General features: G+C 58.8%; 35 protein-coding genes and 4 pseudogenes. 20 read left to right on the forward strand and 19 right to left on the reverse strand.

The features are described from left to right. On the reverse strand, positions 1-1166 hold a 1166-nt coding region (locus FJ934_RS23140), incomplete at its 3' end, for a hypothetical protein (RefSeq protein ID WP_140612761.1). A gap of 490 nt (positions 1167-1656) precedes the next feature. Between FJ934_RS23140 and FJ934_RS23145 the strand changes: the two genes are divergently transcribed. The 3 genes from FJ934_RS23145 (at position 1657) to FJ934_RS23155 (ending at position 5318) form a co-directional block, all read left to right on the forward strand. After that, a complete protein-coding gene (locus tag FJ934_RS23145; RefSeq protein ID WP_023774751.1) occupies positions 1657-1881 on the forward strand; it encodes a hypothetical protein in 225 nt (74 codons plus the stop codon). Positions 1882-2652: 771 nt separating this feature from the next. Further along, positions 2653-3327: a response regulator transcription factor gene (locus FJ934_RS23150; protein ID WP_023774752.1), complete on the forward strand. Its 675-nt coding sequence runs from the start codon at positions 2653-2655 to the stop codon at positions 3325-3327. 563 nt (positions 3328-3890) lie between these two features. After that, on the forward strand, positions 3891-5318 hold the full coding sequence (locus FJ934_RS23155) for a glutamate-1-semialdehyde 2,1-aminomutase (RefSeq protein WP_140612762.1): 1428 nt from the start codon (positions 3891-3893) through the stop codon (positions 5316-5318). Between the two features lie 166 nt (positions 5319-5484). Here FJ934_RS23155 and FJ934_RS23160 read toward each other — a convergent pair whose 3' ends face one another. From FJ934_RS23160 to FJ934_RS23170, 3 genes are read right to left on the reverse strand one after another with little or no spacing between them, the layout of a single operon-like run. Next, the gene (locus FJ934_RS23160) at positions 5485-6138 is read right to left on the reverse strand and encodes a PIG-L deacetylase family protein (protein WP_140612763.1); all 654 of its coding nucleotides are present in this window, start codon (positions 6136-6138) and stop codon (positions 5485-5487) included. Further along, positions 6135-6950 carry a sugar phosphate nucleotidyltransferase gene (locus tag FJ934_RS23165; RefSeq protein ID WP_140612764.1) on the reverse strand — a complete coding sequence of 272 codons (816 nt, stop codon included), beginning with the start codon at positions 6948-6950 and terminating at the stop codon, positions 6135-6137. Before FJ934_RS23165 ends, FJ934_RS23160 begins: the two co-directional genes overlap by 4 nt. Continuing rightward, the gene (locus FJ934_RS23170; protein ID WP_140612765.1) at positions 6947-8242 is read right to left on the reverse strand and encodes a class I SAM-dependent methyltransferase; all 1296 of its coding nucleotides are present in this window, start codon (positions 8240-8242) and stop codon (positions 6947-6949) included. Before FJ934_RS23170 ends, FJ934_RS23165 begins: the two co-directional genes overlap by 4 nt. 315 nt (positions 8243-8557) lie before the next feature. Here FJ934_RS23170 and rfbC point away from each other — a divergent pair, with 315 nt between their 5' ends. Continuing rightward, positions 8558-9106 carry a dTDP-4-dehydrorhamnose 3,5-epimerase gene (gene rfbC / locus FJ934_RS23175; RefSeq protein WP_140612766.1) on the forward strand — a complete coding sequence of 183 codons (549 nt, stop codon included), beginning with the start codon at positions 8558-8560 and terminating at the stop codon, positions 9104-9106. Here rfbC and FJ934_RS23180 read toward each other — a convergent pair. From FJ934_RS23180 to FJ934_RS23195, 4 genes are all read right to left on the reverse strand, one after another. Continuing rightward, complete coding sequence (locus FJ934_RS23180; RefSeq protein WP_140612767.1) at positions 9101-10414, reverse strand: DUF4910 domain-containing protein; 1314 nt, start codon at positions 10412-10414, stop codon at positions 9101-9103. The two genes, rfbC and FJ934_RS23180, sit on opposite strands and share 6 nt — an antisense overlap. Positions 10415-10418: 4 nt before the next feature. Further along, positions 10419-11480 (reverse strand): NAD(P)-dependent oxidoreductase, encoded by a 1062-nt coding sequence (locus FJ934_RS23185; protein ID WP_140612768.1) that lies wholly within the window; start codon positions 11478-11480, stop codon positions 10419-10421. Positions 11481-11686: 206 nt separating this feature from the next. Further along, a complete protein-coding gene (locus tag FJ934_RS23190) occupies positions 11687-13039 on the reverse strand; it encodes a DUF4038 domain-containing protein (protein WP_181165736.1) in 1353 nt (450 codons plus the stop codon). Between the two features lie 32 nt (positions 13040-13071). Beyond that, the gene (locus FJ934_RS23195; RefSeq protein ID WP_140612770.1) at positions 13072-14505 is read right to left on the reverse strand and encodes a DUF4214 domain-containing protein; all 1434 of its coding nucleotides are present in this window, start codon (positions 14503-14505) and stop codon (positions 13072-13074) included. Between the two features lie 358 nt (positions 14506-14863). Between FJ934_RS23195 and FJ934_RS23200 the strand changes: the two genes are divergently transcribed. Next, a complete protein-coding gene (locus tag FJ934_RS23200) occupies positions 14864-16297 on the forward strand; it encodes an oligosaccharide flippase family protein (protein ID WP_246671606.1) in 1434 nt (477 codons plus the stop codon). 301 nt (positions 16298-16598) lie between these two features. Further along, a complete protein-coding gene (locus FJ934_RS23205; RefSeq protein WP_181165737.1) occupies positions 16599-17849 on the forward strand; it encodes a polysaccharide pyruvyl transferase family protein in 1251 nt (416 codons plus the stop codon). A 112-nt stretch (positions 17850-17961) separates the two neighbouring features. Here FJ934_RS23205 and FJ934_RS23210 read toward each other — a convergent pair whose 3' ends face one another. The 3 genes from FJ934_RS23210 to FJ934_RS23220 all read right to left on the reverse strand — a co-directional run bounded on the left by FJ934_RS23210 (position 17962) and on the right by FJ934_RS23220 (position 21816). Continuing rightward, positions 17962-18972 carry a glycosyltransferase family A protein gene (locus FJ934_RS23210; RefSeq protein ID WP_140612773.1) on the reverse strand — a complete coding sequence of 337 codons (1011 nt, stop codon included), beginning with the start codon at positions 18970-18972 and terminating at the stop codon, positions 17962-17964. Positions 18973-19091: 119 nt separating this feature from the next. Beyond that, positions 19092-20396 (reverse strand): acyltransferase, encoded by a 1305-nt coding sequence (locus FJ934_RS23215; RefSeq protein ID WP_140612774.1) that lies wholly within the window; start codon positions 20394-20396, stop codon positions 19092-19094. A gap of 88 nt (positions 20397-20484) precedes the next feature. Next, positions 20485-21816 (reverse strand): glycosyltransferase family 1 protein, encoded by a 1332-nt coding sequence (locus FJ934_RS23220; RefSeq protein ID WP_140612775.1) that lies wholly within the window; start codon positions 21814-21816, stop codon positions 20485-20487. A 245-nt stretch (positions 21817-22061) separates the two neighbouring features. Between FJ934_RS23220 and FJ934_RS23225 the strand changes: the two genes are divergently transcribed. Continuing rightward, positions 22062-23153, forward strand: coding sequence for a glycosyltransferase family 1 protein (locus tag FJ934_RS23225; protein ID WP_348642502.1), 1092 nt, complete (start codon positions 22062-22064; stop codon positions 23151-23153). On the opposite strand, the gene FJ934_RS23230 is transcribed toward FJ934_RS23225, so the two are convergent. Then, positions 23133-24362, reverse strand: coding sequence for a glycosyltransferase (locus FJ934_RS23230; RefSeq protein ID WP_140612777.1), 1230 nt, complete (start codon positions 24360-24362; stop codon positions 23133-23135). The genes FJ934_RS23225 and FJ934_RS23230 overlap by 21 nt on opposite strands. A 257-nt stretch (positions 24363-24619) precedes the next feature. On the opposite strand from FJ934_RS23230, the gene FJ934_RS23235 reads away from it, so the two are divergent. The 3 genes from FJ934_RS23235 to FJ934_RS23245 all read left to right on the forward strand — a co-directional run bounded on the left by FJ934_RS23235 (position 24620) and on the right by FJ934_RS23245 (position 27365). Next, positions 24620-25492 (forward strand): glycosyltransferase, encoded by an 873-nt coding sequence (locus FJ934_RS23235; protein WP_140612778.1) that lies wholly within the window; start codon positions 24620-24622, stop codon positions 25490-25492. Between the two features lie 14 nt (positions 25493-25506). Next, entirely contained in the window at positions 25507-26817 is a 1311-nt protein-coding gene (locus FJ934_RS23240) for a polysaccharide biosynthesis/export family protein (protein WP_140612779.1), read from the forward strand. Positions 26818-27134: 317 nt separating this feature from the next. After that, positions 27135-27365 (forward strand): hypothetical protein, encoded by a 231-nt coding sequence (locus FJ934_RS23245; RefSeq protein WP_140612780.1) that lies wholly within the window; start codon positions 27135-27137, stop codon positions 27363-27365. A gap of 12 nt (positions 27366-27377) precedes the next feature. Here FJ934_RS23245 and FJ934_RS23250 read toward each other — a convergent pair whose 3' ends face one another. From FJ934_RS23250 to FJ934_RS23260, 3 genes are all read right to left on the reverse strand, one after another. After that, the gene (locus FJ934_RS23250) at positions 27378-28001 is read right to left on the reverse strand and encodes a sugar transferase (protein WP_140612791.1); all 624 of its coding nucleotides are present in this window, start codon (positions 27999-28001) and stop codon (positions 27378-27380) included. Positions 28002-28333: 332 nt separating this feature from the next. Then, positions 28334-30190, reverse strand: coding sequence for a GNVR domain-containing protein (locus tag FJ934_RS23255; protein WP_140612781.1), 1857 nt, complete (start codon positions 30188-30190; stop codon positions 28334-28336). A gap of 171 nt (positions 30191-30361) precedes the next feature. Beyond that, positions 30362-30697, reverse strand: coding sequence for a hypothetical protein (locus FJ934_RS23260; RefSeq protein WP_140612782.1), 336 nt, complete (start codon positions 30695-30697; stop codon positions 30362-30364). A 586-nt stretch (positions 30698-31283) separates the two neighbouring features. Between FJ934_RS23260 and FJ934_RS23265 the strand changes: the two genes are divergently transcribed. The 6 genes and pseudogenes from FJ934_RS23265 (at position 31284) to FJ934_RS23285 (ending at position 36423) form a co-directional block, all read left to right on the forward strand. Then, positions 31284-33584: a mannose-1-phosphate guanylyltransferase/mannose-6-phosphate isomerase gene (locus FJ934_RS23265; protein ID WP_140612783.1), complete on the forward strand. Its 2301-nt coding sequence runs from the start codon at positions 31284-31286 to the stop codon at positions 33582-33584. Positions 33585-34022: 438 nt separating this feature from the next. Next, on the forward strand, positions 34023-34304 hold the full coding sequence (locus FJ934_RS23270; protein WP_023781606.1) for a hypothetical protein: 282 nt from the start codon (positions 34023-34025) through the stop codon (positions 34302-34304). 213 nt (positions 34305-34517) lie between these two features. Continuing rightward, on the forward strand, positions 34518-35153 hold the full coding sequence (locus FJ934_RS23275; RefSeq protein ID WP_246671609.1) for a Crp/Fnr family transcriptional regulator: 636 nt from the start codon (positions 34518-34520) through the stop codon (positions 35151-35153). A gap of 71 nt (positions 35154-35224) precedes the next feature. Then, positions 35225-35362, forward strand: a pseudogene (locus FJ934_RS28515) (IS630 family transposase); the annotation flags it as partial. 619 nt (positions 35363-35981) lie between these two features. Further along, positions 35982-36116, forward strand: a pseudogene (locus FJ934_RS23280) (DUF779 domain-containing protein); the annotation flags it as partial. Between the two features lie 82 nt (positions 36117-36198). Beyond that, the gene (locus FJ934_RS23285; protein ID WP_348642503.1) at positions 36199-36423 is read left to right on the forward strand and encodes a hypothetical protein; all 225 of its coding nucleotides are present in this window, start codon (positions 36199-36201) and stop codon (positions 36421-36423) included. A 55-nt stretch (positions 36424-36478) separates the two neighbouring features. Here the strand turns inward: FJ934_RS23285 and FJ934_RS23290 are convergent. The 4 genes and pseudogenes from FJ934_RS23290 to FJ934_RS23305 all read right to left on the reverse strand — a co-directional run bounded on the left by FJ934_RS23290 (position 36479) and on the right by FJ934_RS23305 (position 39575). Then, positions 36479-37182 (reverse strand): annotated as a pseudogene (locus FJ934_RS23290) (Crp/Fnr family transcriptional regulator). Positions 37183-37240: 58 nt separating this feature from the next. Beyond that, entirely contained in the window at positions 37241-37579 is a 339-nt protein-coding gene (locus FJ934_RS28520) for a DUF3644 domain-containing protein (RefSeq protein ID WP_246671610.1), read from the reverse strand. Positions 37580-37977: 398 nt separating this feature from the next. Then, on the reverse strand, positions 37978-38928 hold the full coding sequence (locus tag FJ934_RS23300; protein WP_140612785.1) for a hypothetical protein: 951 nt from the start codon (positions 38926-38928) through the stop codon (positions 37978-37980). A 311-nt stretch (positions 38929-39239) separates the two neighbouring features. Then, a complete protein-coding gene (locus FJ934_RS23305) occupies positions 39240-39575 on the reverse strand; it encodes a hypothetical protein (RefSeq protein ID WP_140612786.1) in 336 nt (111 codons plus the stop codon). Positions 39576-40446: 871 nt separating this feature from the next. On the opposite strand from FJ934_RS23305, the gene FJ934_RS23315 reads away from it, so the two are divergent. From FJ934_RS23315 to FJ934_RS23330, 4 genes and pseudogenes are all read left to right on the forward strand, one after another. Next, positions 40447-40785 carry a co-chaperone GroES gene (locus tag FJ934_RS23315; RefSeq protein WP_140612787.1) on the forward strand — a complete coding sequence of 113 codons (339 nt, stop codon included), beginning with the start codon at positions 40447-40449 and terminating at the stop codon, positions 40783-40785. A 35-nt stretch (positions 40786-40820) separates the two neighbouring features. After that, positions 40821-41321, forward strand: a pseudogene (locus FJ934_RS23320) (TCP-1/cpn60 chaperonin family protein); the annotation flags it as partial. A gap of 10 nt (positions 41322-41331) precedes the next feature. Next, positions 41332-42996 (forward strand): SEL1-like repeat protein, encoded by a 1665-nt coding sequence (locus tag FJ934_RS23325; RefSeq protein ID WP_140612788.1) that lies wholly within the window; start codon positions 41332-41334, stop codon positions 42994-42996. A gap of 1066 nt (positions 42997-44062) precedes the next feature. Further along, the coding region (locus FJ934_RS23330; protein WP_140612789.1) for an Ig-like domain-containing protein at positions 44063-45645 on the forward strand (1583 nt) is incomplete at its 3' end.

The raw sequence follows: 45645 nt of genomic DNA on the forward strand, positions 1-45645 counted from the left end.
CCCATCATCAGCGACCCGAACAAGCCCAACTGGGAAAGGACAGCAATGGGCCAACTCGATGCTCTTGAGCTGCCGAACCCCACACCCAGTCCGCTGGTATCGAGAAAAGACTGCAGGCTCTTTACATTCCAATAGGTGCGTTCATGGCCTGAGCCGGAATCCGCTTTGTTGATGATAGTGCTGTTGATCAGCTTGACGAACGGGTCAAACGCCTCGGCCTTGTAAAGACTTATGCCCAATATGGCAGTCCCGCCCAACACCATGAGTGCCATTATGAGGATCTCTTCGCCCTCGACTTTTCCCCTCAGGACCGAGGCCAGCATCGACAAAGCAACCGGGATGCATAGCAGTATCAGCCCGACATAGGCGGTCGATGAAGTCGACAGAATGGACAGGAAGAGCAGGATGGCAGACAGCCATTTGGCCAGCGGTGATTTCGTCTTTCTCCAGTAGCTGTAGCAGAATGCCAGGCAGGCGAGGGAAACGCTGGCGAATGAAGATGCCTCCGAAAAAGGTCCGGTGATCCGCACGAATCCGGCCTCCGTCGCGTTCGATATGATCGCGTAGTTGGCGGTTCTGATGGGGGCCAGCAGGTCTCCCGCGCCCACGTTCTTGCTGATGAAATCGAAGACTCCCATCCCCGTGTGGAGGCCGCACCACAAGAAGAAGCCGCGCCGGACCTGGTCGATCCGGTCGGAGTGCAGCAGCAGGGCGCAAAGCGCTATAGCGGCGAGTCCACCAAGGACGAAATAGCCGGTCTGAGAAATGTTGCCGGAAACCGGCGCCAAGGAATCTTCTATGACTATGCCGCGGGTCTTGGACTGCACGAATACGGCGGTCTGTCCCGCAAAGAATCTCGGAAACAACCATGATCCGATGATTGCGTACAGCATGAGGCTTGTCAGGATCCAGACCGGCCGGATGCTTCCGAACACGAGTCCAAGATCAAGCCATATACGGCGTCTTGCAGCGACGGTCGTGACAAGCAAGGCCGCGAACATGGTATAGATCAACGGAGATGCCCCCCCCAGAAAGGTCAGTGTCATGACGGCCGTCGCGCCGAAAGCCTGGGAAGCGATCAAGCCGATGATCAGCATTCCCCTTGAATAGTAGGACGTGACCAAAATAGCCGCGCATATTAGCAGTCCCGGCAGAGACACCTGCATGCCGACGAGTTCCCGCTTGGTTTGGCCCTGTGACGCGGATACAGCGAGCTGTCCGATCGCTAATCTTTCGACAGCTGGATGTCCTGAGCAAGTGAGTCAAAGGGGGTAGCCTTCCACCGGCGATGGTAGAGCGCGCCAATGCTCGTCCCCACGCCACTTCCGTGGCCTTGATAATCAAGGTGATGGTGCGCTCAAAAGCGCTTGGGGTTGAGTGATCGAATGTCCCCATCAAAGTCGCGCCAAAACATGCACCTGAGCACAATTTCGAGAACAAACAGGTCTGCGAACGAGGCGCGAAGCTGGTCGTACCCTCCCGCGAATGGCTAAGCCCTGGTTCCGGCGGGCCCCCTAAAGAACGCCTCGACCCGGGAAGCCGACGATCTTACTACAGTCGCACGCAGTTTTTTGCTTTCAGCTAGGAAATCCTCTGTCAATGCAGCGCATAGTAGGCCGGGCAGCGGAGAATTCCACTACAGGGAGGAGAGGCGATATGACCAGCCAGGGAGTATATCGCGCGTTAGGGCTCAAGCAGGTTAGGAAACTCAAGGAAGTTTACGAGTGTGCACGGGCCGTGAAGGCCACCTACCCTGAGAGTCATATCGCCAGCAAAGCCGCCAAAAGGTTGATCGACGCCTTCGAAGCCGATGTCCAGAATGCCGGACCTGTTCTGGACGCATCTTGGCTGACCGAGAATGATCCCCAGGGAACCGCCTGAGCCCGAGCTATACATAGCGTAGCACTGTCGGTGTAAGTGCGGCGGCACCGTGTGCTGCTTCGGACCTTCATGTCCGCAAGGGATGCTGGCGGATTTGCCTTGCCCTTCTCAACCAAACGAGCTGGCATTTGCCACAGCGTCCAAGGAGCGCCAGGGAGCTGCCCTATGCGGTCCTTTCGTTGAGCGTTGCGCGAAGCAGGCGCTTAGATGACAGTGCCGGCGCCTATGCAGTCAACCGATGCTTTGGAGATACATGGCTTTTGACTGTCGGAGGGGTAGTCCTCGGCTACGCCCATGGGATGAGGACCGCCGAGGCCAGCCGTCTTCGGATGGGTTCACCTTCAGAGCGTTGCGATGTCCTGCGGTATTCAGACGCTCCAGAACATCCATCGACTGGCCAGCTCGCATGTTTACCTAAAACGGCAGCGCCCGCGGCGGGGCTAGCCGTTAGTGTTTTCGCAGATTCAAAAATTTAACCAAATGTTAATCTAAGTTAGCGCTGGCTCATAAATAGCCCATAAGCTCAGGTTGTTCTGGTTGGGATTGGGAACAGGGAACAGCAGTGGGTGCAAGGCTGGGCAAATTCCAGCTGAAGCTCCCAAAACGGTGGGCGCTATTTTTCAATTTCTGAAGGAACTGAAGAGTGAGGGGCTAATTGGCCGCCGCAGGGCGGATCGCGTGGAAAAGGTGGGTAAGAGTATGGGCTCCACAGTAGGACTGCATAAATATACTTCGGCAGATCAGGCAGAAATCCCGTCGGGCGGAGCGGGAATGGTGCAACGAGCAGGCAGGGAATGTCTGCTCATCCTGGACGGAAGGGCGCTCGACCGCGAATGTCTCGCATCGGCTCTGGAAGACCACGATCTCGGCATGGCCGTCGAGGCCATGGGATCGATTGCCGAATGGCGCGCGAAAGAGGGGATGACCCTTGCAGCCATTCTCTTCAACCTAGGTGGCCGGAAAGTCACCGACCAGGGTATCGCGGACCAGATCAGGCGAATTTCGTGCGAATTCAAGTCGGTGCCCGTAGTGATTTTGGCGGACACCGAAGACCTTGCACAGATACTGACGGCTCTCGAATGTGGCGCGCGTGGCTACATTCCAACCTCTGTAGGGATCGATGTCTGTGTCGAGGCAATCAATCTTGCGGCAGCGGGAGGCATCTTCGTTCCGGCAAGTAGCGTTCTATCTATGCGGCACCTGATAGATTCAGGCAGCCGTGATGCGCCTTTGACCGGCATGTTCACGCTCAGGCAAGCTGAGGTCGCGCAGGCGCTCCGACGCGGCAAGGCCAACAAGATCATCGCCTTTGAACTGAACCTGCGCGAAAGCACGGTGAAGGTGCACATCCGCAACATCATGAAAAAGCTCAAGGCGACCAACCGCACGGAAGTCGCATACAAGGTCAATGATCTCTTCGCGGAAGGAACTGCGGCTGAACGGTGATCGCAATCACAAGCCGCCTTCCCTCAATGTACGATCGCGGTCTTATGTAGCGAACGCACCAAGCGGGTCGCGGTCAACGAAAAGCCCGCCACGGTAGCGACCCGGGCGGGCTTCATTCTGAGCGGCTGCATCCCGGGGGGGAATCGACCGCTGCTAGCTGTTTACCATAAGATTCTTTCCCGTGAATGGCGTGATCACGTAGGGGACGGCTATTTGGCAGGATCGCCGGGAATTCCCGGGATGTCCGCGGGTCAGTGGTCGTAGTTCGCGGCAGCCGCGGCGCAAATGCTCATCAGCATATTTCGGACACGCCGGACTGTTCCCCAGGGTCCCAGTGTTGAGCCTACTTCAACCAACCTACGCTCGATTAGCTGCTCCCGGCATGGGGAAATGCTGCGCGAGTCGCTTGCGCCTTGATGCTGCTTGTCAGTTGGCGCGTTTGCTGCACAAGACCGCACAATCGCGCCAACCATCCACCATAAGTGCTAAACCGGTGACCTTATGGAGAACGCGAAAATCCAGGCTCAGACATCTAGACTTTCTGTCGAACTGGAGCAGTCCGCATGCCTGAGCAAAGCCTCTGTTTTCGCAGATCGGGACGCCTTCAAGAACGTGGCCGTGAGCTGATCCCAGGCGGCAGCCACACCTACGCGAAAGGCGAGGATCAGTATCCCGTTCTCGCGCCGGGCTTTATCGAACGTGGTCTGGGGTGCCACGTCTGGGATGTCGATGGAAACCAATACATCGAATACGGCATGGGCAACCGTTCCGTCGGGCTGGGGCATGCATATCCAACGGTGCTCAGGGCGGTGGAGGCGGCGCTTGCAGGCGGAGCCAACTTCACGCGCCCCGCAAGGATCGAGGTTGACTGCGCCGAAACCTTCCTTGAACTCGTCGGCGCGCAGATGGTAAAATTCTGCAAGGACGGATCGGACGCGACGTCAGGCGCCGTCCGCCTTGCCCGCGCCTACACGGGTCGCGATCTCGTCGCGTGCTGCGCCGACCACCCTTTCTTTTCGACAGACGATTGGTTCATCGGGACCACACCGATGAATGCGGGAATTCCAGAAGCGGTTCAAAACCTGACCCTCACTTTCCGGTACAACGACATCGCTAGTGTCAAGGATTTGTTCGACAGGCACCCGGGTAAGGTAGCCGCTCTGATCCTGGAACCTTCCCGTGGCGACGATCCGACCGACGGCTTCCTGCATAATGTCCAGCGTCTTTGCCGGGAAAATGGCGCGCTGTTCATTCTCGACGAAATGATCACCGGGTTCAGGTGGCATGCAGCGGGAGCACAAAGGCTCTATGGCATCGAACCGGACTTGTCGACATTCGGCAAGGCTCTTGGCAATGGTTTCTCGGTCTCCGCCCTGGCAGGCAAACGCGAATATATGCGGCTGGGTGGGCTCGAGCATACGGATCGCCCCCGTGTCTTTCTGCTGTCGACCACGCATGGTGCGGAAACCCACGCGCTTGCCGCGGCCATCGCGACCATACGGGTTTATCAGGACCAGTCCGTCATTGAACACCTGCACCGTCAGGGAACGAAATTGAAGGAAGGTATCACGGAGGTTTCTAGACGCCATCGACTGGATCGGCACTTCAAAGTTGTCGGCCGTCCTAGTTGTCTCGCCTACGCCACGCTTGACCAGGACGGCAAGCCCTCGCAGACATACCGTTCTCTGTTCCTGCAGGAGACGATCAAGCGTGGTGTCCTCATGCCATCTCTCGTCGTCAGCTACACGCACGACGACGCGGCCGTCATGAAAACCATAGACGCCGTCGATGGTGCTCTGGGCGTGTACGCGAAGGCCCTGGATTCGGGAGCAAGCCAATTTTTGGTCGGCCGCCCCTCGCAGATCGTGTTTCGTCGCTTCAACAATGACGATCCACAGGCCCGGATGCCGGCGGTCTCACAGAACCCTCGGCCAGCGAGCGGTGAGACCAAACGGCAATCAGAAACCCACCGGCTCGTACCCACTTCATGAGCCGGTAACCCCGATCTGGCAGAGCGTGGTGTCCCAAAAGTGTGCGAAGATCACCAACAACGTCGAGGATGGCTCCTGAAGGCAAAGCCCGACCCGAAGTCTTCCCCAGGAACCATGTGCCCCCTTGGCTCAGACAAGCCCTCAAGCAAATCGGGACGGAAATCCGCTAAAGAAGTCTGGCTTTTCTGAGTGTAAACGCCTCGGCGAAATGTTCCGGCGCCCTGCACTCCATCCCGCGCAATCTCGCCAGCCCCGCGAATGTGTCGCGGTCGAACCAGTCCTTGGAGCGCTGCGTGCCGAAGTGCTGTTGCAGGAGCTCGATCTTGCGTTCCAGCACTGCGGCACAGAGCGGCACGTAGGCATTTGGCTGGCAAAGATCGCCATCCCATTTGGGAATCTCGTATTCGATCACAAGGTGATCGCGAAAGACATTCCAGGTCAGTTGATTGACCTCCCGGTGGTCTTGATGGGCATCGAACCTAGCATGGGTCAGCACCAGGTCGGGATGGACGCGAGATCTTAGATCTATCAACCGCTGCTTTATCGCCCGGCTATGGGCCGGGAAATAGCTGTCTTCGAAATCCGCGATGTCGATTACCGACGACTTCGATCCTTTCAGGAACGCTTCGGCCGAAGCGCGGGCCTCGGCCGACCGCTGGCCGCCGGCGCTCAGCACACACCAGTGGACGTCCAGTTTCACCCCCGACGCGATCAAACCAAGGATAGTGCCGCCGGCGCCGATCTCGATGTCATCGGAATGGGCGCCAAGGCAGAGGATCGAGAGTTCCTCCCCGCCACGTGCGAGGCCAAGCCCTCTCACGAAGCGGCCACTACCAGACCGCGTCTGGTTTTTTCGGCGGTAACTTTTCTATTCCAGGGCATGTCGCCCCGTTCGACCATGTCTTCGAGCGATTGCCAATCGCGCAGCGTATCCATCGATCGCCAGAAGCCATCATGTTTGTACGCCATGAGCATGTTGTCGTCGATCAGTCGTCTGAAAGGTTCCAGAACGAGCTCCTCGCCATCGCGCATATAGTCGAAGATTTGCGGGCGGAACAGGAAGTAGCCGCCGTTGATCCAGATCTCCGAGGTATCGGTTGTACGGAACTCACGCACGCGACCGTCTTCCGCGATATCGGCCAAATGGTATGTCAGTGGTGCGCGCACCGCGAGAAAACAACCGATCTTGCCGCTGGCTTCGAATTTCGCCACCACGTCGTCGAGATCGACGTTGGTCAGACCATCGGAGTAGTTGGCCAGGAACATCTTCTCGTTCTTAACCTGGTCCCTTGCCGCCCAGAGGCGTTCGCCGATATTGCGCCAGACTCCGGTATCAAGCAGGGTAATGCTCCAGTCCTTGGCCTGGTCTCCGAGCAGTTTCACGTCTTGACCTCCCTGCGTGACCACGCAATCGGAAAAGGTCTGCGGCCGTGTGTTGAGGAAGAAATCCTTGATGACATTGGCTTTGTAGCCCAGGCACAAGACGAATTCGTCATGTCCATAATCGCTGTACCACTGCATCACGTGGCGCAGGATCGGCTGGTGGCCAAGCGGGATCATCGGCTTGGGTATACTGTCGGAATAGTCGCGGATCCGGGTTCCGCGACCGCCGCAGAAGAGGACAACTTTCATCTGCCTAACTCCGATGGATCGATCACCGCCACAAAAGGAATTGGGACCACAAACCTTGCACCCCAGGAGGCGACATGGCGCATCTGTTCGATGATCTCGTCCTTCAGGTTCCACGGAAGGATCAGGATGTAATCTGGCCGGACTTCGTCGATGGCCTCGACGGATTTGATCGGGATATGCATCCCCGGTGTGAAGCGACCATGCTTGTAAGGATTACGGTCGACCGTGAAGTCAAGGAAGTCGGTGCCGATAGCGCAGTAATTGAGCAACGTGTTGCCCTTGCCTGGAGCGCCGTAGCCACAAATCTTGCTCCCTTCGTTTTTGGCCGAGATAAGGAACGCCAACAGGTCGCGCTTGGCGCGCTGCGCCTTGTGACCGAAGGAGGCATAGGTAATCATCTCCGTTAGCCCGTGCCGCTTTTCTCGGGCGAGAAGTTTGCCCACCCTGTCATCCACGCCCCAGCGACTGCCATCATGGGCGAGATAGACGCGCAGCGAGCCGCCATGGGTGGGCAACTCCTCGACGTCGATCAGCCGCAATCCGTGGCGCGCCGCCATCAGCTCGACCGTCAGCAGCGAGAAATATGAAAAGTGCTCATGATAAATGGTGTCGAACTGGTTCTCCGCCATCAGCCGCTCGATATGCGGAAATTCGAGCGTGACCACGCCCTCAGGCTTGAGCAGGATTCTTATCCCGGCGACGAAGTCATTGAGGTCTGGGACCTGTGCCAGGACGTTGTTGCCAATGATCAGGTCGGCGCGACGTCCTTCCCCGACCAGTTGATTTGCCAGCCGGACCCCGAAGAAGTCGACCCTGGTGGACACGCCTTTCTCGATCGCGGCGCGCGCAACATTGGTTGCCGGTTCGACGCCCAATACAGGAACGCCCAGTGGCAGGAAGTGCTGCAGCAGGTAGCCATCGTTGCTTGCGAGCTCGACCGCAAGACTGTCACGGCCAAGCCCAAGCCGTCTGGTGATGGCCTCGCAATACACTTTCGAATGAGCCACCCAGCTGGACGAGAACGAAGAGAAGTAGGCATATTCGCTGAAAATCGTCTCGGGGCTCAGATACTCCTTGAGCTGCACCAGGTAGCAAGTGTCGCAGACAAGCACGTTGAGCGGATAGTAAGCTTCCATTTGATCAAGCTGCTCGGCCTGAAGGAAGCTTTCGCAAGGCGGGGACATGCCTAGATCCACCAAGGTGTGGCGCAGGCGCGACCCGCAGAGCCTGCAACCGACGTCGCGGCTTGCCGCACTGTGACCGCGAACGGTTTCGATAGCCTGAATATTCATTCCCCGCTCCTGTCTTCTACCTAACCCGCGGGTACGCTCCGCAGAACCCATGCCTGCCGCGCCTGAGTAGGCAGATGACGGCAGGTTAGGATCCGGCCCTCTCCGCTTCGATTTGCCAATCCGTCGGGCGCGTTAATCCTTATAGCGAGCCAGCGGCGGCGATCCCGACGCCAGGCTCGCCGAACGGGTGGTCAGCTTTCATCCGCACATACCGCTATCGGAGAGGCCACCTAAGGCTTAGGTAGCCCTTACAGCGTGGGCTGGCGACGCTGACAATTGATGCGGCAGTCTCGCTCGGTGCCGGGGAGTCAAGGCATGCAGTTCACCGAAACGGAGCTTCAAGGGGTCTGGGTGATCGAGCCTACTCCCATGCTTGACGACCGTGGTTCTTTCACCCGACTTTTCTGTGAGAAGGAGATGGCCGATTGTGGTCTGGCGACGCGCTTTGTCCAGCACAGCCGGGCTCATTCGATCAAAAAGGGAACTCTCAGGGGGCTGCACTACCAGGAGGAGCCTTACGCAGAGGTCAAGCTGGTCTCCTGTGTCCGCGGCGCGATTTTTGACGTCGTCGTGGACCTGCGTCCGAATTCGCCGACACTCTACAAGTGGCTTGGTTTCGAGCTGACTTCCGAAAACATGAAGCAGCTCTATATCCCTGCCGGCTTCGCCCACGGCCTCCAGACCCTAACCGACGGCACCGAGGTCTCGTATCTCATATCACAGTTCTATACGCCCAACGCGTCGACCGGCGTCCTCTACAATGACCCCACCTTTTCCATCGGATGGCCCTTGATGCCAACGGCCATGTCGGAAAGGGACAAAAGTTGGCCCCTTGTCAGACGGCGAACCGTAACGGCCTCATAAGGCTACCAGGAGCTCATATTCCAACAGCAGTTTCGCAGCGGCGGCCAGTTCCTTGAAGGGCAGGTTCGAGCGCTCAGCCATGGCCAGGAGCGAATGCTGCCCATCGGCGAGGTTCAGCACCCAAAGCAGGGACATCGACGTCGCCCCCGACGACTTCTGCCCTCCCACGGCTGCATAAAGGCCGCGCTTGCCGAGCTGCGGCTCGCCCTTGGGCAAGCGGTTCAACGGCGTCCAGTCCTCTTCGACAATGTCGATCACCTCCATCAAGATGCGGAAGGAATCCTCGAGATGCTCTGGGCTGATGAAGTCAAGATTGTCGGCCGATGTGTGGTATTCGGGAAATGTGCCGTGGACGCTTCGCTGGAACATGCCGACCGGAAGATTGAAGCCCGGCGAACAATATTGCCTCTCGTCATACCCATATGGGGAGAAATCCATCAGCTTTGCCCCGGCGCGATGCCCCAGCACGTGGGACATGGCTCGGTCGATGAAGGCGTCGCCGCGGCGGCTGCGCTTGTATGCCGGGCCTCCTGAATCGCCAACGCATGACAGCACCAGACCGTGGTCGATGAGACATGTACGGTCCTCATTGCGCGACAGCCACGCGAGCGCGCCGATCGTGCCGGGAGCGAATAGAAAGCGGTAACTGTACCGTGTGTTCCTTGCCTTGAGACTTCTCGCCAGCATCGCCAGCAGCGCCAAGCCCGAACAGTTGTCGTTGGCAAGCGAGGGATGGCAAATGTGCGCCGAGAGGAGGAACTCCCGCTCGGTCCGACCGCGGTGCAGGTATTCGCCGTATGTGAGAGTGCCGTTCTCGAGCTCGGCGTCGATCTCCACATGGTAGAAACCGTCGGGCAGGTCAGCCACACGGACGTGGGCTGCGCAGAAGCCCCAGGTCGGGGCGTAATAGCTGGTCCGGTAGGGGATCAGCTGCGGCTGATCGGGCAGAGTATGAATGTGCGGCCTCAGTTCGGCGAGCGTCAGGATCCCCTTGAACGGCAAGCTGTAGTTGACGACGTGCAGGTTGGAGTCCGCAAAATCGAGGACTGATTGTCCGTCCGGGCCCGTGATGGTTGCCGAGCGTATGTTCCATTCCTTTGGAACGGTCCAGTCGAACAGCTGCGTCCCGGTGGGCACTTCGTGCCGTTCCAACTCGATATGCTGTGACAAGACATCCAGCGTTGCTCGCACGCCATTTCCCGTGATGCTCCGGCAGATGGGAAACAGACGTTCGGCCAGGGCATAAATCTCGTGACCGACTCCGGTTGCCGGCGGCGGGCCGATCCCGGCGGGGTTCAGGTGTTCCATCCAGCTATCCGAGCGCCTCCTCCAATGGCTTGGATACTCCAGCGACCCGCATCCGCTCGTCCAGAAGTCCGCTGGTCAACAGATGCCTGATATGGCCGATACGCTGGAAGCGCGGGCCCTCGAATTCCTCCAGCGTGACATTCGACTTCCGGTATGCCTGGTAGAGTTGCTCGGCACCCTTGCGCGCATCCCATTGCGGCCTGAAGGCAGGAAGGGCAAGCGCGATCTTGTCGAAGTTGACCCGATAGGAGCGTTTGTCGGGTCCGGCGTCGGGCGCGAGTTCAAGCCGGCAATCGGGCACGATCTCGGCGACGATCTCGGCGATGTCCCGGATCCTGTAATTGTGGTCGGTTCGTCCCACATTGAAGGCTTGATTGTGAATGGCCTCGCGGGGCGCCTCCAGCCCGGCAATGAATGCCCTGGAAATGTCCTCGATATGGACAATCGGCCGCCACGGTGTTCCATCGGACTTCAGGAGGATGACGCCTTTGGTGACCGCCCACGCGACCAGATTGTTCAACACGATGTCGAAACGGAGCCGCGGCGAGAGCCCATAGGCCGTGGCGGGGCGGAAATAGGTGGGAGAAAAGCTGCTGCTGGCCAGTTCGGAAATATCCCGTTCTGAAAGGACCTTCGACCAACCGTAGGGCGTGACCGGATTCAGTTCGCCGGTTTCATCGACCATCCCGTCGCCCGCCTGTCCGTAATTGCTGCACGACGAGGCGAACAGGAAGCGCGACACGCCGGCGTCCTTGGCCGCCTTGGCAAAGCGGACGCTGCCCTTATGGTTGATTTCATAGGTGATGTCCGGATCAAGGTCGGACAGCGGGTCATTGGAAAGGGCCGCAAGGTGGATGACGGCATCGAACCCTTCGAGGTCGCGCGCATGCACGTCCCTGACGTCCTTTTGGATGGACGGAATTGAAGCCCGCTCGCCCCCAGCGGCAAAGGTGCAGCGCCGGTAGAGATCGCTGTCATAGCCCGTCACCGAATGCCCGGCACGAAGCAGCATCGGCACCATCACCGATCCGATATAGCCTTGATGGCCGGTTACCATGACTTTCATCGCGCACCTCTTCTCAAGCCGATATTGATATCCGGGAGGCTACTTGGGCTTGAAGGAACGGGGGAGAACGCCAATGGACGCCCAGGATTCCCCGTTCGAGGAAGCGTTGCCAACGCTTACCTCTTTTGCGGTGGCGCACGTCTAATGCTTTCGGAGGAATCGGCGCACGTCTTGCCTTGCGTTGCCTGCTGCACGCAATCGCGCGTTCATTGACTTTGCGCTACGGGGCGGCCTTGAGCTATCAGCTCCAGGATCCAATCTTTGTATCCGCGGCTGTTTAGCTCTGGCGGCTGGAAAACCGTGCGCTCCGCCTTGAAGGGAGAACCTTCGACATCCGTCACCTCTCCGCTGGTCGGATCGCGCCAGCGGGCGCGGACGGAAGCCGCCGAAAGCCGCGCCAGGTCCACTGTAATGCGGCCGTTGCCGGGCAGGTAGACGACAGCATAGGATCCGTCCCCTGCGGTCGCGGCGACCGCCCTCCCCATGTCCTTGCCCGTGCCATCGACCAGCAGTCTGTTCTTGCTGTCGGGTTCGAGCAGCCACCACTTTGTCGATGACATGAAAGCGAAAAGCACCTCCATGCTTTTTGCCCCCGGGCTGTTGAGAGCCTCTTTCCACCCCAATGTTTGCCGATGGAGACCGGGCCCCCCGAAATGCCATATCGGGTTATTGCCGTAGAGGTGGCCAAAGGCGCCCGAGAGGATCGCCTGGTAAGCCTGAATGCGGACCCGGTACTCGTCGGTACCACTTTCGAACTCATAGGCGCTCTCAATCAGGAAGAAAGGCATACCCCTGCCGTACTCCCTGATCGCGGCCGTGTAGACAGGTCCGTATGTGTAGATGTTGTTCACGTTCAGCCAGGATTCGTGAGTCCACAAATCAAGTAGTGGCGTTTCGGGAGCGCCATGGATGGTGCTAAGAGCGCCCGGGTCCTCGTCAACGATGCCTTTGGCAACAGCCCTCACCAGATCCTTGTCCGCTGGATCATCATCGCCACCGTTGACCCACATGATATTGTCGAAGTGCCGGTAGCGATGTCCGACGAAATGGCCGTACGAAGCAAGCCTTCCTGGCCCTGCAGCCGCCATTTTCTGATACCAACCGTCAATACCACCGCGATAGCCGAGATAGGCTGGGGCAAGCAGCACCAGGAAACCGAGGTCGCAAGCCTTCTGCAGGACACGGTCCGCATGGGCAAAATACGCCTCATTCGGAACGGCGAAATCGGCGTTGCCAGCGAATGGCCTCTCGCCATATGCGTTTGCGGGCGCGTTGCGGGAAAATCGGTGCTCTAGGAGGTTGACCAGCACCGTATTGAAACCACGAGCCTTGCGGTCCTCAAGATAGAGGTATGCTTCGTCATCCTTCAGATCTGCGATGAGGGACCAGGCCGAGTCGCCATGCATCAAGAATGGATGGCCGTCCTTGTCGACCGGAAAGCTCTTTCCAGATTCGATCCGTAAAGGGAAACGCGTCCCCTTGTCGCGTTCGCAGGCTAAGCTTCCAGTCTCCATAGCCACCAAAAAGACGCAGGTCATGAGAACAGACATCAAGCGCATTGCGCTCCCTCCCTCCGGCCCGTCGTTCATGCTCACCCAGGGGTCGGCGCCCCGGAGACCTCATGGATGGCGGAGTGCCTGGAGTTGAACTCCGATGAGGTGACAATGCCGAAGGCTGCGTCCTTGCGGGTCATGGTGCCCGCGCGTAGCGGCCGCGTATAGGTGTCAAGGCCGTAGTTGTCTGCGGGACGGTCAAGAAGCAGCAGGTAGAGGAAACTGATATAGGCGCGGTCCGTCAGGCCGATCGTGGCATATCTGCTTTCGAAATCGTCGGTGTCCATCATGTCCAAGATCATGTCAGCAAGCTTGCTATTCCCGCTTTCAAGAGCTGCCGACCAACGATCCACGCTGGCCGTGTCGCCATCGTGACCAAGGATGAGGCAATAGACGAAACTTGCCTGCCTCACATATAGGGGTTTGTTTGCAGCCAGGGTCTCTGGATCGCATTCCCGGTACGGTCTAGGCGCCGGCTGCGGGCCGCGGGTGAAGTCACGCACCGTCTTATAGGCAGGCTTAGGCTCGCCGACCCTCCATTTACCGTAGGGCGCCGGGATAAGCCTCACCAATCCCATATTGGCTTCCATGCTAGGAGCCCAGTAGGCCTCATCGACGAGTTCGTAGATGTGCGCGGCCTCGACCTTGTACTTCTTGTTGAGGTCTTGAAGTCTCGTCATTGTCTGCTTGATGCCGTCGGCCTGCTGCTTCTCGCCGCGCTGGCTTCCGTAAGGGTTGTCGAATTCGGTAACCCATATCGGCTTGCCGTAGGCCGAGATTTCCCGGAAAGCCCATTCCGGATCGTCGCCGTACATATGCCACACTGAGATATCCCAAGCGATGCCGTCCTGCTTCATCCGTGCGAACGCGCCGACGTGGCCCCATCCGGCGGTGCCGATCGCCTTGCTGATGGTCGGATCGGCCGCAATCATCCCTTCGGACAGCCCCTTGAGGACGGCACTCACTTTCACCCAGCGCGGGCCGTAGTAATCGAGCGTTCCCGTTCCACCTGCAGGTCCCCAACCACATGGATATTGCGCGCCATCATCGCGCTTCTCACAAGGCTTGATGATGGCGTAGTTCTCCATCTCGTTGCCGAGTTCCCAGACACGGATGTCGGCCTTGAACCTTGAGCCAAGTGCGATCGCAAGTTTCCGGGTCCTGGCGTAAAGTTCTTCCGGACTATCCTTGTCCATATCGATGCCGGCGGGCGTGAGGACGGGCAGGATCTCGATGCCTCTCACCTTTCCGGCGGAGACAAGGTTGGCAAGCATATCCACGTCGCTCTCGCCCCTAACATTGACCCTGTATGACTTCAGGCCAAGATCCTTAACGAAGTCGAGTTGCCTTTCGATCGGGATACCCGGATAAGCAACTATTGGATGACCGTTAATGCCCCAAAGGAAATTGGCGGAGGCAGACGAGACAAACGCCAGCAGGCAAGCCAAAGCGACTGCGAAACGAAACGACATGGCGACAGTTCTCCCGGTCGGGGCGGCCTCGATAGTCGGGACTGCGAGCGCCGGTAGCAATCTACCCATACGGGTGACCGACGCGTCTGCGATACCCCTTTCGGAGGTCGCCACCAACTCAAGCCCTGTCTTGAACCTCTTACGCCCTATTTTACCCAAATCTGATCAGCCCTGAGCTGATCTGGAACAAGGCCCGACAACTCCGGCTGCCATGCCCGTTACCCCTTTCGTCTGTGATTAGTCCTTACTTTGAAGGTACTGACCTTTAACCGGGTTTGTTGGACTATTCAGCGTGACGAAGGCGGCCCCGCCGCTACCGGGAAAGGGCACTATGCCTTCTGTTAAACGCGCACTTCTGATGAGCACGGGCGAACGTTATGTCCTGCTCGTATCGAATTTCGCCACGACCGCAGTGGTTTCGCGCATATTGACACCACAGGAAATCGGCGTGTCGGTGATCGGGATGGCAATCCTGGCGATAGCCCTGTCTGTCAGGGAATTCTCCAGTTCAAGCTTCCTGATTCAGCGCGGGGAACTCAGCCGCGAGGATATTCGGGGGGCCTTTACAGTGATGTTCGTCCTTACCGGGATTGCCGTCACCGTTCTCCTAGCCGCGTCCCCTATTCTGGCCTCAGTCTACGCGGAGCCGAACCTCGTTCCCTATTTTCGAGTTATTTCAGCCTGCCTCTTCCTCGACGCCTTGGTCATCCTGGTCAACGCTCTCCTGCGCCGGGAAATGGCCTTCGGCAAGGTAGCTGCCATTAGCATCACTAACGGCGCGACAGGGGCTGTGGCAACAATCGCTTTGGCGTTCGCGGGCTTCAGCTATATGAGCTTCGCTTGGGCGTGGCTAATCGGCAGCGGGCTTGCTGCATGCCTTGCACTTGCCCTGTGCCCGCATTTCTGGATGTTCAAGCCAACCCTCGCCAATTGGCGCGCAATGGTCTCGTTCGGTGGATACAACGGCTCCATCGCCATACTCTTCCGCATATTTGACGCCCTGCCCTTGCTCTTGTTGGGCCGACTGGTGTCACCGAATGCCGCAGCCTTGTTCAGCAGGACCCTCTTGATCGGCCAGATACCCGACAAACTCCTCCTCGGAGGGGCCGTGGCTGTCGTATTGCCGGCGTTTTCGGCAGAGGTCAGACAAGGCAGCGATTTGAAGCGCCCGTATCTCGCGGCCCTTTCTATTGTCACGGCTTTCTACTGGCCCGCTCTCCTTGTGCTCTCAGTGCTGGCCTATCCGGTCGTGGACGTCGTGCTCGGTCGACAATGGATCGAGGCTGCGCCGCTTGTTCAGGTCGTCGCGATTGCTCTTCTCTTCTCCTTCAGTTTTGAGCTCAATTACCCGGTATTGGTTGCAGTCGGTGCGATCCGCGACTTGTTCATCCGTGCCCTCATCGTCTTCCCGCTTTCTGGCATTCTCTTGTCAATGGCTGGCGTCTTCGGCGGATTGCAGGCGGCCGCCTGGTGTATGCTGGTGACGATTCCTTTCCAGGCATACGTTGCCCTGAGCTTCGTTCGGCGACGGTTGGGATTGAAACTGAAGGATATCGCCGCAGCGCTATGGAGAAGCGCCGTCATGGCCATAGCGAGCGCGGCTGGTCCGCTGTGCGTGGCTTTCTTGTCGGGCACAGGCTTCGCTCTTTCGCATGGGCAGGCACTCGCAGCAGGGGTGTTGGCGTTGGGTGGATGGGGAGCGGCATTGGTCCTTACCCGACATCCATTGGTTGACGAGATAATCAAGTCCATCCCCGGTTTCGGGCGTGCCTCGCTCCGCCCGGCCGAGTGAGGCGAGCACCAGTGAACACGATGGCCGACGAAAAAGTCGCATAGCCAGTGGTTATCCAAACGAGCCTGGAAGGACGCGAATGTTCATGGACGAGAACAAGCGGGACAAGAAGCAGGGCCTCACCCTGCCGAAAGGCTTGGACTGCGAGGCATGCCGAAGCCGCCGCATTTGCCATTCGAACCTCCTGACCTCTGTCGCCCCTTCCCATCAGAGCGTGCACGGCCGCGGTATCATGCTGCCGCCGCTCGCATGCATGCACCAATAGCGAGCACACACCATGGTCCTTTCGCGCAGGAATGGGTTGTCGCAGGTCATCGGCGTAAAGCCACAGAAAATATGCCTTTTCGGAATGTTTGGCGGGGGTAATTTCGGTAATGACGCGTCGTTGGAAGCGTTCTTGCTTTTCTTGCGGGAAGCTCGGCCGGAGGCGGCTATCGCGTGCGTCTGTGTTGATCCAGATGCCATTGGTAAAGCGCATCAGATTGTCACAACACCAATCAGCGCCCCAGAGTTTTCCAATACCCTCCTGAGGTTCTGCAATAAAGTCAGCATGAGAATAATTGGAAGGCTAGCGAACTGGGGCCGGGCAATCAAATATGTCAGGCAATTCGACATCATAATTGTGCCAGGAACGTCAACGTTAAACGACTACGGCTCAGGTCCATTTGGAACATCCTACGGTCTGTTCCGCTGGGCTGCATCTGCGCGACTGTCGGGGGTGAAGTTCTGCTTTATTGGAACCGGCGCAGGTCCGATACTAAATTCTACCAGCCGCCGAATGTTGAGGTCTGCAGCGGCCTGGGCCTACTTCCGTTCGTTCCGCGATCAGGTCTCCAAGGATTTCTTATCGTCGCTCGGCATCGATACAAGTAGAGATCAAGTCTACCCAGATCTGGTGTTCAGACTGCCTACGCTATTGCCCGTGCGAGACAACACCGGAGGAAAACTGACGACAGTTGGGATTGGGCTCATGAACTACAACGGCTGGCGCGCAGGCGCGCGCTCAGGGTCGGATACCGCTATCTATGAAACCTATATCGAGAAGATGGGCCGTTTCGTCAACTCATTGCTGGATCGAGGCTACCGAGTGCGCCTTATTATCGGCGAAACCGTGGATATGCGGGCAGTCAGGGATATCGGCCGAATTGCTAAGGCGAGCGGATATGACCTGATCGACGGCACCCGCTTCACTCGGCGGGCTCGTCAGCTTGTCGCCGAGCCAATCAACTCCCTGCATGACGTCATGCGACAGATTGGCGACACTGACGTCGTTGTTGCCACCCGTTTTCATAACGTGGTTTGCGCTTTGAAGCTTGCTCTACCGACAATCTCCATAGGATACGAGGCCAAGAACGATGCGGTGATGACTGATTTCGGCCTCGGCGATTTTTGTCAATCCATAGAAAATCTCGACCTGGAGCTGTTGGAGACGCACCTCACGGAACTGTTAAAAGACAAGGAGCACTATCGCGCAGTCGTTCGGCGGCATCTCGATCATGTACTGTTTCGTGTAAAGGAGCACGAGCAGGAGTTGTTGTCCAAGATCCTTTGAAATTAAGCCGGGGCGCCAATTATTGCCTACTGAAATTTTGTGATCGCGCATTAAGTCGCGGCTTCAACCGCTCAGCAACTCCTGTGGATGCATTCGGTCAGCGGCCTCCGCCTTAAAAAATCTCCGAGCAGAACTGGGCTTCGTCAATCTCAGGGCCCGTTGAAAGACGCCAGCTTCGTTTCCAATTCGAATAGGGCAGCCATTCAACTAGCGATTTGGCCCAATCCGCGGCGCTCGGAGCGACCTGCCGCTCTTTCAGGCCCTTCAAGAGTTCCCGAGCGGCGTCCAGCCTTCCCATCACTGTCCATTTTATGGCCAAGCGCATCATTCTGGCACGCATACATTCCTTTTTGCTTCGGAAAGTCGGCTCGTCCCAACACTGAACCCCAAAGGCACATAAAATGTCAAAACGCTCAAGTAAGGTTCTTAACTGGTTCGCACCGAGCTGCTGGCTGGTAAGCGAATTCGCGTGCCAACGTGTGTAGACGAGTGGCGCGTGCAAATAGGCGAGCTTGCCACGCAGGACACTGTGCACGACTGCAGAAAAATCAAAATGGATCGGGGCATCGTTGAAGAAAACCGGGCTTTGCGCGCTGCCAGGAAAACGAACGAATAAATGATGATATGGCAACCAATTAATGCTTTCGTCTAGCATCTTTGCCGCGATCTCAATGCCTCCAAAAATACCTTGCTTCAACGGCAAATTCGCGCGATGGACCCTGTCCATGAAGATGTCATGGCAAAGAACGACTTCGATTTTTTCGTCGCGTTGAGCAATCTCCACGAAGCGCGAGATGCAATCGCTACGCATCAGGTCGTCTGCGCATAGAATCTTCACGTAAAGGGCCTCGGTGGGAACCGCACAAAGCGCCTTAGTCCAGTTTTCTCGCAGCGGAAGGAGGCTGTCATTGCGAATGGTAATCAGCTCAACACGCTCCGACCGAAAGCGATCGATGATTTGCGGCGTGTTGTCCGAGCTGCAATTGTCAACGATAACGTGTATAATGTTGTCATAGCTTTGCCGCTGAACAGATCTCATCGTAGCCTCGAGATACGCACCTCCGTTGTATACGGGCGTTACCACCGCAACGAGAGGTAGAGCTGGCGCCGAGCGGTGTGTCATAACGGTATCTTTTTCGTTTCGGACGGCGATATTGAATTGACCTACTCAGAAGCGAGAAGCCGACCTCAGCTTCTGTCGGTGGCTTCGTTTAAGATGAGGCGTTCAGCCCAGGACCTTTCTCATGGCAAACGGCTCCGATGCTCCGATCCGGGCTGCGCGCCACCTTGATGCCCTGTCGTCGATCTAGGCGCTGCCGATGACGGTGATATTCCCGGTGCGACGAACCAATCGGACAGGTATCGAGTCATAGGCACTTCAACATAAAGATAAACGAAAACTGAAACGCAGGTTACGGCCATGGGGGTCACGAACAACAGCACCGTGGCCAGCCGTGCCGAATTTCCGCTTTCGACAACGAGCTTTTCGGAGATGAGATCCACGAACCAGTGTGTCAGATAGATCGAGTAGGTGCATTTGGCGAGAAAGTTCAAAAATTTCGAGTCGTTGTAGATGCCAAGCTGCTCCAGAGTAACAAGCCCCAGCAACAGAAGCGACATCGGCACGCCGAGGGCGAGGACGCGAGGCAGCGCCGGCCAGAAGAACGGACGCAAGACTGCAGCCACAGCTCCGAAGGTGACTGCCGCCGCTGCGAGAATAACGACGCGGCGCTGCGGCATTTTGAAAAGGAACGGCCCAGAGCTGACAAGCGTGAAGATGAGGATGCCGAGGGCAAAATCGATCAGTATGGGATTGGTGTAAAATACGAAAATCGGGTTTTCAAATCTCGTTATTTTGCCAGCGCCTGCAAGGAGTACCGCAAATGCGGCGGAATAGAACACACCGTTTTTGGCGCTGGCAGTCTGAAAAGCCGCGATAATCAAGCTGAACTCGACGATGACCAGCAAGGTCCAGGTCGGATACAGGATCGGGTAGGGACCGTAGGGGACGAAGGCAAGCGACATGAAGAGTGCTGACAAGGGCGTCGAATGGTTATTCATCGCGTAGTTTTCGACAAGAAATGCGAGAACCGTGAAGCCCCAGTATAAAGGCACGATGCGAATGAGCCTCGTGCGCAAATAAGCACCTGCGGACGTGCCGTTGTTCCCGAGCACATGCGCAGTTAGAAAGCCGGCCAGAACCACGAACAGATCCGTTCCGAAACGGAAAATCTCCAAGACAGCCGGATGAATGTGGGCGGCGCCAACCACCGCGGCCATGTGGATGTAGGCGATGGCATAGGCGGATACGAGCCTCAAAAGCTGAGGATTGTGCCAGAACTTCCTTGCCTGAGCAGACCGGGCCGCGGCCGGAGAGTACTCAGCGTTGACCCTGGCCGTTATCGATGCCAGGCCGACCGTGCCGAGCGTTAAGAAGACCATGGCCCTATCCAATGAAGCCGCTACGGTGGCCTGTTTGCCCTCGATCGGCTTCGATCTCAATTTACCGGAGGCGAGCGGACCTGAGAATTGACCCAAACGGCGCATTGCTAATCCATTTGAGGAATATGGGGTCAATCGTTTCTGTTAGGCCGTCGAGCGCGGATTGGCACCCGGCCAGACACGAAGCCTTCAATCAGCGCGGCTTTGCGGCCGGTTTCGAGAAATCGGCAAGGTCGTTTCCTTCGGACGGTCTCCAGCCGCGGGACCTCTCCCCGAAATCGGCGTCAACCTGGACCATCAGTTCCAGGTATTTCCACGCGATCCACCGCCAGGAATAACTGCTTGCCCTGGCGTTGCCCTTGGTCACCAGGCACTCGCGCAAGGCTGGGGTGAGCATAAGGTGGCGGACCTTCTCGGCCCACGCATGGACATCGTCGGGATCGGCATAAAGAGCAGAGTCCCCACAGATTTCCGGGAGGCACGGCGAGCTCGATGCAATGACGGGACAGCCAGACGCCATCGCCTCGACCGCCGGGAGCCCGAAACCCTCGATGCGTGAGGGAAACAGGAAGCACAAAGCGCCCTCGAGCGCCTTCTTGAAGTCGTCATCGCCTATGCGGCCAAGCAAGACGATGTTGTCGGGCAGTTTCGCAACGTATCGCAGGATCGTGGCTTCGTCGACGTCGCCAGGCATCCACAGATCCAGACCCATGTCATCGAGGAGCGGGGCCAGCCGGGCGAGAAGCTCCAGGTTCTTGTATTCTTGGTCCCCCCGGCCAAGGCAGAGGACATATGGCCTACGCCTATCCACGGCCAGGGACGATTTCTTGGCATCCCATCTCCTGGCATGGTCGCTGCCGTTGTAGGTGACGACGATATTTTCCTCCGGTGCTATTCCGAACTTGATCAGGTGACTTCGCGCCAGCTGCGAGACCGTCGTGATACGAGCAGCCCGCCTGCCGAGCGCTGGGAGGATGAGGCGGTGCGCCCACCGGAAGCCTCTCGCATAGCTCAACGGCATCAGCCTCGTGTGCATGTCGTGGATGCAAGCGATTTGACGGCTAAGCATGACGGGAGCGAGGTTGCAGAAACTCAGCAATCCGCCAGGCACATGCCAGGGCAACTGCGCCTGAACCCAAAATTGAGGAAGTCGTGGTCTGTTGAATTCCGGAATGATGCGGACGGCGGTGGCCTTGAGGGGCAAGGGTTCGGTTAGCGGGCGTGGGATCACCAGATCCATTTCCAGGTCGCGACCAAGGGGATGACCTTCCGAAATGAGAGCGTCGAGAGCCATGGTCACTTCGCGAGCATAACGGGCTACTCCATTACGGCGAAGCGTCGTGAAGTCTCCGTTTATCGTCCAGCGTCGCCTCGCCGCCCCTTGGTCCCGTGACTTTCGCTCGGGTATACCAATCAGATATTTGGCGTCTTCGACAAGGGTTCCCGCCAGCTGTGTGCCGCTGTCGTGGCCATTCAACCGCCTTGATGACGGCGACTGCGTCGCATCGAATTCGGAATTACCCATAACCCTCTCCGGTCCGGCCGCACCTGTGGTCAGATTAGCATTCTCGGTCGCGCACGGCCCTCCAACGTTCGAGGTAGGTACAACACCGCCCTCGCCCGGCCGGATGAGGCTCCGCGCCAACAGGTGACCGAATGGCCGTAGTGACTGCGCCCCTATGGCCGCTCCACAGTGAAAGTCTCGGGGGTAAGGGCATGCCACGACGTTGGACGATCAATGGGCGCTTTCTTTCCCAGGCGACAACGGGCGTGCAACGTTATGCCTGTGAAATCGTCCGTTCGCTGGACTCGTTGATTGAGGAGCGGGTACCACTTGCTAGCGATCTCCAGCTCCGCCTGCTCTGTCCACCCGGATCCGGGGACGTCCCCCTCACGTCCATCGAACGCCGCGAGATCGGCGGCGCGCGCGGGCATGTTTGGGAGCAAGCGCGACTTCCCGTCGCTCTCGACGGCGGCGGTCTGCTCAGCCTCTGCAATACCGGGCCGCTGCTTGCCCACAAACATATCGTTTGTATTCATGACGCAAATGTCTGGAACGCGCCGCAGAGCTATTCCCTCGCCTTCAGAAGCCTTTACAGAACGCTGTTGCCTTGCCTCGGCAAGACTGCGTGGGGAATTTCGACTGTCTCCGATTTCTCGCTCGGTGAACTCATCCGCCAAGGCGTGATCCAGGCTCACCAGGCCCTCGTGGCCCCTAACGGCCATGAGCATGTCTTGCGTTGGAAGCCTGAACACTCGGCGCCGACACGGTTGGCGGCCTCCCGGGACACCATAGTCATGATCGGAAGTGCCGCACCCCACAAGAACGTAGACCTCGTCCTGAACATGGCTGACCGCCTTGGAGCAGTCGGGCTCAGGATAGCCATCGTCGGCATGTCGGAATCACGCGTTTATCGGTCAGGTTCTGCGCGCACGCAAGCGCGAAACATCCACTGGCTTGGCCGCGTTTCCGATGGCGAGTTGGCTGCTCTCCTTGAGGACTCGCTGTGCCTGGCCTTCCCATCGCTTACCGAAGGCTTCGGCCTCCCTGCGCTCGAGGCGATGGCTGTCGGCTGCCCCGTGGTGGTTTCCGACCGCGCAAGCCTGCCTGAGGTCTGCGCGAGCGCGGCCCTATACGCCTCTCCCGACAATCCGGAGGCATGGTTCGACAGCTTCATGCGACTTCATCGTTCTCAGGCGTTGCGAACGGAGATGGTGGCGAAGGGAAGGGCAAGAGCCTCAGCATACAGCTGGAGGGCGACGGCGTTGCTTTATCTCAACGCCATGGCGGCCGCCGACGGCCTCGACGCACAAACCAAGGGCGTCAGGGTGCGCGCGAACTCATATGATGTCGTGAAGTGACTGGACTGCCCCGATCGATTCCAGAATCGCGCGATCGAAGTTCTCTTCGGAAAAGCGCGCTGCATTGGCGGTGCAGGCACGGGGGGTGATAGCGTGGCTGTTTTCTTCGAAGCGCACGACCGCCGCCTTGAGAGACTCGATAGTCTGCGCCTTGAACAGCACCCCCGTCGGCTCGGCCGATGACCCCAGGCGCCGCACGATGTCAACCGCGCCGCCGCGGCCGAAGGCGATCAGCGGGGTCCCGCAGGCTTGCGCCTCGGCCAACGCGATGCCGAAGTCCTCGCAGCCCGCGAAGACCATCGCCTTGGCCCGCGCCAGCGTCTCTACATACTCTTGGCGGGGTAGAAAACCCGAAAACGAGATGTTGGGCCCAGCCAGCGATCGCAAGCTGGCGGATTGCTGTCCTTCGCCAACGACGACCAGCCGTCGCGACGGCATTTCGTTGAAGGCCCTGATGACCAGGTCGGTGCGCTTGTATGGGGCTAGGAAGGATGCCGAGACGTAGTAGTCATCCTTGTCCTCCACACACGGCAGTTCTCCTACGCAAATCGGCGGGAAGACGACACGCGCGTCGCGCCCGTAAATGTGCTGGATCCGGGAACGGACATAGTTCGAGTTCGCCAACATCAGGTCCGGACCATGCGCGGTCCTGGTATCCCACGTCCTCAGCCGGTGCAGCATGTATCGATAGAGAATTCCCTTGGGACCAAAGCCCAACCTTCCCTGCTGAAGATAGGAGAACTGCTCATCCCACGCATAGCGGACGGGGCTATGCACGTAACATAAATGCGGTTGATCCGGCCTGGTGATTACGCCGCGCGAAAATGCGGCCGAAGAGGAGATCACCGCATCGTAGCCTGTCACGTCGAACTGCTCGATCAGGAAAGGGCAAAAGAAGAAAAGAGATCGGTAGAACTTCCGCACCATGGGAATCCGGTTGGCTGCCGACGTATGGAATTCCACATCCCGGAAATATTGCTCTTTGACGTCGGCCGGCAGAAAATCGAAAAGCGTGAAGACTTCGGCATTCGGAAACTGCTTGCAGATTTGCGCAAGAACCCGCTCCCCTCCCCGGAAGTTGGGGCACCAGTCGTGAACCACCGCTATTCTCGCGTATCTGTCGACACTTCCCGGCGCGGTCGGCGGTTTCTCGATTGGCACCGCGAGCTTGGCGGCGATTGCCAGGTCGGAAGAACGTTCGTGGAGCATGGTTCCCCCCTGCCGCAGCCAGCAATCGCAATGCCGGCAGTCTCCCTTTCATGCCATGGCTCTTGCAAGTCCTCCGATCGGTTACAGGACGCTGCGGGGGCGGGCCGGCCTAATACTTTTGGTTGGAGACCGTCCGCCCGGAATACGCCAAAAGCCTATGCTCCGAGGTAACCTGGGGCTGTCCTTACCCTTTTATGCAGGCTGTCCAGATGTGTTCGCCGTCCTAGGGTCGGCGGACACCAAAACATGGACCTGGCATGAGACTGGCAGTGATTATCCCAACCCTAGGCCGCAGCGCGCAGGTTGCGCGCCTGCTCGGCTATTTGGGTAGCCAGAAAAGACTTCCCGATGAAGTCATATTGTCCGCGCCCGACGCCACACATGTTGAATTGCCGGCCAGTTGCCCCTTTCCTGTAAAATGTGTTTTCGGGCCGAGGGGGCTGACCGCACAGCGGAACACGGCTCTTGCGCCGTCGCTGGCGCGCTTCGACATCATCACATTCTTCGACGACGATTTCGTCCCATCGGCCGAATACCTGAAGCAGATCGAACAAGCCTTTATCACAAATGACGAATGGGCGGTGGTGATGGGCAGGGTCATCAAGGACGGGGCCGCCAACGCTGGCCTCACCTGGGAAGATGCCGAAGCCGCGCTGCGGGCAGCAGAGGGCACCCGCAGTGCCGGACCTTCGGCAATCGACCATGTGGGTGCATACGGATGTAACATGTCGGTCCGTTCCTCGCTTGTGGGTGATTTGCGTTTCGACGAGCGCCTCGTCCTGTATGGCTGGCAGGAGGACATCGACTTCACCAGCCAACTGAGATCCAAAGGCCGGGTGGTCTGCGTATCCTCGATCAGGGGAGTCCATCTGGGCATCAAGACAGGTCGCGTCAGCGGAGAGCGATTCGGCTACTCCCAGGTTGCTAATGCGATCTATCTGATCAAAAAGGGGTCCGTGCCGGCCTCTTTCGCGCTTCCCCTGATGCTCAGGAATATTGCAGCCAATCTGGCAAAGAGCCTGTGGCCCGAGCCGTATGTCGACCGTAGGGGCAGGCTCAGGGGTAACCTGCTCGCTATCCTGCACGTCGCGATTGGCCGAATCGAACCTGAGTACATCTTGAAAATCTGACGAAGGGGAAGACAATGCGCAAATGGGTTTTGACGATCGCTTCTGCGTCACTGGCCGCGGCGGTCGCCGGCGCCTTGCCTTCGGCGGCTGCCGAGTATCTGCTCGGACCCCAAGATAAGGTCAGGCTCAAGGTTTATGAATGGCGCGCATCACGTGATGTGATTTTCGAATGGACGGCTCTGAACGACGCTTTCGTCGTCGGTGCCGACGGCACGCTCTTCCTTCCGTTTGTCGGCCAGATACGCGCGCAGGGCACCGCTCCCGGCGACCTCGCCCGGGCCATCGGCGATCGCTTGATGCGGAACATGGGGCTCGGCCGCCAGCCCGATGTCGCTGTAGAAATTGTGCAGTACAGACCTTTTTACATCGTCGGCAACGTCAAGCAGCCCGGGGAGTTTCCTTATCGGCCCGGACTGACCGTGCTGCAGGCGGTGGGGATCGCGGGCGGCTTCCCTATACGCCAGGACGACATATCGCGGCTCGGGCGGGAAGTCATCTCAGGCCAGGGCGATGTGGGTTTACTGGCGCTGAACAATGTCAGCCTTCTTGCCCGCAAGGCGCGCCTTGAAGCCGAACTGGCCGGCAGCGAGGAGATCTCATTTCCTGCGGAATTGAACGACAGGGCTTCCAACCAAACCGTTGCATCGACAATGGACCAGGAGCGCAAAATCTTTGCGATCGGCAAGGACGCGCTGACGACGCAACTGCGTTCACTCCATGAACTCAGGGACTTCCTAGAAAAGGAACTGGATTCGCTGGGACAGCAACTGACATTCCACGACAAGCAGATCGAGCTTGTCCAGAAGGAGCTCGCGAGTGTTTCGACGCTTGTCGAGAAGGGACTGGCGGTTGCACCACGCGAGCTATCGCTTGAGGGGACGGTCGCGCAGATGCAAGGGGACAGGCTCGCTGCCGAGACCTCGCTGCTGCGCGTGAGGCAGGAGATCAGCAAGACCGACATCGAGATTCTCAACATCAGCAACCGGCACGCCAGCGAAGTCGCTGAAGGTTTGCGCGAAACCCAGCTGCAGCTCAACGAAGTCACCAGCAAGGCCGATACCGCGGTGCAGTTGCTGCACGAAACCGAGATTGCAGTCCCCGCCCTGCTCGCTCTGAGGCAACGCTCCGAAAGTGCCAAGCCAATCTTCAAGATCGTCCGGACAACGGATAGCAGCACCGCCGAACTTCCCGCCGAGGAGACGACAGCATTAGAACCCGGCGACACAGTGAAGGTCGAGATCCCGGCGCCGGACGCAGGTCTGGCTAGCATACCTACAGGCGGTAGCCTTCAGGCCGGGACGGTTCCGGTTCAGGGCATCAATTGATCAAGTCCGCGATCCGCCAGGGCAACTGACGTAGTTGGCTGATCGGTCCCCACCGCATCAGATCCTGTGACGCTCTCGATCGCCTCCATATGATCGGCTTGGCTTGTGCCCTGAAACCACGGCCGCCGAAGCCATTCAGGAAGATCAGGAAGATGAAGCAAGACTCGGCACTCAAGCCGACCGTCTAGGCAATGCTCGCAGCACTTGCCTTGCTCTTTGAGGCCGCATATCAGTGAGCACCGTGGGCCCTCAGGCCCCGGACGGAACCTTGTGCCGCAGTGAGTTGATCCGTCCTGCCACTGGAGATGTCGGTGCTCATGACACTAATCGCCCTGGCGGCTGCGGGCGCTCTGATAGGCCTGCGGTTCAAGGTTTCCGCACTTCTCGCAGCCACCGCCCTGCTTGCGATTGGAAGCTTGGCCTGGAACGGCTTTGGATTTCCGGGCCATGTGAGCGTCCTCAAATTCCTGATCCTGGCATTCGTGTTGGCAGGCGCGTACATCATCGGGGTGCTTCTGTCCGTCCGCTGGAGGCAAACCGCAGAGTGACGCGTCAGGGGGTTAGGAGGTCCTGTCGAAGCGCATCACCGCGAAGACGGTCCTGAACAGGATCGCGATGTCGGACCAGACAGACCAGTTCCGAACATAGTGGCTGTCCAGCGCCACGCGCGTGGCATAGTCCACGCTGCTTCTTCCGCTCACCTGCCAAAGACCGGTCAGTCCCGGCCTGGCGCGGAGATAGTCCGCTACGTGGTCGCCGTAAAGCTGGAGCTCTTCCTTCACGACCGGCCTCGGCCCCACGCAACTCATGTCGCCACGGACAATGTTGTAGAGCTGGGGGAGTTCATCGAGGCTTGACCTTCGCAGCATTCGCCCGAGGAACGTCACGCGCGGGTCGTTCCTGATCTTGTGGGTCTTCTCCCACTCCATTCTGATGTCGGGATTGGCTTCGAGGCAGGCTGTCAGAACGGCTTCCGAATTGGCGACCATCGAACGGAACTTATAGCAGTTGAACGGTCTTCCGCCGAGGCCGACCCGGCTGTGCGGGAACACCGCCGGGCCGCCTGTCGTGATCCTGATGAGCAGGGCAACAGCAACCATTACCGGCGCGGCCATGACAAGCGCCGTGACCGCTATGATCAAATCCAGGATTCGCTTCAGAAGACCTCCCACGGGAGGATTCATAGAGCCTGCCCTGATGGCGGGCGACAAGTCGATCAACAACACCCCGCCACTGTCGTGGTCGGGAGCCGAAACAACATGCAGGACCGCTCGGTTGTCGACTGCCACCGGAACGGATGGCTGGCCCCAACTCGAGGGTGCGAGATGTGACTGCTTCTCGAAGGCGTTTGTCATGACGATCATTGTTTCGAATTGTTTGACTATGACACTTTCCCAATCTGGGGGACGCTCGGCAAGAAAGGCAAAGGAGGTAGCGCTGCGCGCCCCACCCTAAACTTAATGCCGAGGCATGATCCCGAACGTCTTCCACGCTTTCGAGGACGCATCTGCCCTTTTCATGTCGTGCGGTGTTTGGATGTCATCGCCCGAGCGTTCGCCAAAAGGGCTCCAAGCACATGCGCCCTGCTGGCCTGCAACGCTCTGACAAGGTCCCGCAGCGTTTCGGAATGCGTCTTGCCCCATTCCGCAACGATGACGACACCGTCCAGAACGGACCCGACCATCAGTTCGTCGGCTCCCGAGGCCAGTGTCGGCAGGTCAACGATGACAACGTCGTAGGCGCCAAGTTCGCGATCGGCGAGACCAAAAGCGGTAACCTCCGAGAGGAACGCCTCCATGTTGCGTGGCGTCAACAAGTCGGTGCCCTCCACCACGGAACTGCGAAGCAGGTCGAACGGCCGGCCTGGTGCGCGCACGATGCTTAGCCGGATCGGGTCCTGGCACAGTCTGTCGTAGACAACCGAGCGGCCGAGCAGCCGCATGGTGGTAACCGATCGCCGGACATCGGCGTCGATCACCAGCGTCTTTAGACCGGACATCGAGTAAAGCGTGGCGAGATTGCTGATGACGGAACTCTTGGGACTGCCGTTGGATACGGCGGTCAACCCGAGGAATTTGACCTGATGGTTGGTTTCCGCAAGGCTGATCTCGGCCCGTGCCTTTCTGAGACACTGGCTGTATCGCGAGTAGGGACGTCTCTTGACCTCGTCAATGTGGCCGGATTCCATTCGCTTGCTCGTCAAAGGCAACTCTCCGAGGCACTCGATGCCGAGGTTCTCCCTGATGTGCCGCGGCGACCTGACGGTCCAATCGAGCGTGTGCCTCACAAACGAAATCCCGATGCCGACAATGAGCCCGGCAATCGCGGCGAAGGCAAGGACTAGTTTCGGCCTTGGAGCGCTCGGATAAAGCGGCGCTGTCGCGGCCGTGATCACCCTCGCGTCGGCCACCGGATACGATTGCTGGCTCACCGAGTTGGTGTAGGCCTGGAGGAAGCTTTCGTACATCTTCTGATAGGTTTCGGCGGTCACCTCGAGCTCTTCGAGCGTCGGCACGGCGTTGACGCCGTCCGTGGCATTGGCCTCTTCATTGTTGGCCTCCTTGCCGACACTGTAGTCGTGCCGAGAACGGAACTCCTGAGCCTTCGCCATGGCCGCGTTCATTTGCGCACGAAGCTGCTGAAGACGCTTCTCGAGCCACGCGCCACCTTCCCGTGCCGCGTCGGCCTTGGTTTCGATCTGTTCATGCACAAAGGCATCGGCCGTGGCGTTGGCAATGTTGGATGCGCCCTCGGGATCAACGGAGGTGAAGGAAATGTCTATCGCGTAGGAAACACCGACCCTGCGGATATCGAGGCCGTCGCGGAAACTCGACATTGTGTGGCGGAATTTTTGATAGTCGCTCAGTGATGCGGCGGGTTCTGGCATGCCCAAGCCGAAATACTCCCACAGCGAGGTCAGCCTGGCGCTTTTTTGGGCTCCCAAAGCGTCAGCCAGGACCATTTTTATTTTTCTGAATGCCTCCGGTAAAATCGGCGCGTGTGGACGATTGAACTTAGGGTCTTCGACGAGTTTCAGCTGCTCAATGACCATCGCCGCGATTTTTTCCGACTGCATCACTGCGATCTGGCTTTCCACCTGCGCGGTGTCCAATGACAGGTTTACTTCTCCGCCCTCCTGTAGATGTTGCGGCACTTTCGGCTCGATCAGGATCTGCGCACTGGCGGTAAACACTGGGTCGGTGGTCGAGTTGTAGAACCAGGCCACCAAGAGGGCGGCGCCAAGGCAGGCAATGATCGTTCTGAGGTAACGCCGCAAAAATCCGGTTATATCAGCGAGGCCGATAAACTCCTGGCTGATGGCACCCTGCTTGTTCGTTGTCGCAGGCCAATGATGAGGCAACATGCGGTCCATTCAACTTCTCCTGCAGGCGTGCGGGAAACTCCGGCGCACGCCATCCTGACGCAGGCGAAACATGGTGTCCGGCCGATGTCTGGTGGAAAGCTGCGGCCCCGCGATCCCAGATTGCCCCAAAAGACTATCCCGGCGGTGCGGAAGGTAAACGCCGCCAATTGGCGTATGCGGCTACGTCCTATGGGAGGGAAGAAGGCGCTGCAACTCTGCTTGAGTCCTGCGCACGAATGACAGCTGCCGCTGCAGCGAGACCTGCCGTGTGTGATTCAACATCATATTATGTGTGAGCGTATCGATCCTCACGGAGATAACTTCGAGGGTCTCGCCGTTCTCGAGCGCCTGCACAGAAAACGCGGCGCAGTCCGCCATCGCGTTTTCCGACGGATAAAGTTGCGTCGCCTCCTTCTCGATTTCGACTTGCGTGGCCTGAAGAAGGCGAACCAGCCGGCCAAGGCGCCTTTCATCGACATGTTCGCGCGACGGGGACCTCAATGCGGGAAACGGCATTTTGCGGCCCAATCCTTAACGTGAGCGCCCGAATGGAACGCATGTGCCAGAATACAAAACACTCTCGCCTCTACGAGACATCCTTTCGGCGGCCGATTGGCATCTCCTATTGGATGAGGGGAGCGTATCTGGGTGTCAGGACTGCCCGAATTCCTGACGAGGCCGGCGCCCCACAGCATGCTAATACCCTCCCTCGTGAGCGATTTCGGAGCGGAAGGTGTCCTTTACAAACTCAATTACATCACGAGGCGGTGTCGGGCCCGCCGCCGCGCTGGATGGTAGTGGACGTGACTTGGGCAGCCATTTGATCGCCGCCGAGATGGCGCCCAATCGCCGGGCTGTTCCTTGGCGGCCTTCGTCCAGGACGTCGGCATGGCTTTTCGCAGTCTGCCTGCCTCACGCCGCTGCTGCCAGCTCCTCGCCGGGGCCACAGTGACAGCCTCGACGGAGAAGCCTATAATCCGGCTCTGGTGCGCTGCTCCGTCCAAAGGGCGCCACGACATGGCCGATGCTCTCGACCTGCAGTTGCGCCAAGATCCATAGGTCGGAGCCAGTAGTTAGAGATTTCTTGAGAAGGGACTCGAGTATGGCATCCGAGCTGGTGTGTTTTGTCATGAGCGGGGGCGTGGGCTCGCGCCTGTGGCCACTTTCGCGCGAAGACAATCCAAAGCAATTCCACGACCTTTCGGGCGACGGTTCAATGCTCGCAAAGACTGTCCGGCGGCTCAAGGCGCGGCCCGACAATCAGACCCCAATCTACCTGATCGCTTCCGAACGACATGCCGATCGCGTTATCTCTGACATTGCTTCGCTCGGCCTGAACGGCGGTAAACCGATCTTCGAGCCTGTCGGTCGCAATACCGCCGCAGCCGTGGCCATAGCCACCCTGCAGACAATCTCGGAACATGGCAGCGATGCACTTGTGCTCGTGGTTCCCTCCGATCATGAAATATCGACCGACGCGCAATTCTGGGAGACCGTCGAGTCGGGCGTTCCTGCCGCCGAGTCAGGGAGCATCATCGTGTTCGGCATCAAGCCAACGCATGCGGAAACTGGATACGGCTACATCGAAGTTGCAGGAACTGATGACCGCGTGGCTGCAGTTTCGCGCTTCGTCGAAAAGCCCAACGCCGAGACAGCGCGCAAATACGTATCGTCAGGGCGATTCTACTGGAATGCCGGCATTTTCCTGTTTCGTGCCGACACCATGCGTCGGGCATTTCTCGAGTTCCAGCCGGACATCTGGGAAACTGCAGAACGGGCCCACAAGACTGCACGCACGGACCTCTCGGGTATCTGTCTCCCCCAGGGCTTCTACTCGGCCGTCCCCTCCACCTCGATCGACTATGCCGTCATGGAGCATGCACGCGATATTGCAATGGTTACAGCTTCCTTCCGCTGGAACGACCTTGGGTCGTGGCAATCGCTGCTCGAAGCGAGCCCGACAGACGGCAATGGCAATGTCGTTATGGGCGACATCGTCGCCATGGACTGCGACAGCTCCTACCTTAGAAGTCAAGGCAGGCTGCTGACCGTCATCGGCATGAAGGGGGTGGCGGTAGTAGCGACACCGGACGCGGTGTTCGTCGCCCCTGTCAGCCACAGTCAGAACGTGAAGAAGGTCGTCGAGCAGTTGGAAAAGAGCGGACGGCTTGAGACGAAGTACACGCCCTCGGGAGACCGGGTCATCATCAACGGCTCCTGGCGCAAGCGCGTCGAACATTGGCTCTTCAACGAAACCCTGCCGCTTTGGTCCACCGTAGGGGTCGATGATGTGAACGGCGGCTTTCACGAGGCGCTCGGTTTCGACACAAGGCCGCTGGGGAAGCCCAAGCGCATGCGCACCATGGCTCGCCAGATCTACGCCTTCGCGGTGGCCAAGGAACGCGGCTGGGCGGGACCAGCCGACAAGCTGATCGACCACGGCATCGACTTCATTGCCAAACATGGCCGTACCACCCGTGGCGGCTGGGTGCGCACCCTTAATGTCAATGGCAGCGTGGCTGACCCTGCGGAGGACGCATACGATCATTCCTGCGTACTCCTGGCACTTTGCCATGCTCATCGATGCGGCCATCGCGAGGCCTTGCGACTGGCGCAAGAGACATTTCATTTCATCGACGCGCATCTCGAAGACGACCGTCTGAACGGCTTCCTGGATACCTCCGGCTCCAACGGGATGCGGTTTTCGAACCCGCACATGCACATGCTGGAGGCTTTCCTTGCGTGGCATGGCGTTACTGGCGACCGCACCTATCTGCGCCGGGCGGCTCGCGTGGTCGATCTCTTCAGATGCCATTTCTTCGACCAGGAGAGCTGGACGGTAGGGGAAAATTTCGACGTCGACTGGCTACCTTTGCCTGGAGAAAAAGGCCTGTCGACCGAACCCGGCCACCATTTCGAATGGGCTTCGCTTCTCATCGATTTCGCTCAAAAAAGCGGACAAAAGGACTTGGCCAGTTATGCACGGAAGCTCTATTCGTCCGCGATCGCCAGCGGATTGAATCGGGCTACGGGTCTGGCTTACGCGGCTGTGTCGCGGCAGGGAATGCCCATCGACCGGCTCTCCCGCAGTTGGCCGCAATGCGAGGCTATCAAGGCAGCCATAGCCTTGGACGGCATAGGCGGGCCTGATTTGAAACCAGAGATAGAGGCCCGTGTCGCCCGCCTCTTTCGATGGCATATCGATCCCGCCCCCCTTGGCTTGTGGATCGACAGAATTGACGAGCGCGGAAGATCACAGGCAACGGAGGTTCCCGCCAGCATTTTCTACCACTTGGTGACGGCCTTGATGCAGTATTTGGACAAGACCGAAGGGCAGATCGAATCTTTCCCGATGCCGGCTTTGGGCCTGGGCAAGAGCTTCGCCGCGCGGGCTCTGGGCTAAGCCTCACGGTCTGCCCCACACTATTCATCCGGCTGGGTACGGAAGAAAATTCGACGGCGTGGCAGGCCAGCGATGTACGCGCCCGTCCGATCAAAGGTGGCGAGACCCGCCGCTGACGGCAAGCGGCGACCCCGTTAGCTGGGTAAGTGACCATGGTTTCTCTGATAAAAGACTTGTCGCCGTTCTCCGATGCGACGTCTCAGCGGCGACGGCGGTATCGTGGTGTCCCAAGGTGGAAGGGCAAGCTACGGCTAATTCGGTACGCCTGCCTCTGTGTCGTCGCTCCAAACCGGGATAGCATGCTTACAATATGTCTAAAGGGACGCACAGATTGAGCTTTTCCAATCTCGTTGCCGCCGCGGATCGCGATTAAATCGCTCAAGGCGAGGTGATGTGAGTCCAAACACCCTTCTTGTCCGGACAGTTGAGAAGCATACTATGGCAAAAAAGAAATCGCGTACTAGGCCCAGCAGTGATCTCTTGAAATTGCTGGCCACCAGGCCTCGAGCTGTTGCCCTTGCCGCGTTGCACGTAAGTGAATCGGTGCTGCTTGAACTTGAGGCATCGGAATTGTTGTCGGCAAGACAGATAAGAGGGTTGCTCAAGGACGCATCAAAGACCTTGCGGAATGCCGCCGGCCAAGTGGACAATCGCAGCAGCTTCATCGCCGCCGAAATAGTCGATTCCATGCAAGAAACTTTCACAAGAAATAAAAGCTAGCTGCGGGGTTGCGACGCACAACTTGCTTTCGCATGCTGGTAGCTGCGACGTCGCACGGGTACCCATCACGCCAAATTTAATGTACATTCGATCCGTTGGGGATAGAAAGGAAGACATCGGGCGGGCTTATAGATGTTGTACGCTTCACAGTCTTTGGGCGGGAATGAAAAGCGGTCATCGTATATCAGGCTTGCCGACGAAGATTCGGCGCTCATGAAGACGCTGGGGTTCACATCGAAGCGTTATCCACCCGAGACAGTCATTTTCAGCCAGGGTGAGGACAACGATCGCGTATTCATAGTCGAGTCGGGCTGGGGTTGTCTGTCGCACGAACTTGCAGGGGGGCAGCGACAGATCCTGGATTTTGCCTTGAAAGGCGATCTCGTCCTGTCCCGGTTGAGCGGGGGTGGCGCGCTTGAAACGTTTGTTGCTCAAACCGAACTGAACGTCTTGGTAGCCTCGACCAAGACATTTACGCTCGCAGCCATGAAATCCCCCCATCTTTTCTCTCTGATCGTCGAGGCTCTTGGGCACAAGGGTGCCGTCATCGCAGAACATCTCACCAATGTTGGACGTCGCAGTGCCTTGGCGCGGACCGCACATCTGTTTCTCGAATTGAGGGCGCGCCTGGAACACATAGGCTCCGTCACCCGCGATAGCTATGAATGCCCTTTGACCCAGTACGATCTCGCGGACGCCCTCGGCCTCACTCCGATTCATGTCAACAGGATGCTGCGCGAACTGCGCGAGCGTAAATTTCTCGAATTCCGGCAAGGCCGTGTTCGCGTGCTCGATCTACGAGGCATGACGGAATATGCGGGTTTCGAATGCAGCTATATCGACAGTTGACATCTGGCTGTAGGAGCAACTTGGCATCCAGATGCGTCCTCAGCGAGGTGCGCATTGCCGTCCCGCGGCAAGGCGGGCAAAAGGGCAAGTGGTTGCGCGGTTTGGCTCCGCACGGCCATTGGCGCAGGCTGACCCTTCCCGGCGCATTGCGCCGGGGCCGGCTCGAAGCCTTGCGTGTTCGACCGCCCATCTACGGGCAGTGCTTCCGCGGCGCCGGCTTGGTGATTTCCATCTCCCTTTAGCTGCTGGCCAGCAAAGCCCTAGGGCAAATGTTGGTGTCCGCAACCAAACCTATGGCGCAGCGCCGATGCCGCCGGTGCGCCGTTCGCTCATCGCGGCGTTGTCAAATCCACATGCGGGCAGCTTTGCTAGCGCGAGCTACATCCCCTGATTGGACATGACCTGGAATGGCCGGTGCGGTCTGGAGTGTTGGGATGCGGGCCACACCGGCCATCGCGGTCGGGGGGCCTCCCGCAAGGATTGGTATATCTTATATTAGCTACAGTGCAATTAAGCCTATCGGACGACCACCACCATCGCCGCGAACGGGAAGGATTCGAGTGCAGACCGAGCATTGCGGACTTGCTGTTCAGACCGAGTTGGAGACCGTCGGGAATGCCGATTGCGGCGACTCGACACAGCGCGTTCCCTCCCCTGTACTGAGCCTCAGCCTGGGGAAGGCGAACAGTTTGCGGGCGCTTTGCCGCCTTGGTTCTGCTCAGGGGCAACCTTCAGCGGCGTTGGTTGACTGTTCTAGCACCTGCCGATGATTGCCATTCTTGGGATGCTCTGGACATCACCTCGGCTAAACGCCCCGATGCTGGAACGTCGGCATGGAAACACACCGATCTCATCATCGACGTCGTGCCCGGTCGCGGCGGAATGTTCTCGCTTGAGAACGGGCGGGAGAAGCGGTTCCTGACGCGGTCGATGGTTTGTAATGTTGAGCCAGGAGCCAGCTGATCTGCCGGCCTGCGGGTTTTTCCGGAGCGCCGGCCCCTGAGGCGACATGTGCCTCCCCCCAGCCAAGGAGGCTGCTCCCTGTTTGTTTGAGCGCAACGAGCAGCCCGGAAGGAAGGTGCAAGATGTTCGCTTTCAAACGCGGGCGAGCGGCATGAAACACAAATTCGGCGACGATGCGATGATGGACGAATTCATGCGGAAGGCGCCGGCGGCGATCCGCATCGTGTTGCAGCACGGCATGCTTTGTGTCGGCTGCCCTATTGCTCGTTTCACACCGTTTCCGATGCAGCTCGGGAGCACGACCTGAATGAAGAAGAACTACGCTGCGATCTGCTCGCGGCGATAGATGGCGGCGACCCGGACTAGCCCTTTTCCACGCGGCCTTCCGCGACCAAGAGGAGCCGGTGCGGTTCGACCACCGTCACCTTCTGACGCCCGCTTTTGACCAGTCCCTGGTCTTCCCAGGCCGAGAGCAGCCGGCTCACCGTATGCAGCGTCGTTCCAGTCATCTCGGCTATGTCCTGGCGTGAGATCGGGAAGTCGATCAAGATCCCCTCCTCCGTCTTTCTGCCTGACTGCTTGACCAGCTTGAGCAACGCATGCGCTATGCGCTGTTCCACCTGTTCGGTGGGCATCTCGACTACGCGCGTGTGTGCGTCCTGCAGCCTTGTCCCTACGCTCTTGTAGGTGTTGGCAGTGAAACTGGGGAAGTTGGCCGCGAATGTCGGCCAGAGCTGGCTTGGCCAGGCCAGAATCACGCAATCGACGGCGGCAATCGCATTTGCCGGATAGGTGGCGCGGCCCAGCGCATGGGCGATGCCCAGCAATTCGCCTGGACTTAATAGCGGACAGTCACGTCTTGACCCTCCGGCGTCGATCTCACCACGCGCACATGCCCGTCGAGCAGCAGGAAAAAGGAATGGGCGTCCTGCTCCTGTTCGAAAATCAGGTGATCCTTGGCAATCCGCGCGGATCTTGCCTGCCCGACCATGCGGTCGAGATCGGCGGCGGCCATGCCCTCGAAAATGGAGAGCCCGGCAATCAGCGAGCGATCGAGGCTGGCCAACCGTATTACTCCTCAGCTTGATCGCCACAACGCGTCCAGATCATTTGGCCGGACTGTGTCATGGGCGACCGACTGGCGGCAAGTGATGCACAGTCGAACGATGCTCAATCTCATGCCGTATCTCTAGCAATAGCTCGAGATTCTGCCGTACCGCCTTGGCGACGGGCAGCTGGTCGTTGCATTTGCCGAGTTCCCAATAGGCTTCCGCGCCGCTTGCCAATACCTTGGGTGCGCCGTTGATTTTGTAGCGATAGTCGATCCCTTCGCGTTTGAACCAAGCATGGCAGAGGTAGGTCCATGCGACCATGGCTGTGGTGATGAAGATCTCTGCGCGGAAATGGAGGCCCGCTGAGTTGAAGTTATGGACTGCGGCGATCATTGCCTCGCGGGCCTTCACGAGCAGCTCGTCGCCCCTTAGGCTGAGGCCCGTCTCACCGTCCACATCCGGCCAACAGTTTAGGAATTCGGCAAGTTGCTCCGAATTGGCTGGCTTGATCGCCTTGTGCTTTGCTTCCGACCGATTTCCGAAATCTGCCGATGATTGATCGAGCGCGTCGGCCGGGTGAAATAGGCAAGGATGTCCTGGTCGTTATTATTCTTGGTCGCGAGCATTGCCTTGACCAGTGCTACTTCCCAGCGTTCAACATGATGGCCCCTTTTCCGGTTTGGCATGGCTTGAAGATCCTGCTTTTAGTTACCCAAGAGGGCGCGCCGAGTTGGTCCCGGTCGAAGCGGCAAGTCACCTCATCGGCCAGCGACTGGAGCCTGCCGTCTAGGCAATCGTAGGGGCAGCAGTCACGAACGTGCGATACTATCGACGCGGCCTTCACTGTTGTGCGTGCGCAACCATGACAGCAAGGCCTTCGTTGTTTCTGCGCCCTGCGGAGAAGGTGTCGGAGTGATTTCGAGCAATCGGATCATGCGTGTCGTTTGCTCGTTGTCTAAGCGCACGGTTGTCCTCTCACTAAGCTTCATTATTCCCAGCCACAGTTGAATCTCGTGGGTTCCGACTTGACCCACCTCAACCTTTCGCACTCGCGCCTTTATCATGGCGGCAATTCGTTCGTCCGAGGGTAATTCAAGATCAGCCAGGATTGCATACTGTGGCAAGAACAGTGTGGCGCTACCTAAGAGTGACAAAGGTCTAAGTCCCGCTTCACCATCCGCCATTAAATTCTCACGAAGCTCAGACGTGACCCTGGTTTTGAGGTGCGCCAATAACGAGGCCGGCAGGCACCCATCTGGCAGATGGTTAGACAGAGAGAACAGCGCCCCTGACAAATCACCTGTATTTGCGTTGGCAACCGCTTCTTGCAGCCACCCACAGGCTTCGAGCACCTTGAGTAAATAGCGGATAGCCTCTCCGTCTCGACTGCTAAGTCGCACTAGGTGCGATAGGTGAGATATCCCTGCAGACAACCATCGGAGTGGATCGGCATCTGTGATTTGTCTGTCGCACAGAGGTCTTGCAATATCCTCTCGTCCTTTTTCTGCAAACCAGGCAGCGGCCGTCACAGTTTCTGGAACCAACACCGCGCGGGCGTACGAAAGCTGAGCCTCCGTCCACTCCTGGACGTCAATTGATGAAAGCAACTGTTCTCCTGCCGGATGTTTGCGCAGAAATGCAGCAGTCTGATGTGCCGCAGCCGCATAGAAAAAAGTAGAAACCTTGCCGGCCCTAATTTGTTGAACAGTCGACTTGCGTATTGCCTCAAGCGATAACGAAAAATTTCGCTCGTGGAGCACGGTGAGCGCTCGAATCCAGTTGCTGACGTGTCTCGTCGCTGCAGCTAGGCGCCAGAGCCCAGGGTCACTTGAAAGAGCCCTGTCTAGCGCTGTCCACTGGCTCCGGTGTCGTCTTAGCAAGGATGTAATGACCGCGGACAATTCGTCGAGGTTTGCACAGGTATTGATCCAACTTCCGTCCGGAACTGAGGCCATCGCGATGTTCAAAGCCGCCGAGCGTTCGGTGTCGCTGGGCCCCACCCCGGCGAGACGAAAGGCTACGGGGATGCTGGTTTGCGAGGCGGCGAGCCGCTCTGCTTTCCCGCCATCTGTTACAACTCCCCTCCACCGGCGTCGGCGATGACAAGCCCGCTGGCCATCGAGCGTGCCAATCCTGCGTCTCTCCGGGGAAGAAGTTCTTCGGTGGGTTCGATTTCCACCCGCGCGAGGGCAGCCAAACGAAGCAAATTATCGGCTTCAGGTGTGTTTTGCACCGGCTGCCAATAGTGGCTTCGCACACCGTCGACGGCGTCTTCAGGTGTGAGCGTAAGCTGTCCACGTGATATTGCGGTGAGGCGCCTCTCTACCGCAGCACTAAAAGCTACGAGATCGACGCTTGAGTGTGGACCTTCTGAATCTCCCCCAAAAGTGTCGATCCATTGGTTCATCTGTTGGACCGAAACGGAAAGGCACCCTAGCCCCGATACGCCCCAACAATCGCGCCAGAACGCCCTTCAGGGCGGCTTCCCTGGCACGGAGGACCAGAGGCTCTATCGTGCCGAGGGGGGAGCCTTCTAGGTTCTTTTGCTCCCTACCCAGCAGCAGCAACTTTGGCTGCACGACCTCCGACAGACGGTCCCATTCACTGGGATCGACCCCTCCTACAAGTTGCGACTTGCGACTGTCACGTCCCGGGTCGTGGCGGCCCTCGCAACAGCCGCTGCGAGTGCGACCGGCCCGAACTTCAGACTGGGTACCGCGCTGGAGCAGCGAAGTGAGGCTCGATGGGACTTGGGACATGCTGATGGGGCGCATATCCAGTCAGGGAGACCACCTTGTCCGCTCCCCACAGTCCGGCAGTGGAAATCAGGCCGCTCATTAGCCCAAGCTCGCTGCTGTGAGGTCGAGCCTCATCGGGAGCTTGCGATAGACCGAGAACGGCTTGACCGGCATCAGGTCACAGATCCGCGAGCTCCAACGGAGGCATGAGGGCCAGCGAACCGACGCCGCAATGGATTTTTAACGCTTCCGCCACGTCATGGATGGCATCGCTTGGCGTATCGAAGGCGCCGAGGTAGCCGGCTTCGTCTGCCGCGATTCCTAGCTTGATCTTTGTACATCGCGTAGGCGGCAACCGAGACTGAAATCTGGGACATGCCATCATGGCCGACGAAGCGGATGCGCTTGCCCGCCTCGTCATAGCTGCGGATTATTGAACGCGGTCCGTGAACAATTTTTTGCATTCCTATCTATCGAGTGCCAAAGCGCCTATAGGACGGGTGCGGTCGCCATCAATGACGGCCCCAGAAAGAGCCCCCCATGAAATTCCGGCTACTCCACGACCGCGTCATCATCCGGCGCGCCGAAAGCGACACCAAATCCAAAGGCGGCATCATCATTCCCGACAATGCCAAGGAAAAGCCGCAGGAAGGCGAAGTCATCGCTGTCGGCCCAGGTGCGCGCGACAAAAATGGCGCGCTGATCGCGCTCGACGTCAAGGCGGGCGACTTCATCCTGTTTGGCAAATGGTCGGGCACGGAAGTCAAGATCGACGGCGAAGACCTCCTGATCATGAAGGAAGCCGACATCATGGGCATCATCGACAAGACCGAGATGGCCAGCACCGACAAAGCCGGAGCGGTCAAGAAGGCCGCCTGATCTCGCTGTTCCCAAAACCCGAACTGGATAAGAAAATGTCTGCCAAGGAAATCAAATTCTCCACCGATGCACGGGATCGCATGCTGAGCGGCGTCGAGATCCTCAACAACGCGGTGAAGGTCACACTCGGCCCCAAAGGCCGCAACGTCATCATCGCCAAAGCCTATGGCGCGCCGCGCATCACCAAGGAAGGCGTCACCGTCGCCAAGGAGATCGAGCTTGTCGACAAGTTCGAGAACATGGGCGCGCAGATGGTGCGCGAAGTGGCCTCGAAGACCAACGACCTCGCCGGCGACGGCACCACCACCGCCACGGTGCTGGCTTCATCGATCCTGCGCGAAGACGCCAAATTCGTTGCCGCCGGGATGAACCCGATGGACCTCAAGCGCGGCATCGATGTTGCCGTTGCTGCCGTCGTCAAGGAGATCAAGGCGCGAGCCAAGAAGGTCAAGTCGTCAGCCGAGATCGCCCAGGTCCGCACTATCGCGGCCAATGGCGACGCCTCTGTCGGCGAGATGATCGCCAAGGCGATGGACTAGGTCGGCAATGACGGCGTCATCACCGTCGAGGAAGCCAAGACCGCCGACACCGAGCTCGCGGGCGGGGATCGTCGACGCCGAGTACCGGGTCGCGCGTTGCTATCTCGAAGGCTCGGGTGTCCCTCCGAGCCGTACAGAAGGCGCCCGGTGGCTACTGCGGGCAGCCAGCCACGGGAACGCCGATGCGCAAGCGCTCCTCGCCGCTCTTTATCTGACCGGACTGGTGGCCGAGGACGCTGACGGCCAGAGCGCCGGATCCGAGCAATTGTTCAAACCAGATTGCCCAAGCAAACCAAACTTCGCGGCCGCTTTCGACTTTGCCTCCAAGGGGGCCGAGGCAGGCTCGTCTACGGCACAGGCGATCCTTGGATTTATCCTTACCAGCGGCCCCAAATCGATGCGCGATGCCGATGCGGCGCACCGCTGGTACGAGAAGTCGGCTTCTGCGGGTTGCGCCGAAGGGTGCCTTGGCTTCGCCCTGTCGCTGGCGCGCCGCGGCAAACGCGAAAACCGGGTCAGGATAGCCGAAGAGGTAAGGCGCGCAGCCGACGCTGGGCTGCCGACCGCAACCTATCTTCTTGCGGTTCTTACCGAGCACGGGCTCGGCGTGACACGAGACATGGCTGCAGCCGCTCAACTCTATCAGGCTGCTGCAGAGAACGGCCTGCCCTCCGCCCAGTTCCGGCTGGGATTGGCGCTGATTGACGGTGCACTCGTCGACCAGGATGTCGCTGCCGGAGAGGCGTGGATGCGACGTGCCGCCTTGGCCGGCAATATCGAGGCAGCCCATCTCCTGGGCAATCACTATGCGAAAACGCAGCGGCCGGATTTTGCAGAAGCCGCAAACTGGTATCGGCGAGCGGCCGAGGCGGGCCACCAGGCCGCCGCCCGCGCTTTGGCCTCGCTCTATTTGACGGGAAACGGCGTAGCCCAGGACGTCGAAGAGGGAGCACGCTGGCTGCGCGCTGCGGCAAATGGCGGCAATCAGGAGGCACAGATCGATCTTGCCAATCTTGTCCTCGCAGGAGCCGGAGAGCCGGATGACAGTGCTAGCGTTGCCGGATGGTTCGAAGCGGCCGCTTCATCGGGCGATCTGATCGCCGCATTCAATCTTGGGCTCTGCTTCGCCAACGGACTCGGTGTTCGCCAGGACGAGGGGCAAGCGGCGCAATGGCTAAGGCGCGCGGCCGAAGGTGTTCCCGACGGGCAATACATGTATGCCCGCCTCCTCCAGGATGGGCGCGGCGTTGCGGCCGATCCATCGCAGGCCCGCGTCTGGTTTGCCCGCGCAGCCAATGCCGGTATGCTCGACGCGCAAGTGGCACTTGCCGAGATGCTGCTCAACGGACGCGGGGGCCGGCGTGAGCCTAAAGTTGCAATGCAGCTTTTCGAGCAGGCCGCCGACGAGGGTCATGCCGGGGCGATGTTTGCGCTTGGAGCGCTGCATAGCGCTGGCCTGGGCTTGCCGGTCGACCAGATGACAGCGCAGAAATGGTACGCCGCCGCTGCCGGACGTGGACATGGCCAAGCCCAACTCATGCTCGGCCGTTATCTCCTCAAAGGTCTCGCCGGAGAGCGCGACGCGGTTGCCGCTCGCCTTTGGCTCGAGCGCGCGGCCGCACACGGTATCAGTGAGGCGGCCGACGAACTCGCTGAGTTCGCCTCTGGATGAGACCTGCATGTGCAAGCACGCCAACCCACGCACCTGCCACGAACAAGGACAACCGGAGAATTTTACGTTTCGTGCCGAAGCCATTGGCAGTCCTTGACTACATCGGGCCGCGGATGGAGGAGTTCCGATCGCGACGCCAGTCCCTGATCGACCTTGCCGGACGCCGGGAGCGCCAGGCACAGATGTTCGCCGACTAGCAGTACTTGCGACCTGCCGGTCGTTTGCGGTTCCCTTCCCCCTTAACCAAAAACAAAGTGGGTGCAATCCGCATGCTTTACAAAATCCTAATTTTCGACTTTAGTAATATGACATGTAAAGAGACGTGCGACTGAAACAGGGGCGGTCGCGCGAGTAGTTGGGGGTTTGGGGTTCGTAAGACGAATTGTCAGGATGTACCTAAGGTGCGACCGGCTTGGCGTGCCAAGGGTTTACCTATGTTGGTAATTCCGGGGTGTCCTGCATTTGTCTTTCGCTTTCCGAACTTTCTTACCGAGTGGTCGCCGAGGTGTCGGCGAAGGGCAGGGGTAAGTGCGAGTAGGTCGGAGAGAGTCGCCACCGCGAGGCCAGTGCAGGAATGCCGCAGGCTTTGTCCGTTTGAATGGTCGCGCCCCCGCGCAGGCGACTTCACAATGCGTGCGCGACCCCGAAGAACTGCTGTTCATCGCCCCCGTCGTTCCTGATCTTCCAACGTCGTTGAAAAAATTGCGGCCCGAGATGGGCGTGATCGTGCCCAGCGCGAAGTGGCCGGCCGCGCCCCAGATGACCGCGGCAATAAAGGGGCGCGACAATGTCTCAGCCGTTCGCCTGGCTGCGCTTGGCGCATCGGCTTCTTATCCGATGCATGGTCGCCTGTCTGGCGCGCCGATGAGGCGCGCGAGACAGCCGCAGTCGGCGAAGGCGGCGAACTCCGGCTGTGGAACTGCGAGGCCGGCACCGGCGCCAATGGCCGCGCTTTCATTAATTCCATGTCGCACGCGGCCAGAAGGTCGGTCGCTGGCGATCGAGTGAACTCAATGGGCAGTCGACAGGCATCAGGGTCCTGCCGCCGCTGAAAAGGAAGCAAGTCATGGCCTCGACAACAAGCAATGGCGCGACGGTCGACAACCTTAATGTGCTCGACACCCTTACAAGTGATAACATCGGCGGAAGCCAGATTATCGCACTGCAAGATATCGCATACGCCCTGTTCGCCACTACGAATGCGACGCAACTTCAGACGATCGATAACGCGTTCTGGACAGACAATCTGACGCTTACGTTTCAAGCTGCGGGCACCGGCCAATACTACACACTGTGGGCGACATCGCTCGACAACTTTTCGTTCGCACAGAGCGACCACTATGGAAACCTGCTTGCCGGCTCCCCTGCTGTCACCTTCAGCGCTAACAGCGCATCCGCTTTTCTGAGCGCTTTTTCCAGCAACCCAAGCCTGGCTGGCTCGGGCCTGTCGAGCACCTCTCTGCTCGCTTCTCTCGACATCAACAGCAGTATTGGCAAGAACGTCTTTCAAGCGACACTCAACGGTCAGATCGCCAACGTCTTCAGTTACGCCAGCGCGACTGATTCCTTCAATGGCACCGGGTCGCAGTGGGATGTGATCAACAATTTCAAAGCAGGCGTCGACAAACTCGATTTCAGGAAGCTCCTCAACGACAATATGATCGTCGGCTCGCAGGGCGGGCAGACCGCCTCCAGTGCGGGGCTGGGGGAATTCTTCTGGAAGGGCCAGCAATCCGCCAACACGACCAACCTCGGGGCCGCTGGCGCTTTTGCCGTCTGGTATACCACAGACGGTAGTGGTGGATCGTTCGTTTACACAGATACCAACGGGGATGGCATCGCCGATCTGAAAGTAAATGTCACTGGGGCCTCGACGCTCACGCCAAGCGATTTTCTCGGAGTCGATCCCCCAGCTGCGTTCACGGTCAAAATCAATCCGATCGAGCCTAGCCAGTCAAACCCTTGGCTGCTCAATTCCGCCGATGCAGTTGCCGGTGTCACCATTACCGGTACGGTCGCGAACTTTACGTCCAGCGCACATCTCATCGTCAGCCTAAATGGTCATAACTATACGGCCACGGTTGCCTCGAACGGTACATGGTCTGCTGTCATTCCAGCCGCCGATCTCGCGCATAACCTGCTGCCCGACGGCAGCTACACTCTTGGTGCGACGGTTAAGGTTGGATCTAGCACTGCGGCGTCCGATTCACATTCGCTGACGGTGGACGAGACGCCGCCGGCGATCACAATCAACACGATCGCGGGCGACAATCGTCTCAACCTGGCGGAATCCGCCTCCAATATGACCATCAGCGGCACCGCCACGGGGGTGGAGAACGGCCAGACCGTCAGCGTGGTGCTGAACGGGCATACCTACACCGGCACGGTGAGCAATAACGTCTGGTCGGTCACCGCACCGGCTGCGGACCTGGCGCATGGGCAGCTGGCCGACGGCAGTTACTCCGTGACGGCGAACGTGCAGGATCTCGCCGGCAACCCGGCGACGCAGGCGAGCAAGACGCTGACGGTGGACGAGACGCCGCCGGTGATCGCGATCAACACGATCGCGGGTGACAATCGTCTCAACCTGGCGGAATCCGCCTCCAACCTGACCATCAGCGGCACTGCCACGGGGGTGGAGAACGGCCA

It is taken from the genome of Mesorhizobium sp. B2-4-12, from assembly GCF_006441575.1.
Lineage (GTDB): Bacteria > Pseudomonadota > Alphaproteobacteria > Rhizobiales > Rhizobiaceae > Mesorhizobium.

Bases quoted from the DNA above. Each gene is read 5' to 3' on its own strand.
- FJ934_RS23145 (WP_023774751.1), top strand. From the start codon at position 1,657: ATGACCAGCCAGGGAGTATATCGCGCGTTAGGGCTCAAGCAGGTTAGG.
- FJ934_RS23150 (WP_023774752.1), top strand. From the start codon at position 2,653: ATGGTGCAACGAGCAGGCAGGGAATGTCTGCTCATCCTGGACGGAAGG.
- FJ934_RS23155 (WP_140612762.1), top strand. From the start codon at position 3,891: ATGCCTGAGCAAAGCCTCTGTTTTCGCAGATCGGGACGCCTTCAAGAA.
- FJ934_RS23165 (WP_140612764.1), bottom strand. From the start codon at position 6,950: ATGAAAGTTGTCCTCTTCTGCGGCGGTCGCGGAACCCGGATCCGCGAC.
- FJ934_RS23170 (WP_140612765.1), bottom strand. From the start codon at position 8,242: ATGAATATTCAGGCTATCGAAACCGTTCGCGGTCACAGTGCGGCAAGC.
- rfbC (WP_140612766.1), top strand. From the start codon at position 8,558: ATGCAGTTCACCGAAACGGAGCTTCAAGGGGTCTGGGTGATCGAGCCT.
- FJ934_RS23180 (WP_140612767.1), bottom strand. From the start codon at position 10,414: ATGGAACACCTGAACCCCGCCGGGATCGGCCCGCCGCCGGCAACCGGA.
- FJ934_RS23185 (WP_140612768.1), bottom strand. From the start codon at position 11,480: ATGAAAGTCATGGTAACCGGCCATCAAGGCTATATCGGATCGGTGATG.
- FJ934_RS23190 (WP_181165736.1), bottom strand. From the start codon at position 13,039: ATGCGCTTGATGTCTGTTCTCATGACCTGCGTCTTTTTGGTGGCTATG.
- FJ934_RS23195 (WP_140612770.1), bottom strand. From the start codon at position 14,505: ATGTCGTTTCGTTTCGCAGTCGCTTTGGCTTGCCTGCTGGCGTTTGTC.
- FJ934_RS23200 (WP_246671606.1), top strand. From the start codon at position 14,864: ATGAGCACGGGCGAACGTTATGTCCTGCTCGTATCGAATTTCGCCACG.
- FJ934_RS23210 (WP_140612773.1), bottom strand. From the start codon at position 18,972: ATGACACACCGCTCGGCGCCAGCTCTACCTCTCGTTGCGGTGGTAACG.
- FJ934_RS23215 (WP_140612774.1), bottom strand. From the start codon at position 20,396: ATGCGCCGTTTGGGTCAATTCTCAGGTCCGCTCGCCTCCGGTAAATTG.
- FJ934_RS23220 (WP_140612775.1), bottom strand. From the start codon at position 21,816: ATGGGTAATTCCGAATTCGATGCGACGCAGTCGCCGTCATCAAGGCGG.
- FJ934_RS23230 (WP_140612777.1), bottom strand. From the start codon at position 24,362: ATGCTCCACGAACGTTCTTCCGACCTGGCAATCGCCGCCAAGCTCGCG.
- FJ934_RS23235 (WP_140612778.1), top strand. From the start codon at position 24,620: ATGAGACTGGCAGTGATTATCCCAACCCTAGGCCGCAGCGCGCAGGTT.
- FJ934_RS23240 (WP_140612779.1), top strand. From the start codon at position 25,507: ATGCGCAAATGGGTTTTGACGATCGCTTCTGCGTCACTGGCCGCGGCG.
- FJ934_RS23245 (WP_140612780.1), top strand. From the start codon at position 27,135: ATGACACTAATCGCCCTGGCGGCTGCGGGCGCTCTGATAGGCCTGCGG.
- FJ934_RS23250 (WP_140612791.1), bottom strand. From the start codon at position 28,001: ATGAATCCTCCCGTGGGAGGTCTTCTGAAGCGAATCCTGGATTTGATC.
- FJ934_RS23255 (WP_140612781.1), bottom strand. From the start codon at position 30,190: ATGGACCGCATGTTGCCTCATCATTGGCCTGCGACAACGAACAAGCAG.
- FJ934_RS23260 (WP_140612782.1), bottom strand. From the start codon at position 30,697: ATGCCGTTTCCCGCATTGAGGTCCCCGTCGCGCGAACATGTCGATGAA.
- FJ934_RS23265 (WP_140612783.1), top strand. From the start codon at position 31,284: ATGGCATCCGAGCTGGTGTGTTTTGTCATGAGCGGGGGCGTGGGCTCG.
- FJ934_RS23270 (WP_023781606.1), top strand. From the start codon at position 34,023: ATGGCAAAAAAGAAATCGCGTACTAGGCCCAGCAGTGATCTCTTGAAA.
- FJ934_RS23275 (WP_246671609.1), top strand. From the start codon at position 34,518: ATGAAGACGCTGGGGTTCACATCGAAGCGTTATCCACCCGAGACAGTC.
- FJ934_RS23305 (WP_140612786.1), bottom strand. From the start codon at position 39,575: ATGAACCAATGGATCGACACTTTTGGGGGAGATTCAGAAGGTCCACAC.
- FJ934_RS23315 (WP_140612787.1), top strand. From the start codon at position 40,447: ATGAAATTCCGGCTACTCCACGACCGCGTCATCATCCGGCGCGCCGAA.
- FJ934_RS23325 (WP_140612788.1), top strand. From the start codon at position 41,332: ATGACGGCGTCATCACCGTCGAGGAAGCCAAGACCGCCGACACCGAGC.